The 57,671-nt window shown below is 70.2% G+C and carries 51 protein-coding genes; 11 read left to right on the forward strand and 40 right to left on the reverse strand.

The genetic code is table 11. From position 1 onward, the window contains the following. Both JHN45_RS06715 and JHN45_RS06720 read right to left on the reverse strand, forming a co-directional pair. Positions 1–151, reverse strand: a 151-nt coding sequence (locus tag JHN45_RS06715; RefSeq protein WP_307783048.1) for a DUF6355 family natural product biosynthesis protein, incomplete at its 3' end; no start/stop codon positions are given. 119 nt (positions 152–270) lie between these two features. Beyond that, positions 271–903 (reverse strand): DUF4240 domain-containing protein, encoded by a 633-nt coding sequence (locus JHN45_RS06720; RefSeq protein ID WP_200710216.1) that lies wholly within the window; start codon positions 901–903, stop codon positions 271–273. 141 nt (positions 904–1,044) lie between these two features. On the opposite strand from JHN45_RS06720, the gene JHN45_RS06725 reads away from it, so the two are divergent. Beyond that, complete coding sequence (locus JHN45_RS06725) at positions 1,045–2,307, forward strand: MFS transporter (RefSeq protein WP_200710217.1); 1,263 nt, start codon at positions 1,045–1,047, stop codon at positions 2,305–2,307. Here JHN45_RS06725 and JHN45_RS06730 read toward each other — a convergent pair. Next, on the reverse strand, positions 2,255–2,833 hold the full coding sequence (locus tag JHN45_RS06730) for a TetR/AcrR family transcriptional regulator (protein WP_200710218.1): 579 nt from the start codon (positions 2,831–2,833) through the stop codon (positions 2,255–2,257). The two genes, JHN45_RS06725 and JHN45_RS06730, sit on opposite strands and share 53 nt — an antisense overlap. 110 nt (positions 2,834–2,943) lie before the next feature. Here JHN45_RS06730 and JHN45_RS06735 point away from each other — a divergent pair, with 110 nt between their 5' ends. After that, the gene (locus JHN45_RS06735; protein ID WP_200710219.1) at positions 2,944–4,506 is read left to right on the forward strand and encodes an MFS transporter; all 1,563 of its coding nucleotides are present in this window, start codon (positions 2,944–2,946) and stop codon (positions 4,504–4,506) included. Between the two features lie 85 nt (positions 4,507–4,591). Here the strand turns inward: JHN45_RS06735 and serA are convergent, their stop codons facing one another. From serA to JHN45_RS06765, 6 genes are all read right to left on the reverse strand, one after another. Continuing rightward, entirely contained in the window at positions 4,592–6,181 is a 1,590-nt protein-coding gene (gene serA, locus JHN45_RS06740) for a phosphoglycerate dehydrogenase (protein ID WP_201048370.1), read from the reverse strand. Between the two features lie 394 nt (positions 6,182–6,575). Then, on the reverse strand, positions 6,576–7,574 hold the full coding sequence (gene ilvC / locus JHN45_RS06745) for a ketol-acid reductoisomerase (protein WP_019068660.1): 999 nt from the start codon (positions 7,572–7,574) through the stop codon (positions 6,576–6,578). A gap of 111 nt (positions 7,575–7,685) precedes the next feature. Continuing rightward, positions 7,686–8,213, reverse strand: a complete 528-nt coding sequence (gene ilvN / locus JHN45_RS06750) for an acetolactate synthase small subunit (RefSeq protein WP_019068659.1) — start codon at positions 8,211–8,213, stop codon at positions 7,686–7,688. Between the two features lie 20 nt (positions 8,214–8,233). Then, positions 8,234–10,087 (reverse strand): acetolactate synthase large subunit, encoded by a 1,854-nt coding sequence (locus tag JHN45_RS06755; RefSeq protein ID WP_200710221.1) that lies wholly within the window; start codon positions 10,085–10,087, stop codon positions 8,234–8,236. 237 nt (positions 10,088–10,324) lie between these two features. Further along, positions 10,325–13,300 (reverse strand): bifunctional diguanylate cyclase/phosphodiesterase, encoded by a 2,976-nt coding sequence (locus tag JHN45_RS06760; RefSeq protein WP_200710222.1) that lies wholly within the window; start codon positions 13,298–13,300, stop codon positions 10,325–10,327. Positions 13,301–13,746: 446 nt separating this feature from the next. Beyond that, positions 13,747–14,694 carry a 2-hydroxyacid dehydrogenase gene (locus tag JHN45_RS06765; RefSeq protein WP_200710223.1) on the reverse strand — a complete coding sequence of 316 codons (948 nt, stop codon included), beginning with the start codon at positions 14,692–14,694 and terminating at the stop codon, positions 13,747–13,749. Positions 14,695–14,770: 76 nt separating this feature from the next. On the opposite strand from JHN45_RS06765, the gene JHN45_RS06770 reads away from it, so the two are divergent. Then, complete coding sequence (locus tag JHN45_RS06770; RefSeq protein ID WP_200710249.1) at positions 14,771–15,769, forward strand: aldo/keto reductase; 999 nt, start codon at positions 14,771–14,773, stop codon at positions 15,767–15,769. Between the two features lie 445 nt (positions 15,770–16,214). Beyond that, complete coding sequence (locus tag JHN45_RS06775; RefSeq protein WP_200710250.1) at positions 16,215–17,369, forward strand: sorbosone dehydrogenase family protein; 1,155 nt, start codon at positions 16,215–16,217, stop codon at positions 17,367–17,369. Here the strand turns inward: JHN45_RS06775 and JHN45_RS06780 are convergent. The 17 genes from JHN45_RS06780 to JHN45_RS06860 all read right to left on the reverse strand — a co-directional run bounded on the left by JHN45_RS06780 (position 17,326) and on the right by JHN45_RS06860 (position 36,696). Further along, positions 17,326–17,547, reverse strand: a complete 222-nt coding sequence (locus JHN45_RS06780; RefSeq protein ID WP_234467888.1) for a DUF6191 domain-containing protein — start codon at positions 17,545–17,547, stop codon at positions 17,326–17,328. The two genes, JHN45_RS06775 and JHN45_RS06780, sit on opposite strands and share 44 nt — an antisense overlap. Positions 17,548–17,592: 45 nt before the next feature. Beyond that, positions 17,593–20,697, reverse strand: coding sequence for a helix-turn-helix transcriptional regulator (locus tag JHN45_RS06785; RefSeq protein ID WP_200710251.1), 3,105 nt, complete (start codon positions 20,695–20,697; stop codon positions 17,593–17,595). Between the two features lie 113 nt (positions 20,698–20,810). Beyond that, positions 20,811–20,996 carry a hypothetical protein gene (locus JHN45_RS06790; protein WP_200710225.1) on the reverse strand — a complete coding sequence of 62 codons (186 nt, stop codon included), beginning with the start codon at positions 20,994–20,996 and terminating at the stop codon, positions 20,811–20,813. A 197-nt stretch (positions 20,997–21,193) separates the two neighbouring features. After that, on the reverse strand, positions 21,194–21,844 hold the full coding sequence (locus JHN45_RS06795) for a hypothetical protein (protein ID WP_200710226.1): 651 nt from the start codon (positions 21,842–21,844) through the stop codon (positions 21,194–21,196). 50 nt (positions 21,845–21,894) lie between these two features. Further along, positions 21,895–22,455, reverse strand: coding sequence for a GNAT family N-acetyltransferase (locus JHN45_RS06800; RefSeq protein ID WP_200710227.1), 561 nt, complete (start codon positions 22,453–22,455; stop codon positions 21,895–21,897). Then, complete coding sequence (locus JHN45_RS06805; protein WP_200710228.1) at positions 22,433–24,703, reverse strand: MMPL family transporter; 2,271 nt, start codon at positions 24,701–24,703, stop codon at positions 22,433–22,435. Before JHN45_RS06805 ends, JHN45_RS06800 begins: the two co-directional genes overlap by 23 nt. Positions 24,704–24,909: 206 nt before the next feature. Next, positions 24,910–25,203 (reverse strand): hypothetical protein, encoded by a 294-nt coding sequence (locus JHN45_RS06810; protein WP_200710229.1) that lies wholly within the window; start codon positions 25,201–25,203, stop codon positions 24,910–24,912. Positions 25,204–25,382: 179 nt separating this feature from the next. After that, positions 25,383–26,897, reverse strand: coding sequence for an Asp-tRNA(Asn)/Glu-tRNA(Gln) amidotransferase subunit GatB (gene gatB, locus JHN45_RS06815; RefSeq protein ID WP_200710230.1), 1,515 nt, complete (start codon positions 26,895–26,897; stop codon positions 25,383–25,385). A gap of 15 nt (positions 26,898–26,912) precedes the next feature. Further along, positions 26,913–27,155, reverse strand: coding sequence for a hypothetical protein (locus tag JHN45_RS06820; RefSeq protein ID WP_019068646.1), 243 nt, complete (start codon positions 27,153–27,155; stop codon positions 26,913–26,915). After that, the gene (gatA, locus tag JHN45_RS06825) at positions 27,152–28,654 is read right to left on the reverse strand and encodes an Asp-tRNA(Asn)/Glu-tRNA(Gln) amidotransferase subunit GatA (protein WP_200710231.1); all 1,503 of its coding nucleotides are present in this window, start codon (positions 28,652–28,654) and stop codon (positions 27,152–27,154) included. The genes JHN45_RS06820 and gatA overlap by 4 nt, the downstream gene beginning before the upstream one ends. A gap of 5 nt (positions 28,655–28,659) precedes the next feature. Further along, positions 28,660–28,956 (reverse strand): Asp-tRNA(Asn)/Glu-tRNA(Gln) amidotransferase subunit GatC, encoded by a 297-nt coding sequence (gene gatC, locus JHN45_RS06830; protein ID WP_007384860.1) that lies wholly within the window; start codon positions 28,954–28,956, stop codon positions 28,660–28,662. A gap of 271 nt (positions 28,957–29,227) precedes the next feature. Continuing rightward, on the reverse strand, positions 29,228–31,489 hold the full coding sequence (locus tag JHN45_RS06835; RefSeq protein ID WP_200710232.1) for a bifunctional diguanylate cyclase/phosphodiesterase: 2,262 nt from the start codon (positions 31,487–31,489) through the stop codon (positions 29,228–29,230). Positions 31,490–31,759: 270 nt separating this feature from the next. After that, a complete protein-coding gene (gene ligA / locus JHN45_RS06840; protein WP_201048371.1) occupies positions 31,760–33,952 on the reverse strand; it encodes an NAD-dependent DNA ligase LigA in 2,193 nt (730 codons plus the stop codon). A gap of 15 nt (positions 33,953–33,967) precedes the next feature. Continuing rightward, complete coding sequence (locus tag JHN45_RS06845) at positions 33,968–34,975, reverse strand: methionine synthase (protein WP_201048372.1); 1,008 nt, start codon at positions 34,973–34,975, stop codon at positions 33,968–33,970. Positions 34,976–35,040: 65 nt separating this feature from the next. Then, entirely contained in the window at positions 35,041–35,454 is a 414-nt protein-coding gene (locus JHN45_RS06850; protein ID WP_201048373.1) for a hypothetical protein, read from the reverse strand. Continuing rightward, positions 35,451–36,149: an SDR family oxidoreductase gene (locus JHN45_RS06855; protein ID WP_201048374.1), complete on the reverse strand. Its 699-nt coding sequence runs from the start codon at positions 36,147–36,149 to the stop codon at positions 35,451–35,453. Before JHN45_RS06855 ends, JHN45_RS06850 begins: the two co-directional genes overlap by 4 nt. A 7-nt stretch (positions 36,150–36,156) precedes the next feature. Further along, positions 36,157–36,696 (reverse strand): TIGR00730 family Rossman fold protein, encoded by a 540-nt coding sequence (locus JHN45_RS06860; protein ID WP_201048375.1) that lies wholly within the window; start codon positions 36,694–36,696, stop codon positions 36,157–36,159. A 51-nt stretch (positions 36,697–36,747) separates the two neighbouring features. Here JHN45_RS06860 and JHN45_RS06865 point away from each other — a divergent pair, with 51 nt between their 5' ends. Together JHN45_RS06865 and JHN45_RS06870 are read left to right on the forward strand one after the other, a co-directional pair. Next, positions 36,748–37,071, forward strand: coding sequence for a DUF427 domain-containing protein (locus JHN45_RS06865; protein WP_019068638.1), 324 nt, complete (start codon positions 36,748–36,750; stop codon positions 37,069–37,071). Between the two features lie 51 nt (positions 37,072–37,122). Beyond that, positions 37,123–37,902, forward strand: coding sequence for an alpha/beta fold hydrolase (locus JHN45_RS06870; RefSeq protein WP_201048376.1), 780 nt, complete (start codon positions 37,123–37,125; stop codon positions 37,900–37,902). A 54-nt stretch (positions 37,903–37,956) separates the two neighbouring features. Here JHN45_RS06870 and mnmA read toward each other — a convergent pair whose 3' ends face one another. Continuing rightward, positions 37,957–39,087: a tRNA 2-thiouridine(34) synthase MnmA gene (mnmA, locus tag JHN45_RS06875; protein WP_201048377.1), complete on the reverse strand. Its 1,131-nt coding sequence runs from the start codon at positions 39,085–39,087 to the stop codon at positions 37,957–37,959. 60 nt (positions 39,088–39,147) lie between these two features. Between mnmA and JHN45_RS06880 the strand changes: the two genes are divergently transcribed. Both JHN45_RS06880 and JHN45_RS06885 read left to right on the forward strand, forming a co-directional pair. Then, on the forward strand, positions 39,148–39,819 hold the full coding sequence (locus JHN45_RS06880) for an N-acetylmuramoyl-L-alanine amidase (protein ID WP_201048378.1): 672 nt from the start codon (positions 39,148–39,150) through the stop codon (positions 39,817–39,819). 213 nt (positions 39,820–40,032) lie between these two features. After that, positions 40,033–41,598, forward strand: a complete 1,566-nt coding sequence (locus JHN45_RS06885) for a multicopper oxidase family protein (RefSeq protein ID WP_201048379.1) — start codon at positions 40,033–40,035, stop codon at positions 41,596–41,598. 127 nt (positions 41,599–41,725) lie between these two features. On the opposite strand, the gene JHN45_RS06890 is transcribed toward JHN45_RS06885, so the two are convergent. From JHN45_RS06890 to JHN45_RS06900, 3 genes are read right to left on the reverse strand one after another with little or no spacing between them, the layout of a single operon-like run. Continuing rightward, complete coding sequence (locus tag JHN45_RS06890; protein ID WP_201048380.1) at positions 41,726–42,889, reverse strand: cysteine desulfurase family protein; 1,164 nt, start codon at positions 42,887–42,889, stop codon at positions 41,726–41,728. 52 nt (positions 42,890–42,941) lie between these two features. Next, a complete protein-coding gene (locus JHN45_RS06895; protein WP_200710243.1) occupies positions 42,942–43,226 on the reverse strand; it encodes a DUF4190 domain-containing protein in 285 nt (94 codons plus the stop codon). 44 nt (positions 43,227–43,270) lie between these two features. After that, positions 43,271–43,438 carry a hypothetical protein gene (locus tag JHN45_RS06900; RefSeq protein WP_200710244.1) on the reverse strand — a complete coding sequence of 56 codons (168 nt, stop codon included), beginning with the start codon at positions 43,436–43,438 and terminating at the stop codon, positions 43,271–43,273. Positions 43,439–43,580: 142 nt separating this feature from the next. On the opposite strand from JHN45_RS06900, the gene JHN45_RS06905 reads away from it, so the two are divergent. After that, positions 43,581–44,213, forward strand: coding sequence for a TetR family transcriptional regulator (locus tag JHN45_RS06905; RefSeq protein WP_200710245.1), 633 nt, complete (start codon positions 43,581–43,583; stop codon positions 44,211–44,213). A gap of 78 nt (positions 44,214–44,291) precedes the next feature. On the opposite strand, the gene JHN45_RS06910 is transcribed toward JHN45_RS06905, so the two are convergent. Together JHN45_RS06910 and JHN45_RS06915 are read right to left on the reverse strand one after the other, a co-directional pair. Beyond that, on the reverse strand, positions 44,292–44,657 hold the full coding sequence (locus JHN45_RS06910) for a hypothetical protein (protein ID WP_102133348.1): 366 nt from the start codon (positions 44,655–44,657) through the stop codon (positions 44,292–44,294). Between the two features lie 140 nt (positions 44,658–44,797). After that, entirely contained in the window at positions 44,798–45,775 is a 978-nt protein-coding gene (locus JHN45_RS06915; protein ID WP_201048381.1) for a YafY family protein, read from the reverse strand. 78 nt (positions 45,776–45,853) lie between these two features. Between JHN45_RS06915 and JHN45_RS06920 the strand changes: the two genes are divergently transcribed. Further along, positions 45,854–46,441, forward strand: a complete 588-nt coding sequence (locus JHN45_RS06920) for a TIGR03086 family metal-binding protein (protein ID WP_201048382.1) — start codon at positions 45,854–45,856, stop codon at positions 46,439–46,441. A gap of 411 nt (positions 46,442–46,852) precedes the next feature. Here JHN45_RS06920 and JHN45_RS06925 read toward each other — a convergent pair whose 3' ends face one another. Beyond that, entirely contained in the window at positions 46,853–47,716 is an 864-nt protein-coding gene (locus JHN45_RS06925; protein ID WP_201048383.1) for a thioesterase family protein, read from the reverse strand. 152 nt (positions 47,717–47,868) lie between these two features. Between JHN45_RS06925 and JHN45_RS06930 the strand changes: the two genes are divergently transcribed. After that, positions 47,869–49,107 (forward strand): esterase family protein, encoded by a 1,239-nt coding sequence (locus JHN45_RS06930; protein ID WP_200714727.1) that lies wholly within the window; start codon positions 47,869–47,871, stop codon positions 49,105–49,107. Here the strand turns inward: JHN45_RS06930 and JHN45_RS06935 are convergent. From JHN45_RS06935 to JHN45_RS06965, 7 genes are all read right to left on the reverse strand, one after another. Beyond that, entirely contained in the window at positions 49,001–49,672 is a 672-nt protein-coding gene (locus JHN45_RS06935) for a trimeric intracellular cation channel family protein (RefSeq protein WP_200714728.1), read from the reverse strand. The two genes, JHN45_RS06930 and JHN45_RS06935, sit on opposite strands and share 107 nt — an antisense overlap. Positions 49,673–49,708: 36 nt before the next feature. Continuing rightward, on the reverse strand, positions 49,709–51,100 hold the full coding sequence (locus JHN45_RS06940) for a M1 family metallopeptidase (protein WP_201048384.1): 1,392 nt from the start codon (positions 51,098–51,100) through the stop codon (positions 49,709–49,711). 97 nt (positions 51,101–51,197) lie between these two features. Beyond that, positions 51,198–52,439, reverse strand: a complete 1,242-nt coding sequence (locus JHN45_RS06945) for an ABC transporter ATP-binding protein (RefSeq protein WP_201048385.1) — start codon at positions 52,437–52,439, stop codon at positions 51,198–51,200. Continuing rightward, the gene (locus tag JHN45_RS06950; RefSeq protein WP_200714730.1) at positions 52,436–53,542 is read right to left on the reverse strand and encodes an ABC transporter ATP-binding protein; all 1,107 of its coding nucleotides are present in this window, start codon (positions 53,540–53,542) and stop codon (positions 52,436–52,438) included. The genes JHN45_RS06945 and JHN45_RS06950 overlap by 4 nt, the downstream gene beginning before the upstream one ends. Next, positions 53,539–54,546, reverse strand: a complete 1,008-nt coding sequence (locus tag JHN45_RS06955) for an ABC transporter permease (protein ID WP_200714731.1) — start codon at positions 54,544–54,546, stop codon at positions 53,539–53,541. Before JHN45_RS06955 ends, JHN45_RS06950 begins: the two co-directional genes overlap by 4 nt. Positions 54,547–54,621: 75 nt before the next feature. After that, a complete protein-coding gene (locus tag JHN45_RS06960) occupies positions 54,622–56,373 on the reverse strand; it encodes an ABC transporter substrate-binding protein (RefSeq protein ID WP_200714732.1) in 1,752 nt (583 codons plus the stop codon). Between the two features lie 53 nt (positions 56,374–56,426). Continuing rightward, positions 56,427–57,425 (reverse strand): ABC transporter permease, encoded by a 999-nt coding sequence (locus JHN45_RS06965; protein ID WP_200714733.1) that lies wholly within the window; start codon positions 57,423–57,425, stop codon positions 56,427–56,429. Between the last annotated feature and the right edge of the window lie 246 nt (positions 57,426–57,671).

Consider the following 57,671-nt stretch of genomic DNA (forward strand, 5'->3'; position numbering starts at 1 on the left):
CGACATGCGAGCCGTCCCTGGTGCAGTGACGGTAGTAGGCGTCGGTACTGGTCTTGTAGAAGCCGCAGGGGGCGGGGGACGCGGGGGTGGCGGCGGCCACCGTGCCGAGCGAGGTGAGCACGAGGGCTGCGGCACCGAGGGCGCTGGTCACGACACGACGAACTCGCAAGGGGAACTCCTTGGTCGGCGATCAGTTGGGCGGTGGAGCGGTCTGAAACCGGCCCCACGATCGCCGCGCCGGCCGGTGCGGTTGATCGAACTCCGTGCCGTTCACCCGGGGAATCGATTTGTCGTTGCATCCATCGGGTGATCCTCATCCGTCACCGGTGTCCCGGGACCCGGGAACAGCCCGCTGAGCCGGGGAAGACGCCGCTTCGCCTGCTCGTCGTCACTCGCGTCCCACTGCTCACCGGCCGGGTCCCCCGACTCGGGGTCCTCGCCGCCCAGCGCCTCGACAGCCGCGTGGAACTCCTCCTCGGTCCTCCCCGTCACCTGCACGAACGCCTGCCCGGCGACATAGTCCAGCTCCTCCCAGTTGAGCCACTCCTCCTCGTCCCAGTCCTCCTGGTCCCGGCCCACGAGCCGCCGCACGTCCGGCAGTTCGGCCAGGGCGTCCGGGTCGCGGGCCAGGCGTTCGAAGGAGTCCCGCCCCAACCCGACCAACCAGAGCCGGAAGTAGAAGAAGCTGTCGTCGGAGCACCAGCCCATGATCCGGTCCGCCGCGGCCCAGAGATCCCACGTCCCCGAAGGAAGCAACACGCGGTCCAGGCATGTCTGGAACCCCACGATCTCCGGCTCGGGCCCGCCCGCCAGTCGCTCGCACAACCACGCCACCCGCTCGTCCGGGTCCGGCGTCCGCTGTCGACAGTTCTCGATCAGGGTCCAGAAGGTGTCATCGTCCACGGCCCCACTGTGGCAGCCGGCACTGACAACGCAGGCCGCGCCGGGAGGCCTGGTCGTTCGGCGGAACGCGGCCGAACGACCAGTCCACCCGCCCCGAATTGGAGCTGCCGGGCACCCCGGCCGGATTCTAGTGTCGACTCCATGACCACCGGCCAGACCTCCGGCTCCCCGACCCCCGCGACACCCGACTGCCGTCCCTCCGAGGCCACTTCGGGCGTACGGCCCCCGCTCCTCACCCGCCCCCTGCTCCTCCGCTTCGTCAGCGTGGTCGGCGCCAGCCTCAGTTTCTTCCTGTTGCTCTCGGTCGTACCGGCGTATGCCGCCGAGCGGGGCGGCGGGGGCGCGGCGGGGCTCGCGACCGGTTCGCTGATGCTGGCGACGGTTCTCGGGGAGCTGGTGACACCCCGGCTCGTCGACCGCTTCGGGTACCGACTGACCCTGATGGCAGGGCTGTTGCTGCTCGGCGCCCCCGCGCTGGTGCTGACCGTCTCGGGCAGCACCGCGTGGGTCGTCGCGGTGTGCTTCGTCCGCGGGCTCGGGTTCGCGCTGACGATCGTCGCGGGCGGCGCCCTGACCGCGTCGCTGATCCCGGACCAACGGCGGGGCGAGGGGCTGGCGTTGGTGGGTCTGGTGTCCGGCGTGCCGTCGCTGGTCGCACTGCCGCTGGGCCTGTGGCTGGCCGGGCACGCGGGATTCGGGCCGGTCGCCGTCGCCGGTGGCCTCGCGGCACTGGCCGCGATCCCCTTCGTCACCGGCCTGCCGGACGGAGCGAGCAAGGCCGACCGCCCCGATCAGCCGACGGGCGTCGTACGCGGGCTGCGAACCGGCGCTCTGCTACGGCCCGTTCTGGTCTTCGCGGCCACCGCCACCGCCGCCGGCATCCTCGTCACGTTCCTGCCGCTGGCCGTGGCCTCGGCGTCCGCCGGAGTCGTCGCGGCGGCCCTGTTCGTGCAGACCGCGGCCGCCACCGTGACGCGCTGGCTGGCGGGCCGTCACGGCGACCGGCACGGCAGCGAACGGCTCGTGCTGCCCGGCCTGCTCCTGTCGGCGGCGGGCGTCCTGGTCATCGCCCCCACCGCGAACCCGGTCGCCGTCGTCGCGGGCACCGCCCTGTTCGGCGCGGGCTTCGGCATCACCCAGAACGCCACGCTGACCCTGATGTACGCCCGCACTTCCGCCGTCTCGTACGGCACGGTCAGCGCGCTGTGGAATCTGGCCTACGACGGCGGAATGGGCGTGGGCGCGGCCGGCTTCGGCGTCACGGCGGGCCTGACCGGCTACCCGTGGGCCTTCGCACTGACCGCGCTGCTGATGCTGACGGCGCTGGCACCGGCACTGCGGGACCGGCGGGTCACGGCGTCTGCCGCGCCGCCCCCTCCAGCAGTTGACGGAGACCCTCGGTGAGCCGGTCGGCGTCGGGGGCGGTCTTCGGGTCGAAGGTCCACTGCATGATGAGCCCGGACATCACGACCATGTAGAACGAGCCGAGCGTGTCGGCGGTCTCGTCCGACACCTCCTCCTCCGGCACCCCCATGAGCAGGGAGACCAGCCCCCGGCCGCCCTCGCGCTGCGCGAGCGCCAACTGGTCGCGGGCCTCCGGCAGTTGCTCACCCATCACCATGATCTCTCCGCTGAGCCGCCACATCGAGCCCGGCTGACGGAGGGAGGCGACGACGTTCGACCACACCTCCCTGAACCGCTCCAGGGAGCCCGGCGCCCCTTCGAGCCGGTCGCCCCACTCGAAGGACATGTCGTCCACCAGCGAGACGTACGCCTGCGCGAGCAACGCGTCCTTCGAGCCGTAGTGGTAGCCGATGGACGCGAGGTTCGTCCCCGACTCCTTCACGATGTCGCGCGCCGTGGTGCGCGCGAACCCCTTCTCCAGCAGGCAGCGCTTCGCGCCTTCGAGCAGATCCTCACGGTGTCCCATGCGCACCAGGCTACCGCCGATCCATACAACCGTCCTAGACGCACGATTTACACGGGCGATTTATACGTGCGTCATAGACAAGCGTTTAAGACGCGCGTACATTCACTGCCATGACGAACTCACCGAGCTCGACGAACCCCGCCGGCACCCCCAACTCCCTTGCCGGGCGCCGCGAATGGACCGCCCTCGGCGTCCTGATGCTGCCGCTGCTGCTGGTCTCCATGGACGTCTCCGTCCTCTACTTCGCCATCCCGGCGATCAGCGCGGACCTGGAGCCCAGCGGCACCCAGCAGCTGTGGATCTTCGACATCTACGCCTTCGTCCTGGCCGGCCTGCTGATGACGATGGGCTCGATCGGCGACCGCATCGGCCGCCGCCGGCTCCTCCTGATCGGCGCGGCGGCCTTCGGCACCGCCTCCGTCATCGCCGCCTACGCGAACAGCGCCGAGACCCTCATCGCCGCCCGCGCGGTCCTCGGCATCGGCGGCGCGACCCTGATGCCCTCGACGATGGCCCTGCTGCGCACGATGTTCACCGACCCCGGCCAGCGCGCGAAGGCGATCGGTCTGTGGTCCGGCGTGATGACCGCCGGCGTCGCGCTCGGGTCGGTCCTGAGCGGTGTGCTCGTCCAGTACTTCTGGTGGGGCTCGGTCTTCCTGATCAACCTGCCCGCGATGGCCCTGCTCCTGCTCATCGGCCCGTTCCTGCTCCCCGAGTCGAAGAACCCGTCCCCCGGCCGCTTCGACTGGCCGAGCGTCCCGCTGTCCCTGGCCGCCGTACTGCCCGTCATCTACGGCCTCAAGGAGATCCCGTCCGAGGGCTGGCACGCGCAGTACGTCGTCTCGATCACGGTCGGCCTGCTCTTCGCCACGCTCTTCGTCCACCGTCAGCGCACGGCGGAGTCCCCGATGATCGACCCCACCCTGTTCCGGGCCCGCGGCTTCGCCCCCTCGGTCATCCTCAACCTGGTCTCCGCGTTCGGCATGATGGGCTCGGCCTTCTTCACCACGCAGTACCTGCAGTCGGTGCTCGGCAAGAGCCCGATGGAGGCGGCGCTGTGGGCACTGCTCCCCTCGGTGCCGATCGGCATGGCGGCCCCGCTCGCAACGACCCTCGTCCAGAAGGGAATTGACCGCGCCTACGTCGTCGCGACCGGCTTCGCCCTCGCCGCCTGCGGCTACGGCCTGCTCGCCGTCACCGGCGCCGACGCCCTCTGGTCGGCCCTGGCCGCCGCCGGTGTCCTGGCCTCCGGGATCGTCATGGTGATGTCCCAGATCATGGACCTCGCGATGGGCAGCGCACCGGTGGAGAAAGCGGGCGTCGCGTCCTCGCTGATGGAGACCGGCGCGGAGTTCGGCGGCGCGCTGGGCATGGCGGTCCTCGGCTCCATCGGTACGGCGATCTACCGCCACGGCATCCCGGCCTCGGCCCCCGCCCCGGCCCACGAGACCCTCGGCGGCGCACTGGCCGTCGCCCGGCAGCTACCGGGGCACGCGGGAGATGCCCTGGCCGCGACCGCACGACAGGCCTTCACCGACGGCATGCACGGGGCGGCGATCGCGGGGGCGGTACTGCTGCTGGGCGCGGCGTTCGCGGCGACGCGGACCCTGCGGGGGCTGCGGGTTCCGGTCCAGGAGACCCCGGCGGAGGATGCGGCGAAGACCTCGGTGTGAGCGCCAACTGCACAGAAACGCCGGGCGGGTTGAGGATCGTCTCCTCAACCCGCCCGGCGTTCTTGCGAAACGTCAAACGGGAACGTCAGGCCAGGTTCACCGAGCGGGCGGATGTCGCCCCGATCTCCTCGGCGACCTCCGCCAGAACGCCCGCGGCAACCGTGTCGTCGACGGTCAGGACCGCCAGTGCCTCGCCGCCCGCGACCGACCGCGACACCTGCATACCGGCGATGTTGATACCCGCCTCACCGAAGACACGGCCCACCGTGCCGACGACACCGGGACGGTCCTCGTACCGCAGGACCACCATGTGGTCGGCGAGCGCGAGGTCGACGTCGTAGTCGCCGACCGCGACGATCTTCTGCAGGTTCTTGGGACCGGCCAGCGTGCCGGAGACCGCGACCTCCTCGCCGCTGCTCAGCGTGCCGCGCACGGTGACGACGTTGCGGTGGTCGGCGGACTCGGAGCTGGTCGTCAGCCGTACCTCGACGCCACGCTCCTGCGCGAACAGCGGGGCGTTGACGTACGACACGGTCTCGTCGACGACGTCCTCGAACACGCCCTTGAGCGCGGAGAGTTCGAGCACCTTGACGTCGTGCTGGGTGATCTCGCCGTAGACCTCGACGTCGAGGCGTACCGCGACCTCGCCCGCGAGCGCGGTGAAGATGCGGCCGAGCTTCTCGGCGAGCGGGAGGCCGGGCTTGACGTCCTCGGCGATGACACCGCCCTGGACGTTGACCGCGTCGGGGACGAGTTCACCGGCGAGCGCGAGGCGCACCGACTTGGCGACCGAGACACCGGCCTTCTCCTGGGCCTCGTCCGTGGAGGCGCCGAGGTGCGGGGTGGAGACGACCTGGTCGAACTCGAAGAGCGGGGAGTCCGTGCAGGGCTCCTTCGCGTACACGTCGAGGCCGGCGCCGGCGACGCGGCCCTCCTTGAGCGCGGAGTACAGCGCCTCCTCGTCGACGATCCCGCCGCGCGCGGCGTTGACGATGCGGACGGTCGGCTTGACCTTGCGCAGCGCCTCGTCGCCGATCAGACCGACCGTCTCGGGGGTCTTGGGCAGGTGCACGGTGATGAAGTCGGAGACCTCGAGCAGCTCGTCGAGCGACAGGATCTTGACGCCCATCTGGGCGGCGCGCGCGGGCTGGATGTAGGGGTCGTAGGCGACGACCTTCATCCCGAACGCGGACATGCGCTGCGCGACGAGGGCACCGATACGCCCCAGACCCACAACACCCAGGGTCTTCTCGGCCAGCTCGACACCCGTGTACTTGCTGCGCTTCCACTCGCCGTTCTTCAGCGCGGCGTTGGCCTGCGGGATGTGGCGTGCGGTCGCCAGCAGCAGACCGCAGGCCAGCTCGGCGGCGGTGACGATGTTCGAGGTGGGGGCGTTGACGACCATCACGCCGGCCTTGGTGGCGGCGGAGACGTCGACGTTGTCCAGGCCGACGCCGGCTCGTGCGACGACCTTCAGCTTCTTCGCGGCGGCGACCGCCTCGGCGTCGACCTTGGTGGCCGAACGGATCAGGATCGCGTCCACGTCGGCGATCGCGGGGAGCAGTTCGCCCCGGTCGGCGCCGTTGCAGTGGCGGATCTCGAAGTCCGGGCCGAGGGCGTCCACCGTCGCGGGCGACAGCTCTTCAGCGATGAGTACGACAGGTTTCGAGCTCACGTGAGTCCTCACAAGTCCATTGCGTGCGGACGGCCGTCCCGACGGCCGCAGGCGGTGGAGGCAGCGGCGCCGGGGAATGTCGGGTGCTCCTGCGTCGTTCGGTGCGTGCTCTCGGTGTGCCGGACGAAGGTCCTCGTAGCGGAGCTACTAGGACCTTTGGCCGGTGCGGCGAGAGTGCGTGCCGGGCGGCGCAGGGGTGTGCCTGCCATTCCTCGGTGTCGCTATGGGGCCGCGTGGAGACGCACGACGCTGTGGGCCTGACGCGTATGTAGTACGGCAGTGTAGTGGCGCTCCGACAGTCGTCTTACGCCTCTGCGGAAGGATCACCCGTCCGAGGCTGGACGGGTTGGACAAAGGGGCCGGAGTGCTCACTCCGGCCCCTGAGCCCTAGGGCTTACGCCTCTTCGTCGACCCAGCTCATCAGCTTGCGGAGCTGCTTGCCGGTGGTCTCCAGCAGGGACTCGGCGTCCTTCTGCTTGTACTCGTTGTACTTCTTCAGGCCACCGTGGTACTCGGCCATCCACTCGCGCGCGAAGGTGCCGTCCTGGATCTCGGCGAGGACCTGCTTCATCGTGGCCTTGGTCTCGTCCGTGATGATCCGCGGGCCGGTGACGTAGTCGCCCCACTCGGCGGTCTCGGAGATCGACCAGCGCATCTTCTCCAGGCCGCCCTCGTACATGAGGTCGACGATGAGCTTCAGCTCGTGCAGGCACTCGAAGTACGCGATCTCGGGCTGGTAGCCGGCCTCGGTCAGCGTCTCGAAACCGGCCTTGACCAGCGCGGCCGTACCACCGCAGAGAACGGCCTGCTCACCGAACAGGTCGGTCTCGGTCTCCTCGGTGAAGGTCGTCTTGATGACGCCGGCGCGGGTGCCGCCGATGCCCTTCGCGTACGACAGCGCGAGCGCGAAGCCGTTGCCGGTCGCGTCCTGCTCGACGGCCGCGATACACGGAACGCCGCGGCCCTCCTCGTACTGGCGGCGGACGAGGTGGCCCGGGCCCTTGGGGGCGACCATGCAGACGTCGACGCCGGCCGGGGGCTTGATGAAGTCGAAGCGGATGTTCAGGCCGTGGCCGAAGAACAGCGCGTCGCCGTCCTTGAGGTTGTCCTTGATGGACTCCTCGTAGACCTGGGCCTGGATCGGGTCCGGCACCAGGATCATGATGACGTCGGCCTCGGCGGCGGCCTCGGACGGCGTCACCACGCGCAGGCCCTGCTCCTCGGCCTTCGCCTTGGACTTGGAGCCCTCGTGCAGACCGACGCGCACGTCGACGCCGGAGTCACGGAGCGACAGCGCGTGGGCGTGGCCCTGGCTGCCGTAGCCGATGACCGCGACCTTGCGGCCCTGGATGATGGACAGGTCGGCGTCGGCGTCGTAGAACAGCTCGGCCACTTTGGGTTCTCTCCTTGGTGTGCAGGTGTTGCGTCCCACCGTATGACGGCGGGCGGAAACGGAGTTCGGGGGTCTCGGAATGCGGGCGGCCGGGGCCGCCCGCAGACGGTTCTACGCGGAGCGGTCGAGCGCGCGCAGCGAGCGGTCGGTGATGGAGCGGGCGCCGCGTCCGATGGCGATCGTGCCGGACTGGACCAGCTCCTTGATGCCGTACGGTTCCAGCATCTTGAGCATGGCGGTCAGCTTGTCGCTGGAGCCGGTGGCCTCGATGGTGACGGCCTCCGGGGAGACGTCGACGGTCTTGGCGCGGAACAGCTGGACGATCTCGACGATCTGGGAGCGCGTCTCGTTGTCGGCGCGCACCTTCACCAGAACGAGTTCGCGCTGAACCGCGGAACCCGGCTCCAGTTCGACGATCTTCAGCACGTTGACGAGCTTGTTGAGCTGCTTGGTGACCTGTTCGAGCGGGAGTGCCTCGATCACGTTCACCACGATCGTGATGCGGGAGATGTCGGGGTGCTCGGTGACGCCGACGGCGAGGGAGTCGATGTTGAAGCCGCGCCGGGAGAACAGGGCGGTGATCCGGGCGAGGACACCTGGCTTGTTCTCGACCAGGACGGAGAGCGTGTGCTTGGACATTTCTCTGTGGTCTCTCTCGCTCAGTCGTCTTCGTTGTCGCCGAAGTCGGGGCGGACGTCCCGGGCGAACATGACCTCGTCGTTGGAGGTGCCGGCGGCGACCATCGGCCACACCATGGCGTCCTCGTGGACGATGAAGTCGATCACGACGGGGCGGTCGTTGATCGAGTTCGCCTCCTCGATGACCTTGTCGAGGTCGTCGGGGGACTCGCAGCGGATCGCGTAACAGCCCATCGCCTCCGACAGCTTGACGAAGTCGGGGATGCGCGTGCCGGCGCTCGGCTGCTTGCCGTCGGCCTCCGGGCCGCTGTGCAGCACGGTGTTGGAGTAGCGCTGGTTGTAGAACAGGGTCTGCCACTGGCGGACCATGCCGAGGGCGCCGTTGTTGATGATGGCGACCTTGATCGGGATGTTGTTCAGGGCGCAGGTGGTGAGTTCCTGGTTGGTCATCTGGAAGCAGCCGTCGCCGTCGACCGCCCAGACCGTACGGTCCGGGGCGCCGGCCTTGGCGCCCATCGCGGCCGGGACCGCGTAGCCCATCGTCCCGGCGCCGCCGGAGTTGAGCCAGGTGGCCGGCTTCTCGTACTGGATGTAGTGCGCGGCCCACATCTGGTGCTGGCCGACGCCCGCCGCGAAGATCGTTCCCTCCGGGGCGAGTTGGCCGATGCGCTCGATGACCTGCTGCGGGGAGAGCGAGCCGTTGTCGGGCTGCTCGTAGCCGAGCGGGTAGGTCTCGCGCCAGCGGTTGAGGTCCTTCCACCAGGCGCTGTAGTCGCCGGTGTGGCCTTCGCTGTGCTCCTTCTGGACGGCCTGGACGAGGTCGGCGATGACCTCGCGGGCGTCACCGACGATCGGCACGTCGGCCGCGCGGTTCTTGCCGATCTCCGCGGGGTCGATGTCGGCGTGGACGATCTTGGCGTGCGGGGCGAAGCTGTCCAGCTTGCCGGTGACGCGGTCGTCGAAGCGGGCTCCGAGGGCGACGATCAGGTCGGCCTTCTGCAGCGCGGTGACGGCGGTGACCGCACCGTGCATGCCCGGCATTCCCACGTGCAGCTCGTGACTGTCGGGGAATGCGCCGAGCGCCATCAGGGTGGTGGTGACGGGCGCTCCGGTGAGTTCTGCGAGAACCTTCAGCTCGGCGGTGGCGTGGGCCTTGAGGACGCCGCCGCCGACGTAGAGGACGGGCCGCTTCGCGGCGGTGATCAGCTTGGCGGCCTCGCGGATCTGCTTGGCGTGCGGCTTGGTCACCGGGCGGTAGCCGGGCAGGTCCATGACCGGCGGCCAGGAGAAGGTGGTCTTCGCCTGGAGGGCGTCCTTCGCGATGTCGACCAGCACCGGGCCCGGACGGCCGGTGGAGGCGATGTGGAAGGCCTGCGCGATGACGCGCGGGATGTCCTCTGCCTTGGTGACCAGGAAGTTGTGCTTGGTGACCGGCATCGTGATGCCGACGATGTCCGCCTCCTGGAAGGCGTCCGTACCGATCGCCTTGGACGCGACCTGCCCGGTGATCGCCACGAGCGCCACCGAGTCCATGTGCGCGTCGGCGATCGGGGTCACCAGGTTGGTGGCGCCGGGGCCCGAGGTCGCCATGCAGACGCCGACCTTGCCGGTGGCCTGCGCGTAGCCGGTGGCCGCGTGACCCGCGCCCTGCTCGTGCCGGACCAGGACGTGACGCACCCGCGTCGAGTCCATCAGCGGGTCGTACGCCGGAAGGATCGCACCGCCGGGGATGCCGAATACCGTGTCGGCCCCGACTTCCTCGAGAGAGCGGATGAGGGACTGCGCGCCCGTGACGTGCTCGGGGGCGGACGGCTGTCCTCCGGATCGGGGCCGCGGCTGCGGATGGGCCCCGGTGGCCTGCTCGGTCATCGTCATTCTCTTCTCGATGCTGAGGGTTTTTGCGAGGTTTGTGCGGGGTTCTGCTGCTGCACGACTCGATCCTGTGCAACAAAAAACCCCTCGTGCCGTGAGGCAAGCGAGGGGAGCGCGCCGGGTGCGGTCGCTGGGAGTTCCGGGTCCGTCCGGAGGTCACCAGCGTCAGCCGACGCGCTTTCCAAGTACGAGAATTCGGGTGCGCATGGGACTGACCCTCCCCCCGGCACGCACCGACTGTCAAGTGGGTGGGACGGGAGTCTCATTATGTGAGCGGAGGGCCGTTCCGCCCCCGAAAACGACGGGCACACCACTGGTGTACACCCCCGGGGCGCCGCCCGCGAACGCGGGCTCCGCAGGCCCGTGCGGCACCGGATAGTGGCCGCAGGACAGGGCCCGGCGCAGCCGGTACTCGTCCAGCGGTCCGGAGAAGGCCATGCCCTGCCCGTGCGTACAGCCCATCGCGCGCAGGGCGACCACCTGTTCCGGCAGGTCGACCCCGTCGGCCACGGACTGCAGCCCGAGGTCCCCGGCGATCCGCAGCAGCCCGCTGGTGATCTTGTGCAGCCGCGCGGACTCGACGACGCCCTCGACCAGACTGCGGTCCAGTTTCAGTACGTCGACGGGGAGCCGCCGTAGCGTCGTGATGGTCGCGTAGCCGCTGCCGAAGCCGTCCAGGGCGATCCGGACGCCCAGCCGCCGAAGGGCGGTCAGGCGGCGCTCCAGCTCGTCCAGGGAGACGCGGGGGTCGGTGTCGGACAGCTCGACGACCAGGGAACCGGACGGCAGCCCGTGCCGGGTCAGCAGGGCCTCGATCGAGCCGAGCGGCATCGACTTGTCCAGCAGCCGCCGGGCGCTCATCCGGACGGCCACGGACACGGCGGGCCCGGCCGCCAGGCGCTCGGCGGCCTGCTCCACGGCCTCCTCCAGCATCCAGCGCCCCAGCTCGGCGGTCCGGTCGCTGTCCTCGGCCACCCGCAGGAACTCGGCCGGCGTGAACAGCACCCCCTGCGACGAACGCCATCGCGCCTGTGTGGAGACCGACGTGATCCGGCCGTCCGTCAGCGACACCACGGGCTGGTGCAGCAGCGCGAACTCACCGTCGTGCAGCGCGGCCCGCAGCCGCGTCGCCAACTCCGCCTTCCGTACGACGTCCTGCTGCATCTGCGGGGCGTACAGCTCGACCCGGCCCTTGCCGGCGCCCTTCGCGCGGTACATCGCGAGGTCGGCGTTGCGCAGCAACTCCCCCGCGCCCAGGCCCGGTTCGGCGAAGGCGACGCCGATGGAGGCGGCGACACGGACATCGTTGCCGTCGATCACGTACGGCTGGGACAGGGTGATGCGCAGGCGGTCGGCGAGTTCCATGATGTGCCGCTCGCGGGCGGCCCGGTCCCGGGTGCCGTCACCGACGATCAGGGCAGCGAACTCGTCACCGCCGAGCCGGGACGCGGTGTCGCCGTGCCGGACCGCGCCGTCGAGCCTGCGGGCGGCCTGGATCAGGAGCTCGTCACCGGCCTGGTGGCCGATGGTGTCGTTGACGGCCTTGAAGCCGTCGAGGTCGATGAAGAGCACGGCGGTACCGCGGTCGGTGGAGCGGCGGCCGGACAGTGCCTGCTGGACCCGCCTGGTGAACAGGGCACGGTTGGGCAGGTCGGTGAGCGGGTCGTGCTCGGCGTTGTGCTGCAACTGCGCCTGGAGGCGCACGCGTTCGGTCACGTCCCGGCTGTTGAAGATCAGGCCGCCATGATGACGGTTGACGGTCGACTCGACGTTGAGCCAGCCGCCGTCGCCGGACCGGAAACGGCACTCGATACGGGTGTTGGACTCCTCGAAGGGACTGGCGGCGAGGAAGCGGCGCACCTCGTGCACCACACAGCCCAGATCCTCGGGGTGGATGAGCGAGGCCAGTTCGTTCCCGACGAGTTCCTCCGCGGCCTTGCCGTAGACACCGGCGGCGGCCGGGGAGACGTAGCGCAGGATGCCGTTCGGGGCGGCGATCATGATGACGTCGCTGGAGCCCTGCACCAGGGAGCGGAAGTGGTTCTCCTTCTGGGCCAGTTCCTGGGTGAGGGTGATGTTGTCGAGCAGCATGATGCCCTGGCGGACCACGAGGGCGAGCACCACGCAGCCCGCGGTGATGAGCACCACGCGGTCGGGGCTGCGGCCGTTGAGGACGTTGTAGAGGATCCCCAACGTGCAGACGGCGGCGGCGAGATACGGGGTGAGCGCGGCCAGTGAGCCGGCGATGGGCCGGGTGGCCGGATAGCGGCCGTGGTCGGCGCCCGGCGCGGCTGCCGGGTGCTGGACGCCGGCGCGCTGTCCGGGCCGGTGTTCGTGCACCACGCGCGTGTGCCCGTCGTCCTCGGGCTGGGTGTGCCGGGGCGCGGCCCAGGGGGCGTAGGCGAGGAGCAGTGAGCCGGCGAACCAGCCCGCGTCGAGCAACTGGCCCGAGTGGTAGTTGTTGTGGAGCAGCGGTGAGGTGAACAGGGCGTCGCACATCACGGTCAGGGCCAGCGCGCCGATCGCGGTGTTCACGGCGGTGCGGTTGACCGAGGAGCGCCGGAAGTGCAGCGCGAGGACCATGCTGACCAGGGCGATGTCGAGCAGCGGGTACGCCAGGGAGAGCGCGGTGTGGGCCACGCTCGGCCCGTCGAACTTGGCGGCCTGGGCCAGCGCGAGGCTCCAGGAGAGCGTGAGCAGCGAGCCGCCGATCAGCCAGGCGTCGAGCGCCAGACAGACCCAACCGGCTTTGGTGACGGGCCGTTTGGCCAGCACCAGGAGGCCGACGATGGCGGGCGGCGCGAAGCACAGGAAGAACAGGTCGGCGAAGCTGGGGCTGGGCACCTGCCGCTCCAGGACGACCTCGTACCACCCCCAGACCCCGTTGCCCAGTGCCGCCATCGCCGAGGAGAGCGAGAACAGCAGCCAGGCGGGTCGAAAGCGGATACGGCGGCTTCGCGCGTAGAGGAAGCACGAGACGGCGGCGGTACCGGCCGCCGCGCTGAGCCCGAAGTCGCCCATGATCAGGGCGACTTGGTGGGAACCCCAGTCGAGCGCGGAACCGACGGCGTATCCCGCGCACACCAGGGCCAGGACGAGTTGCTGGACCAGGCCCCAGCCGCCGGAGGCCGGCGGTCGTGGCTGCCGCGCTCCCGGCGAAGTCCGGTCCCGGAGCGCCCCGTTGAGGGTGGTCCTCGCAGACGGTGGCGAACTCACCGGGCCCTCCCGGTCCGCGTCGCTCCCGGGTCCCGCAGGCCCCGGTGTGCTGAATGGGCGTGCCTGCGGCGGCTGTTGTGCCTGCGGTGGTGATGGCTGGAGTGGCTGTGCCGACCACCCTGACCGCTGTGGCTGCCGTGACCGCTGTGATTGCCGTGGTGGCCGCGTCTGCGCGCGGCGGTGCGCCAGGGTCGCCGTCGGCGGCCCCGCCGCGTCGGATCGCTCGTCCATAGGCCGTGCATCGCCCGTCGCCCCCCTCACAGTCTGAAATGTCCGTCCCCGGCGCCGAACGGTGCGCGGCGCAGCCCCTGCCGGGACGATACACCAGTCTCGTCACTCAGGGACATAGTTCCTCTACGCTCCGTGACGACCAGCGGAGATGCGTACACGCCCCGCTTCCGGAAGGTTGCGGAGGGTACCGGAAGCGGATTGCACGCCTGTTGCGGCTACTCGGTTGGTCCTGTCGTAAGGATCACGTTGCGCAGCGGCTCATGGTTCACGAACCGTCCCAACTGGTCCACAACCAGACGCTTCGCACGCGGCAGGAACGCCGACGTGGGCCCGCCGACATGCGGACTGATCAGCACACCCGGCGCCTGCCACAACGGGTGCCCCTGGGGCAGCGGTTCGGGGTCGGTGACGTCCAACGCGGCGGTGATACGGCCACTTTCCAGCTCGGCGAGCAGCGCCTTGGTGTCCACGACGGGACCGCGGGCCACGTTGACCAGCAGCGCCCCGTCCTTCATCCGGGCCAGGAACTCGGCGTCGACCAGGTGACGGGTGGTCTCCGTGAGGGGCGTGGACAGGATGACGACGTCCGCGTCCGGGAGCAGGGCGGGCAGTTCGGTGAGCGGATGCACCGGCCCGCGCTCCGTGGTGCGCCCGGAGCGCGCCACGCGCGCCACCCGCGCGAGCTCGAAGGGAGTGAGCCGGTCCTCGATGGCGGCTCCGATCGCGCCGTAGCCGACGATGAGGACGGACCGGTCGGCGAGCGCCGGCCGGAACCCACCGAGCCACTCCCCCTTGTCCTGCGCCCGCACGAAGTCGGGGACGCCCCGCAGCGAGGCGAGGATCAAGGTCAGCGCCAACTCACCGGTGCTCGCCTCGTGCACCCCGCGCGCATTGCACAACCGCACACCGGGGCGCAGGTACTTGAGCCCCGGCTGCACATGGTCGATACCGGCCGACAGCGTCTGCACGACCTCCACGGAGCCCATCGCGGGGAGCGGCCGTACACCGATCTCGCTGCTCTTCATGTAGGGCACGACGTAGAAGGCGCAGTCGGCCGGGTCCGCGGGGAAGTCCTCACCTCCGTCCCAGAACAGGTAGTTGGGCCCCACGGGGAGCCCTTCGATCTCCTCCGGGGGGATGGGCAGCCATACGTCGACAGTCATGGTCAGGAGGCTATGTCAGGGCCACGCGCGCGTAGAGGTTAGGTTGGTGGGCCAGGAGAGGGAGGGTCACGAGCAGGTGGAGCGCAGGACGATCGGTGCGGGGGCGCTCTCGATGGGGGCCGTCGGGCTCGGCTGCATGCCGATGAACTGGGCGTACAGCGGGTCGCGGCAGCGGGGCGACGAGTCGGTCAGGGCCGTGCACCGGGCGCTCGATCTGGGCATGACGCTGCTGGACACCGCCGACATGTACGGCCCGTTCACCAACGAGCTTTTGTTGGGGCGGGTGTTGAAGGAGCGGCGGCAGGACGCGTTCGTGTCGACCAAGGTCGGCCTGCTGGTCGGCGAACAGCACATCGTGGCCAACGGCCGCCCCGGCTATGTGAGACGTGCCTGCGACGCCTCGCTGCGCCGCCTGCAGACCGAGGTGATCGACCTCTACCAACTGCACCGCGCCGACCCCGAGGTCCCGGTCGAGGAGACCTGGGGCGCCATGGCGGACCTCGTACAGGCCGGAAAAGTAAGGGCGTTGGGCATGTGCGCGGTCGGCGCCCGCTCCGCGCGCCGGCCCGGGGCGCGGCTGCATGACGGAACGATCCGCCAACTCCGGCGCGTGCAGCAGGTGTTCCCGGTGACGGCGGTGCAGGCCGAGCTGTCGGTGTGGTCGACGGAGGCCCTGGACGCACTCCTCCCGTGGTGCGCGGCGCGCGGGGTCGGTTTCCTCGCGGCGATGCCCCTCGGCAACGGCTTCCTGACCGGCACCCTGACCCCGGGCGAGGGCTTCGAACCCGACGACGTGCGCGCCCGCCACCCCCGCTTCACCGCCGAGATGACCGCCGCGAACCAGCCGATCGTGGCGGGCCTGCGCCGCGTGGCCCGCCGGCACGGCCCGGAGGTCACCCCGGCCCAGGTGGCCCTGGCCTGGACCCTGGCGCAGGGCCCGCACGTGGTACCGGTCCCGGGCACCAAGCAGGAACGCTGGGTGACGGAGAACGCGGAGGCGGCGGAACTCCGCCTCACCCCGGAAGACCTCACGGAGGTGGCGGAACTGCCGACGGCGCTGGGCTCCTGGGACTAGGTCGTGTCCGCAAGGTCCCGTCGTCCGCCCGGAGGGCGGGCCCTGCGGCGTCCGGTGCGTGCTCTGGGGTTCCCCCGGCTGAAGGCTGGGGGAGGGACTTCGCGGACACGGCCCAGAACCTGTCCGGCGGATCAGGGCGCCGGGAAGCGGTGGCAACTGATCGGCGCCGGTGAGCGGGGTGCGGTGCGTGCGGCTGCGGGTGCGGCTGCCGCGTTGTCGCCGGTCTCCCCCGGTCTCGGGCTCCGCTCGACCGGGCGGGGCCCCGTCGCTCCGCGTCGCCTGCGGCGGAGCCCCTGATGGCAACGCCTCCGCCGTCTTACGGCCGCACGCGGGACAGGGCTCGATCCTGCGTCGGTCGTCGATGATCGGGAACCTGTGCGGCGCGAGCGGTGTATGACAAGTAGAACCCGCCCGTCGAAGGGACCTGATCGTGCAACGTCGAGTCGTGTCGGCCGCCCTGGCCGTGACCGCACTCCTGCTGACGGCCGGCTGCTCCTCCGGCGACGGCACACTGCCAGGCTCCCGCACCACCGCGCCGTTCGGCAGCGCCGGTACGGCCACGGGGTCGTCGTCCTCCGGACAGCCCGCCGCGCAGCTCCCGCCCGCCAAGGGCACGGTGAAGGTGCTGCGCACGGTCACCGAGGGCCTGAAGACCCCCTGGGGCCTGGCCGCGCTGCCCGACGGGAACCTGCTCGTCTCCTCCCGCGACGACGGCACGATCACCCGGATCACCGAGAAGACCGGCCGGAAGACCGAGCTGGGCAGTGTCTCCGGGGTCTCCGCGGCGGGCGAGGGCGGCCTCCTCGGCATCGCACTCTCCCCGGACTACGCCTCGGACCACATGATCTACGCCTACTTCACCTCGGCCTCGGACAACCGCATCGTCCGCATGCTGTACGACGAGAAGAAGCCCGCCGGTGAACAGCTGGGCGCCCCGGACACGATCTTCAAGGGCATCCCCAAGGGCTATATCCACAACGGCGGCCGGATCGCCTTCGGCCCGGACGGGATGCTGTACGCGGGCACGGGCGAGAGCGGTCAGCGGGGTCTGGCACAGGACAAGAAGTCCCTGGGCGGCAAGATCCTGCGACTGACCCCGGAGGGCGACCCGGCGCCGGGCAACCCGTTCCCGAACTCGGCGGTGTACACCTACGGCCACCGCAATGTGCAGGGTCTGGCCTGGGACTCCAAGCAGCGGCTGTTCGCCTCGGAGTTCGGCCAGGACACCTGGGACGAGCTGAACGCGATCACACCGGGCGACGACTACGGCTGGCCGAACGCGGAGGGCAAGGGCAGCGACCCCAAGTACCACAACCCGATCACCCAGTGGCACACGGACGACGCCTCCCCCAGCGGCATCGCCTATGCCGAGGGCTCCATATGGATGGCGGGCCTGAAGGGACAGCGCCTGTGGCGCATCCCGCTGGACGGCACCAAGGCGTCGGCCGCCCCGCAGTCCTTCCTCAACGGCGAGTACGGCCGCCTGCGCACGGTGGTGTCGGCCGGCGACGACAAGCTGTGGCTGGTGACCAGCAACACGGACGGGCGAGGCACGCCTAAGTCGGGGGACGACCGGATTCTGGAGCTTCAGGTGTCGTAGCGGACGCGTCGCCGTCATCGGCGGAGGGGTCCGGCAGGCGTACGACGACCTTGCCGGACTCCAGGTCTATCGGGCCGCGTCCGGGGTCGCCGTCGGCGACGTCGACCCTGGTCAGCTCCAGCCGGTTGGCCTCGTCCTGGGTGTGCTTGCGGCCCGGTGAGAACAGTTCCTCGAACATGTTGAACACGGGGCCTCCCCTGGCCGGTCCCCTACAGCGTACGACTCATCCGGCCGAACGCACGGTGAGCGGGTCGGGCGGGAACAGCCCCAGCCGGTGGGCCACGGCCGCCGCCTCGCCCCGGCCGGAGACGCCCAGCTTGCCGAGGATGTTCGAGACGTGGACGCTCGCGGTCTTCGGGGAGATGAAGAGTTCCTCCGCGATCTGGCGGTTGGTGCGGCCTGCGGAGACCAGGCGCAGGACGTCACGCTCCCGGCTGGTGAGACCGAGCGCCTCGACCGGGTCGGCGGAGACGGCTCTCGGCGCCGGGACCCTGGTGAGCGTCAGCCGGGCCCGCTGGGCGAGCAGGGCGACGGAGTCGGCGAGGGGGCGGGCGCCCAGGTGCTCGGCGACGGCGCCGGACAGCCGAAGCAGTTCGGTGGCGCGGTCGCGCCGGTCGTCACCGCTGCCGCCGTCGGTCTCGGTGCCAGTGTCGGTGCCGGTGTCGCCGCCGGTCCCGGACAGAAGCGCTTCGGCGAGGCGGTGGCGGACGCGGGCGAGGTCGTAGGGGCGGTCGAGGCACTCGAAGGCGGCGACCGCCTCGGACCAGTCGTCCGGGGTGCAGCGGCCCTCGGCGCGCAGCAGTTCGGCGCGGAGCCAGCGCTCGTGGGCCTGCCACACGGGCGCATTGGTCGCGACTGGCTTGGCGGCCTTCCGGATGCGTTCGAGGATCTCGGGGCGGCCGGGGTCGGCGGCGGGCAGGCCGATGGCCTGGGCCTCGGCGACGGCCGCGGCCACCAGCAGGGGCCAGGTCTCGAAGTGGGTGCCGGGCCGGAAGCCGGAGTCCAGGACCCGTTCGAGAGTGGCGCGGGCGTCGAGGAGTCGGCCCTCGGCGGCGGCGACCTGGATCTCGATCCGCTCCAGGGGCTGGTGGTGCTGGGGTGCGACGTCATGGGTGCCGAAGTGCTCGCGGGCGGCGGCCAGTTGGCGGCGGGCCTCGGCCACCTCGCCCCGGGCGAGCGCGAGTTCGGCCAGGAGGCGGGCGTGGAAGCCGCGGGGTTTGGAGCTCTGGCCCACGTGCTCGGCCTTGGTCGCGGCCTCGGCGGCCTCGTCCCAGCGGCCCAGGGTGAAGAGGGATTCGGCGAGGTTGCCCCAGATCCAGGCCTCCTTGTCGAACTGGCCGTACTTCTTGGCGAAGGCGAGCCCGGTCTCCAGGATCGGTACGGCCTCGCGGGAGCGGCCGACGGTTTCGAGGGAGGACGGGAGGTTCACATAACTGCGGCCCGCGACGGTGGAGATGCCCTCGGCGACCGTCCGTTCGTTGACCTCGACGAGTTCGGCGAGGCCCGCCTCGACATCGCCGGAGGCGACCATGAGGCCGGCCAGGGTGAGGCGGGCGTCCATCTCGATCTCGCGGGCACCCACCATGCGCGCGTACTCGACCGCGCGCTCGGCGGCCACATAGGCGCCCGGTCCCGGGACGTGCACCATCGACCAGCCGGCGACCTTGGCCAGTACCTCCGCGTGCACCTCGGAGGGCGGCAGGCCGCGCACCAGCTCCTGCGCGGAGGCGAGTTCCGACCAGCCGTCGCCGCGGCCCTGGTGCCGGACCAGGACGGAGCGCTGCACCCAGAACCAGGCGGCCCGCAGCGGGTCCGCCTCGTCGTTGATGAGGTGCAGGGCCCGCTTGGTGATCTTCAGGGCGCGCTCGCGCTCCCCGCTGAGCCGTCCGGCGACGGCGGCCTCCGCCATCAGGTCGAGGTAGCGCAGGGGTGCGGTCTCCGGCTCGCAGCCGCAGGGAGGGTAGACCTCGGTGTAGTCGACGGGGCGCAGCTCCGCGCGCACGGCGTCGGGGACGGTGTCCCACAGCTCCATCGCCCGCTCCAGGAGCCGCAGTTGCTCGGAGTAGGCGTGCCGGCCGCGGGCCGCGACGGAGGCGTCCAGGACGGCGGGGAGGGCCTTGGCGGGGTCGTGGGCCTGGTACCAGTAGCTGGCCAGCCGCATGACGCGCTGGTCGGCGGGGACCAGCGTCGGGTCGGCCTCCAGGGCTTCGGCGTAGCGGCGGTTGAGGCGGGAGCGCTCGCCGGGCAGCAGGTCGTCGCCGACCGCCTCGCGGACCAGGGAGTGCCGGAAGCGGTAGCCGTCGCCGCCGGGCGCGGCCTGGAGGATGTTGGCGCCGACGGCCGCCCGCAGTGCCTCGATGAGGTCGTCCTCGGCGAGCCGGGCGACGGCGGCGAGCAGTCGGTACTCGACGGTGGAGCCGCCCTCGGCGACGATCCGGGCGACCCGCTGGGCGCTCTCGGGCAGCGACTCGACGCGGACGAGGAGCAGGTCGCGCAGGGAGTCGGTGAGGCCGGTGCGGCAGCCGTCCTGGGCGGCGACGGCGAGTTCCTCGACGAAGAACGCGTTGCCGTCGGAGCGTCGGAAGATCTCGTCGACCTGGGCCTGGTCGGGTTCGGCGGCGCGGATGCCGGCGATCTGACGGCCCACTTCCTGCCGGTTGAAGCGGCCGAGTTCGATCCGGCGGACCGTGCGGAGCCGGTCGAGTTCTGCGAGGAGGGGGCGCAGCGGGTGGCGGCGGTGGATGTCGTCGGCGCGGTAGGTGGCGAGGACGAGGAGGCGGCCGGTGCGCAGGGTGCGGAAGAGATAGGCGAGGAGGTGGCGGGTGGAGGCGTCGGCCCAGTGCAGGTCCTCCAGGGCGACGACGACCGTGCGGTCGGCGGCGACGCGCTCCAGGAGGCGTGCGGTGAGTTCGAAGAGGCGGGCCATGCCCTCCTCGTCACCGCGGCTGGCCCGGTGTGCCGTGGGGGTCTCCGCCAACTCGGGGAGCAGTCGGGCGAGTTCCTCCTCCTGGCCGGCGGCGGCCGCGGACAGCTCGGCGGGGAGTTCGCGGCGCAGGGCGCGCAGGGCGGTGGAGAACGGGGCGAAGGGCAGGCCGTCCGCGCCGATCTCGACGCAGCCGCCGAGCGCGATGACGGCGCCCCGGCGGCAGGCGGCGGTGGCGAACTCCTCGACCAGCCGGGTCTTGCCGACGCCGGCCTCGCCGCCCAGCAGCAACGCCTGCGGCTCGCCCGCGGCAGCGCGGGCGAGCGCGTCGTTCAGCGTGTCCAGTTCGTCGGCCCGGCCGACGAAGACCGGACTGACGGACCTGGTCTCCACGGTCCCGAGGATGTCACGCGGGTCTGACAACGCGGCACCCGTTTTCGGGAGGGCGGCCGCGCGGAGGAGGATCCCGCCGGTCTGCCGGGCGGGCGCGGTACGGCCGCCCTCCCGCGCCCGGCCGGTCACGAGGCGCGGGCGAACAGGTGCCTGCGCGGGCGTTCGGTATGCACCTCGCTCTCGGCGGCCTGCCGGGCCTGCTCGCGGCGGGCGGCGCGGCGGCTGCGGACGGCCTCGCGGGCCAGCCGCTCGTTGGCGGCCTGCCGGCGGAGTTCGGCGGAACGGAGCTGGTGGATCTCGTACTCGTACATCTCAAGTCCCTTGGTGGAGGCGGTTTTCGGGCTTCGCTTTCTGCGATGCCTCAACCTTCGTCTCCAAGGGGGGTCCGCCACATCGGGAGAGTTCCGCATCTTGCGGGGCCGGGCGGGCCTTAGACGCGCGTAAGGGGCCTCAGATCCTCCGTAAGGTGCTTACGGAGGGCCTAAGACCCCTGATGAACTGCGGTGACTCAGGTCGCGGACGGCAGGGCGAGCAGGGCGTCGGTGTACTTGAGGACGGCCAGGAGCAGGCCTACGACGCCGAGCACGACGCCCGCCCAGGCGACCGACTTGATCCAGGTGGCCTGCGGCTTGCCCGGGGTGCCGAACGCGGGCCGGACGAGCGCGCCGACGCCCACGAGGGCGGCCACGAGCGCGAAGAGCCCGGCCCAGATCGCGGTGGCGTGCCAGGAGGTGCCGTAGACCTCCTTGATCTGGGTGGCCACGCTCGCGGTGGACGCGGTGTGGAGCTGGCCGTTGAGCTGCGCGCGGGCGCCGGCGACGGTGCCGATCCAGCCGCCGGAGAGCGAGATGAAGCCGAGCGCGGCGGAGACGACGGCGGCGGCACCCTGGCCGACGCCGGAGGAACCTTCCGGCTCCTCGAGTCCGAGCTTCGCGAGCTCGGCCGCGTACTCCTCCTCGGTGAGGTCGTCCTCGTCCTCGGAGGCCTCGGCCTCGGCCTCGGTGGTCTCCGTGTCCGCGGCTTCCTGCTCGGTCACTTCCTCGTCGGTCTTGGTGACATCGGTCTTCGTCACATCGGTCTTGGTGACGTCGACGGTTTCCGCGTCGCTCTTCACCTCGGTGGCCTCGTTCGCGGCCTCGTCAACAGTCTTGGTACCCATGGTGCGCACGGTAGGGGTGGTTTCTGAGAAGTTCCTTAAAGATCGCTGTGTCAGGCACGCGCGCGTGCCTCGCGCCACTCGGGGGCGAGCACGGACCACACCTCGATGTCGTGCCGGACGCCCCCAAAGGGGTGCGACTGGCGCAGGACCCCGTCCCTGGTCATGCCCATGCGGCGGGCAACATTCAGGCTCTTCTCATTGCCCGCGGCGGCATGCCATTCGACCCGGTGGATACCGCGCTGTTCGATGGCGAAGTCGATGAGGATCCGTATCGCGCGCGTGATCAACCCCCGCCCGGCGGCGGCGGGTTCCAGCCAGCAGCCGACCTCGCAGTTGCCCTGGTCGGCGTGGAAGTTGAGGAAGAGGACACCGCCGACGAGCTTGCCGTCCAGCCAGATGCCGTGCAGGGACGCGCTGTCGGCGGCGCGCAGGTCGGCGTAGCGCTGGAGCATGGCCCGCGCGGACTCGACGTCCGTCTCCTGGGAGCCGAAGGAGATGTACTGGCCGATGAACTCCCGGCCGCGGTCCAGGTGGGCGAGGAACTCTTCGGCGTGCCACGGCTCCAGGGGACGCAGTTCGGCCCCGTCGTCACCCAGGGATATCGCGTACATCCTGCTCCCGCTCCTTCGCCAGTACGTCCGCCACCTCGGCGTCCGTCGCAGCGGCCAGCCTCTCATGGGCGGCGCGGCACTCGGGGGGCTCGATGCTGATGCGGGGCAGGACGCGGTCCAGGCGGTGGGGCAGCCACCAGTTGGCGCCGCCGAGCAGGTGCATGAGGGCGGGCACCAGGAGGGTGCGCAGGACGAAGGCGTCCAGGGCGACGGCGGAGGCGAGCGCGATGCCGAACATGGCGATCACGCGGTCGCCGCTGAGCACGAAGGCGAGGAAGACCGAGATCATGATGACGGCGGCCGAGTTGATGACCCGGCTGGTCTCGGCGAGGCCGACGCGGACGGCCCGCCGGTTGTCGCCGGTTTCCAGCCATTCCTCGTACATCCGGCTGACCAGGAAGACCTGGTAGTCCATGGAGAGTCCGAAGAGGACCGACACCATGATCACGGGGAGGAAGGGTTCGATGGGTCCGGCCCGGCCGAGGCCGAGGAACTCGCTGCCCCAGCCCCACTGGAAGATCGCGACGACGACTCCGAAGGCGGCGGCCACGGCGGCGACGTTCATCGCGGCGGCCTTGAGGGGGATGCCGACGGACCGGAAGGCGAGCAGGAGCAGCACACAGCCGAGCGAGATCACGACCCCGACGAAGAGCGGGAGTTTGCCGACGATCACGTCGGCGAAGTCGTCGTAGCTCGCCGTCACCCCGCCGACGTGGATGTCGAGGGAGGTGCCCGTCTCGGCCCGGGGCAGCACCTCGGTGCGCAGCCGGTCAACGAGGTCGCTGGTCTTCTGGGACTGCGGTGCCGAGTCCGGTACGACGCTGAAGTAGCCGGTGGAGCCGCCGCCGTCGTAGGTCACCGGGGTCACTGAGGCGACGCCCTCGGTGGTGCGGAGGGTGGCGGCGAGGTTGTCGAGGGTGAGCCTGTCCTCGGCGCCGTCGATCTTCGTGACGAGGGTGAGGGGGCCGTTGACGCCCGGCCCGAAGCCTCCCCCACTCTTCGAGCGGGAGGTGCCCCCAGCGAGGAGGTCGTAGGCCTGGCGGGTGGTCGACGTCTTCGGGTCGTTGCCCTGGTCGGAGGTGCCCAGGTGGAGCGAGAGGGTCGGCAGGGCGAGGACGGTGATGACGACCAGGGCGAGGGCGCCGAGGAGTTTGGGGTGGTGCTCGACGAACGCCGACCAGCGGGCGGCGAGGCCGGTGGGCAGCTCCGGCTGGGGCCCGTGCTCGGCGAGCCGGCGCCGTTCGCGGCGGCTGAGCGCCCGCGGGCCGATGAAGGAGAGGAGGGCCGGGAGCAGGGTCACGGAGGCCGCGACGGTGAATATCACGGTCAACGAGGCGGCGACGGCGACCCCGTTGAGGAAGCCGAGCCGCAGGATCAGCATCCCCAGGAGGGCTATGCACACGGTGGCGCCCGCGAAGACGACCGCGCGCCCGGTGGTGACGACCGCGTTGGTGACCGCCTCGGTGACGGACAGCCCGCGTTTCAGCCCGCGCCGGTGCCGGGTCACGATGAAGAGGGCGTAGTCGATGCCGACGCCGAGCCCGACCAGCATGCCGAGCATGGGCGCGAAGTCGGCGACGGTCATGGCGTGGCCGAGCAGCACGATCGCCGCGTAGGCGGTGCCGACGCTCACAAGGGCGGTGGCGATGGGCAGCAGCGAGGCGGCGAGCGAGCCGAAGGCGAGGAACAGTACGAGGGCGGCGACGGCCACTCCGACGATCTCGGCGGTGTGCCCGCTCGACGACTCGGTGAGCGCGATGGCGCTGCCGCCCAGCTCGACCTGGAGCCCGTCGGTCTCGGCGGCCTTGGCGGCGCGGACGACCGCCTGTGCCTCGGACTTGTCGATGTCCTCGGCCTGGTGCGCGAAGGTGACGGTGGCGTAGGCGGTCCGCCCGTCGGCGCTGATCCGGCCGGTGCCCTGGCCGTCGTACGGGCTGACCACGGAGGCGACTCCGGGCAGATCGGAGATCTTGTCCAGGGCGTCGGTCATGGTCTGTTCGACGTCGGCGGCGCGGACGGAGCCGGGCGAGGTGCGCCAGACGACGGTGTCGCTGTCGCCGCCGAGGCCCGGAAACGCCTCCTTGAGGAGCTGGGTCGCGCGGCCCGACTCGGTGCCGGGGGCCTCGTAGTCGTTCGAGTACGCGGAGCCGGTGACGGCGGCGGCAGCGGTGACCCCGCCGAACGCGAGGAGCCACAGCAGGACGGCGGCGAGGCGGTGCCGAACACACCAGCGGGCAAGGGCTGCCACGAACGTGCTCCCGGGGATGGCGAATTGTGGATCTTTGACCGGGAAACATCGTCCGAAGGATGAACAGCCCGCAAAGAACGCATGAGCAATACGCGGCCCACTCTCGCAGCCGAAAGTGATCGTTCATCGCGTTCGTGGGCTTCCTCACGAGAGTGGGAGCCAGATCACAGGACAGTAACGGCGACTCTGTCACCCCAGCGGGGGCCTCAGTCGAACTGGTCCCCCAGCGCCATCACCATCGCGCCGACGACCAGCAGCCACAACGCCCGTCTGGTACGGCCCCGGGAGCCGAGCACCGACGCGAGGGCGCACAGCGCGGCACCCACGGCATAGGCGGCCGGGACCAGCACGGGTTCGGAACCGGTGGCCCGGAGCGCCGCCGCGGCCACCCCGGCCAGCGCCAGCACCGCGCCGGTCAGGGCCGCGGTCCAGCGGGCCCGCCGCGCGTCCAGTGCGGGATCGTCGAAGTCCGGTGTCTCGGATTCTCCGCTTCCGTCCATGGCGGGCGAGAGTAGCGCGTCCTCCTGAGAGACCTCGTGCACGGCCAACCGACGTCCTCCACAATCTCGTTGCTCTCCCACAGGAAGCTACGCAGAACCGGAGGGGCCCGTTCACCGAACATCCCTGGGGATGCGTCTCAGTCGACGCGTCCCCAGGGATGTTGATTTCCTACGGCGGCTCAGCCCTCGCTGACGCCCAGCTGCTCCAGGATCAGTTCCTTGACGCGGGCCGCGTCGGCCTGACCGCGGGTCGCCTTCATGACCGCGCCGACCAGGGCACCGGCCGCGGCGACCTTGCCGCCGCGGATCTTGTCGGCGATGCCCGGGTTGCCGGCGATGGCCTCCTGGACGGCGGTGGTGAGGGCGCCGTCGTCGGAGACGACCTTCAGACCGCGCTTCTCGACGACCTCGTCCGGGGTGCCCTCGCCGGCGAGAACGCCCTCGATGACCTGGCGGGCCAGCTTGTCGTTCAGCTCACCGGCGGTCACCAGGGCGGTGACCCGGGCGACCTGCTCCGGCGTGATGGCCAGCTCGTCGATCGAGGTGCCCGACTCGTTGGCGCTGCGCGCCAGTTCGCCCATCCACCACTTGCGCGCGGAGGCCGAGTCGGCACCGGCGTCGATCGTGGCGACGATGGAGTCGATGGCACCGGCGTTGAGGATCGACTGCATGTCGAACGCGCTGATCCCCCACTCCTCGCGCAGCCGGTTGCGGCGGGCCAGCGGCTGCTCGGGCAGTCCGGTACGGATCTCCTCGACCCACTCGCGCGAGGGGGCCACCGGCACCAGGTCGGGCTCCGGGAAGTACCGGTAGTCCTCCGCCTCCTCCTTCACGCGGCCCGAGGTCGTCGACCCGGTGTCCTCGTGGAAGTGGCGGGTCTCCTGGATGATCGTGCCGCCGGAGTTCAGCACCGCGGCGTGGCGCTGGATCTCGTAGCGGGCGGCACGCTCCACGGAACGAAGGGAGTTGACGTTCTTGGTCTCGCTCCGCGTGCCGAACTTCTCGCGGCCGTGCGGGCGCAGCGACAGGTTCACGTCGCAGCGCATCTGCCCCTGCTCCATGCGCGCCTCGGACACACCGAGCGCCCGGATCAGCTCGCGCAGCTCGGCGACGTAGGCCTTCGCGACCTCGGGAGCTCGCTCACCCGCGCCCTCGATCGGCTTGGTGACGATCTCGATGAGCGGGATGCCGGCGCGGTTGTAGTCGAGCAGCGAGTGCGAGGCGCCGTGGATACGGCCCGTCGCGCCGCCGACGTGCAGCGACTTGCCGGTGTCCTCCTCCATGTGGGCGCGCTCGATCTGCACCCGGAAGGTCTCGCCGTCCTCCAGCTGTACGTCGAGGTAGCCGTTGAAGGCGATCGGCTCGTCGTACTGGGAGGTCTGGAAGTTCTTCGGCATGTCCGGATAGAAGTAGTTCTTCCGGGCGAAGCGGCACCACTCGGCGATCTCGCAGTTCAGCGCGAGGCCGATCTTGATGGCGGACTCGACGCCGATCGCGTTGACGACCGGGAGCGCGCCGGGCATGCCGAGGCAGGTCGGGCAGGTCTGCGAGTTGGGCTCGGCGCCCAGTTCGGTCGAACAGCCGCAGAACATCTTGGTCTTGGTGCCGAGTTCGACATGGACCTCAAGGCCCATGACGGGGTCGTACGACGCGAGAGCGTCCTCGTACGACTCCAGGTCGGTCGTGGTGGTCACGGTGAACTTTCCCTCTCAGCCCAGCAGGACGTCGTCGTCGCCCAGCCGCTTCAGCTCGCGGTACAGGATGGCGAGGCCGGTGACGATCGCGACGGCGGAGACCGTGGCGTCGATCAGACGGAGCGTGTCGTGCTCGGTGCGCGCCTTCTTGATCTGCTTGGCGACACCCAGCGCGCCGAACGCGGTGGTGGCGATGGACACATACGTGCCGGACTTCGACTTCTTGAAGCCCTTGGCCTTCGACAGTGCGTTGCTCACAGCGACGGTGCCTCCTCAAGCAGCGGGTGCCCCCACTTTTCCACGAAGGCGGCCTCGACGGCGGCGCCGACCTTGTAAAGGCGGTCGTCCTTCAGCGCCGGGGCGATGATCTGCAGCCCGACCGGCAGGCCGTCCTCCGGCGCGAGACCGCAGGGCAGCGACATGGCCGAGTTGCCCGCCAGGTTGGTCGGGATGGTGCACAGGTCCGCGAGGTACATCGCCATCGGGTCGTCGGCACGCTCGCCGATCGGGAAGGCGGTGGTCGGCGTCGTCGGCGACACGATCACATCGACGCTCTCGAACGACTTCTCGAAGTCGCGCGTGATGAGCGTACGGACCTTCTGGGCACTGCCGTAGTACGCGTCGTAGTAGCCACTGGAGAGGGCATACGTCCCGAGCATGATGCGGCGCTTCACCTCGGGGCCGAAGCCCGCCTCACGGGTGAGGGAGGTGACCTCCTCGGCGGAGTGGGTGCCGTCGTCGCCGGTACGGAGGCCGTAGCGCAGACCGTCGAAACGGGCGAGGTTGCTCGAACACTCGCTCGGCGCGATCAGGTAGTACGCCGACAGGGCGAGGTCGAAGGACGGGCAGTCCAACTCGACGATCTCGGCGCCCAGTTCCTTGAGAACCTCTACGGCCTCGTCGAAACGCTGGATGACACCGGCCTGGTAGCCCTCGCCTCGGAACTGCTTGACGACGCCGACGCGCATGCCCTCGACGCTGCCGTTACGGGCGGCCTCGACGACCGGCGGGACCGGGGCGTCGATCGAGGTCGAGTCCAGCGGGTCGTGCCCGGCGATGACCTCGTGCAGCAGCGCCGCGTCCAGGACCGTACGGGCGCACGGACCACCCTGGTCGAGGGAGGACGAGAACGCGACCATGCCGTACCGCGAGACGGCCCCGTACGTCGGCTTGACGCCGACCGTGCCGGTGACGGCGGCCGGCTGGCGGATCGAGCCGCCGGTGTCGGTACCGATCGCGAGCGGCGCCTGGAAGGAGGCGAGCGCGGCGGAGGAACCGCCACCGGAGCCACCGGGGATCTTGGTGAGGTCCCACGGGTTGCCGGTGGGCCCGTACGCACTGTTCTCGGTGCTGGACCCCATGGCGAACTCGTCCATGTTGGTCTTGCCGAGGATGACGACGTCGGCGGCCTTGAGCCGCTTGGTGACGGTCGCGTCGTACGGCGGGATCCAGCCCTCGAGGATCTTCGAGCCGACGGTCGTCGGGATGCCCTCGGTGGTGAAGATGTCCTTGAGCGCGAGCGGAACGCCGGCGAGGGGACCCAACTCCTCGCCCCTGGCCCGCTTCGCGTCGACGGCACGGGCCTGCGCGAGGGCACCCTCGCGGTCGACGTGCAGGAAGGCGTGCACCTTCGCGTCGACCTCCTCGATCCGGGCGAGGTGGGCCTCGGTGACCTCCACGGCCGTGAGGACACCGGACGCGATGTTCGCGGCGGTCTCGGCGGCGGTGAGCCGGATGATGCTGCTGTGGTCCGTCATGGTGATTAGTCCTCCCCCAGGATCTGCGGCACCTTGAAACGCTGCTGCTCCTGGGCCGGGGCGCCGGAGAGCGCCTGCTCGGGGGTGAGCGAGGGACGGACCTCGTCCGCGCGCATGACGTTCGTCAGCGGCAGCGGGTGAGAGGTCGGCGGTACGTCTTGGTCGGCGACCTCGCTGACGCGGGCGACCGCGCCGATGATGTCGTCCAGCTGTCCCGCGAAGTGTTCGAGCTCTTCGGGCTTCAGCTCCAGACGCGCCAGCCGGGCGAGGTGGGCGACCTCCTCGCGCGTGATGCCAGGCATGCAGCGTTCCTCTGGGGTGAGTGTGTGTGGTTTGGGGCCAATCCTATGGGGCGGGGGGCCGTAGCCGTTAAACGGTTTCCGCGAGGCCTCGCCCAGGGCTGCCGATCGTCCACTTCACAACGAGGGCTGCGTTGTCAGGGGCGCGCCCAGGACTGGTGATCGTCCACTTCGCAACGGGGTCGCGTGCAAGGGGCGCGGGGAACTGCGCGACCGGCCACGACGCACCCGCAGCCGCGAACCGGCAGAAGCCCCTCCCCCGTAGGCGCAGCCTTCAGCCAAGCCGCCCCGGATCATCCGCCGCAGCCGCAGGCAACGCCGCCCGAGGCCGCTGCCACCCCCGAGACCCCCGCGCCAGCAACCACGCCGTCATGTCCTCCGGCGGCATCGCCGCCGCGACCAGCCACCCCTGTACGGCGTCGCAGCCCAGGTCCCGCAACCGCTCCCACGTCTCGTCGTCCTCAACCCCCTCCGCGACGACGAGCAGCCCCAGCGAGTGCGCGAGATCCACCGTGCACCGCACGATCTCCGCATCCTCGGTGTCCACCGCGAGCCGCGCCACGAACGACCGGTCGATCTTCAACTCGCTGACCGGCAGCCGCCGTAGATGCACCAGGGACGAGTACCCCGTGCCGAAGTCGTCGAGGGACATCTTGACGCCGTGGCCGGTCAGGCCGTTGAGCGTGTCGGCGGCGCGCTGCGGGTCCTCCAGGAGGACGTGTTCCGTGATCTCCAGCTGGAGCGACCCCGCCGGGACCCCGTGCCGGGCGAGGCGCGCGGCGACCGAGCCCGCGAACCCGGGGGTGTGCACATCGCGCGGGGAGACGTTCACCGCGACCGGCACGAACAGGCCCTGGGCCCGCCATCTGGCGACCTGGGCGAGGGCCGTGTCGAGCACGTATTCCGTCAGATGGGGCATCAGACCGGACGACTCGGCGATCGCTATGAACTCGTCCGGCGGCACCTTCCCGCGCTCCGGATGAACCCACCGCACCAGCGCCTCAAGCCCCGCGACCTGACCGTCGAAACGCACCTTGGGCTGGTAGTGCACCTGCACCTCGTGCGCGTCGAGCGCCCGCCGCAGATCCCCCAACAGGCCCAGCCGGTCGGGGGTGTTGGAGTCCCGCTTGGACTCGTAGACCTCTACGCCCGTACGGTCCCGCTTCGCCTGGTACATCGCGACGTCCGCCCGGCGCAGCAGTCCCTCGGCGTCAAGGGCGTGGTCGGGGAAGACGGCGACGCCCGCGCTGGCCTCCAGGACGAGGGTGAGCCCGTCGAGGTCGAGCGGGGAGCTGAGCGCGGCGACGAGGTTGCGGGCGACCCGGGTCGCGGACGTCGTGGAGTCGGCGACGGGCAGCAGTACGGCGAACTCGTCGCCGCCGAGCCGCGCGGCCTCCGCCCCGCGCGGCAGTGCCACCCGCAGCCGGTCGGCTATCTGCAACAGCAGCCGGTCACCTGCCAGATGACCGAGAGTGTCGTTGACCGACCGGAAGCGATCGAGGTCGATCAGCATGAGCGCGGCTTTGGCGCCGATGCGTTCGGCGTCGTCCAGGGCGGTCCAGATGCGCTCCAGGAGCCACTGCCGGTTGGGCAGCCCGGTCAGAGGGTCGCGCAGTTGCTCCTCGGCCCTGGCGCGGGCCATCCACAGGGTGGAGTCGAGGGCGATGAGCGGGATCGAGAAGAGGGGCAGCAGGACCGGCTGGGCGACCGCGACCACACAGATCAGCGGGGCGATGCCGAGCAGGGCGACCGCGACGAGGCCCTGTCTGAGCAGGGCGGTGCGGGCGACGGTGGGCAGTCCGCCGTGGCGCGGGGCGTGCAGATACCAGAGCAGGGTGCGGGTGACGGCCAGATAGGCGAGGGCCACCAGGATCACTTCGGGGGCGGTGTAGACCGTCCAGGTGTCCGGGTTCCAGGGCTTCTCGACGGAGGGCACCCGGCCGAAGGCGCCGAGGACGAGTGCTCCGGCGGCTATGCCGAGGATGTCGACCGCGCCGTGCAGCACGCCCTGGCGCCAGCGGTTGCGGCGGGCTATGCCGACCAGGACGACGACGGTGAGGCTGACCATGCCGGCGGCGACCCAGCCGTAGAGCAGCAGGACGCCGAGGGTGAGGGCGGCGCCCGAGCCGGTGCCGCCCCACCAGCGGGCGCGGCCCAGCGCGACCAGATGGCCGACGATGATGCCGGTGAGGACGGCGAGCGACCAGCCGACGGTGCCGGACGGGAAGAGCGCGTGGTCGCCGGTGAACGCCCGGAAGAAGCCGGCGCCCAGGACGAAGCCGGCCGCGGCCACCACGGCCGTGGGCAGCGCGGGCCAGTTCAGGTGCCGTCCGGTCTCGCCGCCCGGCAGGGGGGAGGCGTGGCTTGCGGAGAGCGGTGCGTCGTGGCGCGCGTCCGGTGTGGAGTACTGTCCGGTGGCGCGCGGCTGGGTGCTGCCCGGACGCTCCACGGGGCGCGCTCCCCAACGACTCTTCCGCCAGGCGCCGGTGAGCCGGCGCAGGAGGGAGTCCGGGGGGGCGCTCTCGGTCGGTTCCATTCCCGTCCCTCTCACAGCCGGCGGTGCCCACGCCACGCGGTCCGATGCCCGACTTCCATCAACGGAACCGCGTTTGGAAAACCCTTCCCCTTGCTCACCAAGAGCAGGGGGTTGCCCCAACCGCAGCTGGGCACGGCAGGTGCACACCTCAACAGTAGGCCGCAGAAGGCTTCCACGGGCAGCGGTCGTAGACGGTTGCCCGAATGCGACCCGGCCACCCGTATGCATCTGGTATGCGCCGATCGGGTGGCCTTCAACCGCTGCTCCTCGCTACTCCTCGGCCGGAAGCGCGACTTCGGCGGCCGCCTCGGGGCCCTGTTCCAGCAGAACGGTGAAGCCGTCCTCGTTCAGAACCGGCACCTTGACCTGCATCGCCTTGTCGTACTTGGAACCAGGATTGTCACCTACGACGACGAAAGACGTCTTCTTCGAAACAGAACCGGTCACTTTCGCTCCCCGGCTCTGCAGGGCGTCCTTCGCCCCGTCCCGCGTGAAGTGTTCGAGTGTGCCGGTCACGACGACGGTCAGCCCTTCGAGCGGACGCGGGCCCTCGTCCTCGGCGGAACCCTCCTCCTCCATGCGGACCCCGGCGGCCCGCCACTTGCGGAGGATCTCCTGGTGCCACTCCTCGGCGAACCACTCCTTGAGGGAGGCGGCGATGATCGCGCCGACCCCGTCGGTGTTCGCCAACTCCTCTTCCGTGGCCTGCTCGATACGCTCGATCGAGCGGAACTCGCGGGCCAGCGCCTCGGCGGCGACCGGGCCGACATGACGGATCGACAGTCCGGTGAGGATCCGGGCGAGCGGGCGGTCCTTGGCCGCGGCGATGGTCTCCAGCATCGCCAGCGCGTTCTTCTTCGGCTCGCCCTGCTGGTTGGCGAAGACCGTCGCGATCTTCTCCTCGCCGGTCTTCGGGTCGCGCTTGGGCAGCCCGCTGTCCTGGTCGAGGACGTACGCCTTGATGGGCAGCAACTGCTCGATGGTGAGGCCGAACAGGTCGCCCTCGTCCTTCAGCGGCGGGTCCGCCGGCTCCAGCGGCTTGGTGAGGGCGGCGGCCGAGACATAGCCGAAGTGGTCGATGTCCAGCGCCTTGCGGCCCGCGAGATAGAAGAGCCGCTCCCTCAACTGGGCAGGGCAGGCACGGGCGTTCGGGCAGCGGAGGTCGATGTCGCCCTCCTTCATCGGCCGCAGCGGGGTCCCGCACTCGGGGCACTCGGCCGGCATCACGAACTCCCGCTCGCTGCCGTCGCGCAGATCGGCGACCGGGCCGAGGATCTCCGGGATCACGTCACCGGCCTTGCGCAGCACCACCGTGTCGCCGATGAGGACGCCCTTGGCCTTGACGACCTCCTGGTTGTGCAGCGTCGCGAACTCGACCTCGGAGCCCGCCACCGTCACCGGCTCGACCTGGGCGTACGGCGTGACCCGGCCCGTACGGCCCACGCCCACGCGGATGTTGACGAGTTTGGTGTTGACCTCCTCGGGCGCGTACTTCCACGCGATCGCCCAGCGCGGGGCGCGGGAGGTGGAACCGAGCCGTCCCTGGAGGGGGATCTCGTCGAGCTTGACGACCACGCCGTCGATCTCGTGCGCGACGGAGTGCCGGTTCTCGCCGTAGTACCTGATGAACTCCCGTACGCCGTCGAGGTCGTCGACCACCCTGTTGTGCGTGGACGTGGGCAGGCCCCAGGTCTTCAGCAGGGCGTACGCCTCGGAGAGACGGGTGAGGGGGTCGAAGCCCTCCAGGGTGCCGATGCCGTGCACGACCATGTGCAGGGGGCGGCCGGCGGTGACGCGCGGGTCCTTCTGGCGCAGTGAACCCGCCGCCGCGTTACGGGGGTTGGCGAAGGGCTTGTCGCCGGCCTCGACCAGGCGGGCGTTGAGCTCCTCGAACTTCTCCATCGGGAAGTAGACCTCGCCGCGGATCTCCACGAGGTCGGGCACCCGGTCGCCGGTCAGCCGGTCCGGGATCTCGGCGATCGTGCGGACGTTGGGCGTGATGTCCTCGCCCGTACGGCCGTCGCCGCGGGTCGCCGCGCGCGTGAGACGGCCGTGCTCATACGTCAGGTTGACGGCGAGGCCGTCGACCTTCAGCTCGCACAGGAAGTGGTGGACGGAGGCGCCGACGTCCTTGTGGACGCGCTCGGCCCAGGCCGCCAGCTCCAGGTCGTCGAACGCGTTGTCCAGGGAGAGCATGCGGGAGGGGTGGACGACGGAGGTGAACTCCGTCTCGTACGCCCCCGCGACCTTCTGGGTCGGCGAGTCTGGCGTACGCAGCTCGGGATACTCCTCCTCCAACGCCTCCAGGGCGCGCAGGAGTCGGTCGAACTCCGCGTCGCTGACGACCGGGGCGTCGTTCACGTAGTACCGGAAGCGGTGCTCCTCGATCTGCTCAGCGAGCTGCGCGTGCTTCTCCCGTGCCTCTGCGGGCACCGTCGTCTCCGCCTGCCTGTCGCCGGCCACCGTGTTGTCCTTCCGTCACTCAGGGTTGTCCGCGAGGGATCTCGCCGCCCGGACGCAGTGGGCGAGAGCCTTGCGCGCGTACTCGGGGGAAGCCCCCGCGAGTCCGCACGACGGGGTGATGGTGACCGACTCCGCGAGAAGTCCCGGTCGCAGCCCCAGCCTGCGCCACAGCGTTCTGACACCCATGACGCTACCGGCAGGGTCTGACAATGCGGAGTCCGTGCCGGGCACGACACCGGCGAAGAGCCGGGTGCCGGCCTCGACCGCCTCGCCGATCACATCGTCGTCACGCTCGGTGAGGAGCGAGAAGTCGAAGGAGACCCCGGCCGCACCCGCCCGGCGCAGCAGCGCGAACGGCACGTCCGGTGCGCAGGAGTGGACGACGACCGGGCCTTCCGTGTGCACCCCGACGACGTCGCGGAGTGTGCTCTCGACGAGTTGGCGGTCGACGGCGCGGTAGGTGCGGTAGCCGCTGGCGGACCTGACCTGTCCGCGCAGTACGCCGATGAGGGACGGCTCGTCGAGCTGCAGCACGATCTGGGCGCCCGGGACGCGGCGTTGCACGTCGGCGAGGTGGTTGCGCAGGCCCTCGGCGAGCGAGCCGGCGAGGTCGCGGCAGGCGCCGGGGTCGGAGAGCACGGCCTCGCCGTTCCTCAACTCCAGCCCGGCGGCGAGGGTCCAGGGCCCCACGGCCTGCACCTTGATCGGCCCCTCGTACCCCTGTGTGAACTCCTCGAACGCGTCGAGATCCTCCCCCAGCCACGCCCACGCCCGCTTGGTGTCCCGCCCCGGCCGGTCCCCGATCCGCCAACCGCTGGGCTCCACGCGCGCGTACACCTCGACGAGCAGCCCGATGGTCCGCCCGATCATGTCCGCACCGGGCCCCCGGGCGGGCAGCTCGGGCAGGAAGGGGAAGCTCTCGAAGGCCCCGGTCGCGGTCTTGGCGGCCTCCCGGGCGTCACCGCCGGGCAGGGAACCGACACCGGTGGCAGGACCGAAGCTGAACTGGCTGTTGTTGCTCACCCCGGAAGACTAAGCCGCCGACGGTGACAGGGATTCTGGGGTGCCGCGAGTATCCGCTGGGCGGCTCAGCGCATCCGGACCCCGAGCCCCTCCAGGAACCCGATCAGCCCCTCCGGATCCGTCACCTCCAGGTTGTTCCGGAATCGGTCGTGCTCCCAGGAGACGTCCGTCAGTCCTTGCACGCTGCCGCTCCCGATGAACTCGCCCTCGGCGTCGAGCAGGGCGATGGTCACGCTCCCGTAGCAGCGGCAGATGTCGTCGATGAACGTGCCGGTCGTGGTGAGAGCGCGCAGCTCCGCGAGTCCCTCGGCGTCGAACACCTCACCGATCAGGCCGCGTTCGGCGAGCGGCCCGCCGTTGTCGCCGCCTTCGAGGACCACCGCGGCCTCCGTGCGCCCCCACACCTCGTCGAGCCAGCCCCGGACCTCCGCACCGCTCGCCCCGCGCGATCGCTCCGACCCGGTCGCCTTCCTGGTCACCTTCCCGGCCGCACCGTCAGGTCGTTGACCTCCGCGTCCGTCGGAAGGTCGATGGCCATGAGGATCGTCGTCGCGACCGACTCGGGGTCGATCCACTGGGCGGGGTCGTACTCCTTGCCCTCCTGCTGGTGGACCTTGGCCTGCATGGGGCTGGCGGTGCGGCCGGGGTAGACCGAGGTGACGCGGACGCCGTTGGGGTGTTCCTCGTGGCGCAGGGCGTCCGCCAGGGCCTTCAGGCCGTGCTTGGAGGCGGCGTACGCGGACCAGTCGGCGCTCGCCCGCAGTCCCGCGCCGGAGTTCACGAAGACCACATGGCCGCCGGACACCCGGAGTTGGGGCAGGAGGTGGCGGGTCAGTTCGGCGGGGGCGACGAGGTTGACGTTGAGCTGGTGGTGCCAGGTCTTCGGGGTCAGCTCGCCGACCGGGCCCAGGTCGACGACCCCGGCGATGTGCAGGAGCGTGTCCACCCGGTCGGGCAGGCTCTGGTGGGAGAACGCCCAGCTGAGCCGGTCGGGGTCCGCGAGGTCGCCCACCAGGGTGCGCGCCCCGGGGTACTCCGCCGCCAGTTCCTTCGCGCGGCCGGCATCGCGCGCGTGCAGCACGAGATCGTCCCCGCGCGCGTGCAGACGGCGGGCGACGGCCTCGCCGATGCCGGAACCGGCCCCGGTGATCACATGTGTAGCCATGCCCGCCATGCTCGCATCAGTGGATGCCCAGGGACTCCTCCAGGTAGGCCAGCGCCCCGACCGGCTCCTCCGCGAAGAACACCAGGCCGGTGAGCGGGAGGGCCAGGAAGCCCTCCGCCTCCATCCGCTGGAACTGCGTCTTGAGGCCGTCGTAGAAGCCCGCCGTGTTGAGCACCACCACCGGTTTGTCGGTGTGGCCGTGCTTCTTCAGTTCCAGGATCTCCGTGGCCTCGTCCAGCGTCCCGGTGCCGCCCACCATGACGACCACGGCGTCGGCCTTCTCCAGGAGCAGCTTCTTGCGTTCGGCGAGGTCGGCCGCGATCACCATCTCGTCGGCGCCCGCCCGCGCCTTCGCCGCCAGGAAGGTCACCGAGACGCCCACCAGGCGTCCGCCGGCCTCGTGCACGCCATCGGCGACCACCTTCATCAGCCCGGTGTCGGAGCCGCCCCACACGAGCGTGTGCCCGGCCTTGCCGAGCAGTTCGGCGAACTCCCGCGCGGGGCGTGTGTAGCGCTCGTCCAGGTCGGCGGCGGAGAGAAAGACACAGATCTTCATATCCGTCACCGTACGCGGGAAGAACCGGGGGCCCGCGAGTGCTTTTCCGGTATGGCTGACGGACACACGATCACGATCGAGCAGGGCGACCGGCGGGTACGCGTCGTCCACGGCGACCAGGTGCTGGCGGAGAGCGACCGGCCCCTCGTGCTGAAGGAGACCGGCTGTCCCGTGCGCTACTACCTCCCCCCGGAGGACGTACGCCTGGACCTCCTGACCCCCTCCGAGACCCACACCCACTGCCCCTTCAAGGGCGACGCGTCCTACTGGTCGCTCCCGGACGCGACCGACCTGGTGTGGGCGTACCCCGACCCCAAGCCGGACGTGGCGCAGATCAAGGACCACCTCTGCTTCTACGAAGTAGAAGTGTTGTGAGCGGAAGTGTCGTGACCGATTAGTCCGCCGCCCTGCGGCAGTCTCCAGGGCATGGACAAGAACACTGTTTCGCGCGACGGCACCGCCGTCGCGTACGAACGCATCGGCGCGGGCCCGCCCGTCGTCCTGGTCGGTGGCGCGATGACGACGGGCGACGGCCTGCTGCCGCTCGCCGCACAGCTCGCGCACCGGTTCACGGCCGTCCCGTACGACCGCCGGGGCCGGGGCGCGAGTGGCGACACGGCGCCCTTCGCCGTGGCCCGCGAGGTGGAGGATCTCGCGGCACTGATCGACGCCGTGGGCGGCAGCGCGGCGCTCTACGGCCACTCGTCGGGCGCCGCCCTCGTCCTGCACGCGGCGGCGAGCGGCCTGCCGGTCACTCAAGTCGCCCTCTACGAGCCGCCGTTCGCCCTCGACGCGTCCGGCGCCAAGGAGCGCGCCGAGTACACCGAGCGGCTGACGGAACTGCTGGCCGAGGGCCGCCGCGGCGACGCCGTCGAGCTGTTCATGGCGCTCACCGGCGCACCCCCGGAGATGATCCAGGGCGCCCGACGCTCCCCCATGTGGCCCGGCATGGAGGCCATCGCCCCGACCCTCGCCTACGACGACGCGGCCATGGGCGACGGCCTGGTGCCGGCGGAGCGGCTGGCGTCGCTGTCCGTCCCGGTGCTCACGGTCGCGGGCGGCGCGAGCGCGGAGTGGATGCGGGAGGCCGCGCGGGCGGTGGCGGACGCGGCGCCGGACGGGACGTATCGCACCCTGGACGGTCAGACCCACATGGTGGACCCGGTTGTCCTGGCGCCACTGCTCACGGAGTTCTTCACGCGCTGACCGCGCGGTCGGCGTGTGAAAGTCACGCACTCCGGAGAGCGACTCCCCGAAGGGTCACGCCATCGCCGTCGCCGCGCGCGTGGTCGTCGCGATCGTCGCCGACCCCACCACGCGCGTGTCGTCGTACAGGACGATCGCCTGCCCGGGGGCCACGCCCCGGACCGGCTCGGTGAAGGTCACCTCCAGGGTGCCGTCGACGAGTTCGGCGGTGACCTCGGTCTCGCCGCCGTGGGCGCGGAGCTGGGCGGTGTAGGTGCCGGGCCCGGTGGGGGCCGTGCCACACCAGCGGGGCTTGACGGCGGTGAGGGCGCTGACGTCCAGGGAGGCGGCCGGGCCGACCGTCACCGTGTTGTTCACCGGGGAGATGTCCAGGACGTAGCGCGGCTTGCCGTCGGCGGCCGGGGTGCCGATGCGCAGGCCCTTGCGCTGGCCGATGGTGAAGCCGTACGCGCCCTCGTGCGAGCCGACGACCGTGCCGGACTCGTCGACGATGTCGCCCTCCGCCTTGCCGAGGCGGCCTGCGAGGAAGCCCTGGGTGTCGCCGTCGGCGATGAAGCAGATGTCGTGCGAGTCGGGCTTCTTGGCGACGGCGAGGCCGCGGCGCTCGGCCTCCGCGCGGATCTCGTCCTTCGTGGTGACCGTGTCGCCGAGCGGGAACAGGGCGTGCGCCAACTGCCGCTCGTCCAGGACGCCGAGGACGTAGGACTGGTCCTTGGCCATGTCGGAGGCGCGGTGCAGTTCGCGGGTGCCGTCCTCGCCCACGATCACCTGGGCGTAGTGGCCGGTGCAGACCGCGTCGAAGCCGAGGGCGAGCGCCTTGTCGAGGAGCGCGGCGAACTTGATCTTCTCGTTGCAGCGCAGGCAGGGGTTCGGGGTGCGGCCGGCCTCGTACTCGGCGACGAAGTCCTCGACGACGTCCTCGCGGAAGCGGTCGGCGAGGTCCCAGACGTAGAACGGGATGCCGATGACGTCGGCCGCGCGGCGGGCGTCCCGTGAGTCCTCGATGGTGCAACAGCCACGCGCGCCCGTGCGGAACGATTGCGGGTTCGCGGAGAGCGCGAGGTGCACGCCGGTCACGTCGTGGCCGGCTTCGGCGGCGCGGGCGGCGGCGACGGCGGAGTCCACGCCGCCGGACATGGCGGCGAGTACGCGGAGGGGGCGGGGGCGCTGCGAGGTCTCAGTCATAACCCTTCCAGGGTACGGGTCGCCGGGAACCGGGACCCGCGAGTATCCGTTGAAGATCGCATGGGGGAGACACAGGGCGGGCACACGGAGACCGCGCGGCGGGTCACGGGTCGGCGGGCGCTGCTGATCGGCGGTGCCGCGGCGGCCGTGGGGACGGCGGCGCTGGCGCGGGACGAGCTGGCGCGGCTGTGGTGGCGGCTGCCCGGGGTGGAGAAGCCGCGGGTGGCGGGCGCGGTGGACTTCCGGGGCGCGCAGTGGGTGTCGGCGTCCCCGGCGAACTACCGGCGGGCGGACCGGCCGGACGACTACGGGATAGACCGGGTGGTCGTCCATGTCACCCAGGGCAGTTTCCGCAGCGCGGTGAAGGTCTTCCAGGACCCGGCGCACGGGGCGGCGGCGCACTACATCGTGCGCGAGGACGGGCACATCACGCAGATGATCCGCGAGCTGGACGTGGCCTTCCACGCGGGCAACCGGGAGTACAACGAACGCAGTGTCGGCATCGAGCACGAGGGCTTCGTGGAGGAGGCGTCGTCGTTCACCGACGCGATGTACGCGTCCTCCGCGCGGCTGACGGCCGCGATATGCCGGCGCTACGGAATCCCGGTCGACCGCAAGCACGTCATCGGGCACGTGGAGGTGCCGGGGACCGATCACACGGACCCCGGTCGGTACTGGGACTGGGACCGGTACATGGCGCTCGTAAGGCGGGCACACCGGACAGGGGTGTGACTCGGGTCACACCCGGCTTGGCTATGAGTCGTTTCAGTCACGGCGGTGTCCGATGCGTCCCCTGCTCGGGATGTGACCTGGGGTACGCCAACTCGCCTTGCGAGTCAGGGGAGTTGTGAAGAGATCGTGTGACCTCACGTTTCACAGACTGCTCTGCCCACTGCTAACTACCACCCAGTTTTTACACAGGCCTTAGGTCAAATCTCTGGCGCCATGACACACACCAGTGAGCCCGCGTCCGAAGCAAGCAGCGACAGCAAGGGCAACCACCGCAAATCCACGGCCGAGAAGCGCGAGCGCAGCAAGGGCAGTGCGGCCCGGGGCAAGGGTGTGCACCGGCGCAAGTTCCTCGGTGGGATGGCCGGGGCCGGCATCGCGGCGGTGGCCGCCGCCGGAGGTGCCTTCTCCCTGCTGAACGACGCGGCGAAGAACAAGGCGTCCGCGGCGGACACCACCCTCACCATCCCCGACCTGCTGGAGGGCACCACCTCCGACGGCACCACCACCTTCACGCTGGAGGCCAAGACCGGCACCCACGAGGTGATCTCGGGCGTCACCAGCAGCACGATGGGCTACAACCAGGACTTCCTGGGCCCGACCATGAAGTGGACCAACGGCGACGTGGTCCTCCTCAACATCACCAACGACATCGGCGAGGACACGACGGTCCACTTCCACGGCGCCCACGTGCCCGCGAAGATGGACGGCGGCCCGCAGGTCGCGTTCGCCGACGGCGAGACCTGGTCCCCCACGTTCACGGTCAAGGACCCGGCCACCACGCTCTGGTACCACCCGCACGCCCTCGGCACCACCGCCAAGCAGGCCGTGCACGGCCTCGCCGGGATGATCATCGTCGAGGACTCCACGGACGCCTCCGCCGCGCTGCCCAGCGACTACGGCGTCGACGACATCCCGCTCATCTTCCAGTCCCTGGCCGTCGACACCTCCGGGGACATCAAGTACGACGCGGCCGGCTACCGGCTGAGCACGACCACCTTCCCCCTCCTGGTCAACGGGACCAACGTGGACTCCACCACGCTCGGTTTCACCGCCACCAAGACCCGCACCCGCTTCCGCGCACTGAACGCCTCACCGTCCGACATCATCACCATCCAGCGCAGTGACGGCGGCACCCTCAACCAGATCAGCACCGACCAGGGTTATCTGACCGAGGCCACCGAGGTGACCACGATCCGCCTGGTGGCCGGCGCCCGTGCCGAATTCACCATGGACCTCACCGCGGACGCCACCCTCCAGGTCGTGATCACCACCGGCTGGATCCGCGGCGGCAGCGGCACGTACGACTTCCTCGCGATCACGGCCAGCGGCACCGACACCCCGGACGACCTGCCCAGCACCCTCAACACCATCGACCGCTACGACACGAGCGACTTCACCGCCCGCACGATCACCCTGGGCCAGAACGGCGCCACGATGCTGATCAACGGGTCGGCGGGCACGACCATGGCCGCGATGGCGATGATCAGCACGACGGTCGGCTCGAAGGAGATCTGGACGATCCAGAACTCCACCCAGCTGGAGCACTCGTTCCACCTGCACGACGTGCCCTATCAGCTGATCGCCATCAACGGTGAGGATCCCACCGGGGTCCAGCTCGGCTGGTACGACACCTACGAGGTGGTCGGTGGCGGCTCGATCAAGATCGCCATGGAGTTCACCGACTTCTCCGACGACACCTACATGTACATGCTCCACTGCCACCTGTTGCAGCACGAGGACGAGGGCATGATGGCCTCCCTCATGGTGACGGACTCCTAGTTCCGCCAGTTCCGCGAGGAGCACGGGTTCCCCGCCGTCCGGCGTGTGCCTCCCCCGTGGACGCCGGACACATGTGACCGGGGAGAGTCGGCGGGCTCTCCCCGGTTCTTCGCGTGTGCGGGTCGGGTCAGGTCAGCCCGGCGGCGCGGGCCCGTTCCACCGCCGGAGCGATCGCCTTCGCCACGGCCTCCACGTCGGCCTCCGTCGAGGTGTGGCCCAGCGAGAAGCGCAGGGTGCCGCGGGCCAGGTCCGGGGCGGTGCCGGTGGCGAGCAGGACATGGCTGGGCTGGGCGACGCCCGCCGTGCAGGCGGAGCCGGTGGAGCACTCGATGCCCTGGGCGTCCAGCAGGAGCAGCAGGGAGTCGCCCTCGCAGCCGGGGAACGTGAAGTGGGCGTTGGCCGGCAGCCGGTTCACCGGGTCCCCGCCGAGGATCGCGTCCGGGACGGCCGTAAGGACGGCTGTGACGAGGTTGTCGCGGAGGGCGCCGATCTCGTGGGCGAACCACTCGCGCTGCTGCGCGGCGAGGCGGCCGGCGACGGCGAACGAGGCGATGGCGGGGACGTCGAGGGTGCCGGAGCGGACATGGCGTTCCTGGCCGCCGCCGTGCAGGACGGGTACGGGGGTGTACTCGCGGCCCAGGAGCAGCGCGCCGATGCCGTACGGGCCGCCGATCTTGTGGCCGGAGACCGTCATCGCGGCGAGGCCGGAGGCGGCGAAGTCGACCGGGACCTGGCCGAAGGCCTGCACCGCGTCGGCGTGCAGCGGGACGCCGAACTCCTGGGCCACGTCGGCGAGTTCGCGGATCGGCAGGACCGTACCGATCTCGTTGTTGGCCCACATCACGGTGGCCAGGGCGACGTCGTCGGGGTTGCGGGCGACGGCCTCGCGCAGCACCTCGGGGTGGACACGGCCGTAGGAGTCGACCGGGAGGTACTCGACGGTGGCGCCCTCGTGTTCACCCAGCCAGTGGACGGCGTCCAGGACGGCGTGGTGCTCGACGGGGCTGGCCAGCACCCGGGTGCGGGCCGGGTCGGCGTCGCGGCGGGACCAGTACAGGCCCTTCACCGCGAGGTTGTCGGCCTCGGTGCCGCCGGAGGTGAACACCACCTCGCTGGGGCGGGCGCCGAGCGCTTCGGCAAGGGTCTCCCGGGACTCTTCGACCGTACGGCGGGCCCTGCGGCCGGAAGCGTGGAGGGAGGAGGCGTTGCCCGTGATGCTCAGGTGGGCCGTCATCGCCTCGACTGCCTCGGGAAGCATCGGGGTGGTCGCGGCGTGGTCGAGGTATGCCATGGTGCCGCCGATTCTACGGTCCCCGGCGGGTACCCCGGAGGGGTGGGCCCGGCTAGAAGTTCCAGGAGACCGTGCTGTCCAGCTGCATGAAGGCGACGAGGACCAGCAGATCGGCGATGCCGAGTCCGAGGCCGAGGAGCGCCCGGCCGCGACGAGCGGTACCGCGCCACAGGGCCACGCCGGCCAGGGCGATGGCGATGGGGCCGAGGAAGACGTTGAGGACGAGCAGGCCGACGAGGCCGAGGATGAAGGACGCGACGGCCATGCCGTCGGCGTCACGGCGGCCGGTGGCCTTGAGCTCGGTGGTGGTGTTGGTTGCCGGTGCGGTGAGTTGCATGGTGGTTCGGCTCCCGAGGATCGGGTGGGCGGATGGACGGGCGGTCAGTTGGCGGACGTACGGCCGCGGCGGCCGTGCCGCTCGCGGAGCGCGAAGACGCCCAGCCATACGGCGATGACGGTGGCGGCGACGGCGGTGAAGGCGAACGACGCGTGGGCCACGGTGCCCATCACGACGCCGAACAGCAGGAGCGCTGCGACGAGGACCAGCATGGGATGACTCCCCCTCCGAGACGACTTGAGCAGACTCTCGTTACGTTTCGGTGAACGGTTGTAGTAACACTTGTTCACTGACTTTGAGTCTAGCGTCTCCGGCGGCTTTTCAATTCCGGAGAACAGTTGTTAACTGGATGACATGAGTCACACCCTCGGCATCCGGCAGGTACAGAAGCAGAAGACCCGACAGGCGTTGCTGGACGCCGCGTTGGGGCTGCTGGAGGAGCAGAGCCTGAGCAGCCTGGGCCTGCGCGAGGTCACCCGTGCCGTGGGGGTCGCGCCGACCGCGTTCTACCGGCACTTCCGCTCCACGGCCGACCTCGGGGTGGCGCTCGTCGAGGAGGCGCTCGGCAGTCTGCACCCGATGATCCGGCAGGCGGTGGCGACGGCGGAGGACAGCGACCAACGCATCGCGCGCGCCGTCCAGTTGATCGCCGACCACGTGGACACGCACCCGGCCCACGTCCGCTTCCTGGCGCGCGAGCGGCACGGCGGGGTCCAGCCGGTGCGGGAGGCCATCCGGGACCAACTCGCCCGGTTCGCCGACGAGGTGAAGGCGGAACTCGCCAGGGACCCGGAGTCCGGCGGCTGGAACGACTCCGACCTGATGATGCTGGCCCACCTGTACGTCGACCAGATGCTCATCACGGCCTCGCTCTTCATGGAGGCGCGGGAGACCTCCGACGAGGAGCACGAGCGCGAGCGGGTGACCCGACTCGCCACCCGCCAGATGCGGTTGATCAGCGTCGGCCGCCGGCACTGGCTCGGCTGAGCGGTTCCGGCCGCGGACATACGCCAGGGGCGGCGCCCCCGGTGTACGGGTGCGCCGCCCCTGTCGTGCGGAGAGCGGTCAGCCCTGCTGCGGGGCCCCGCTCATCTGGCCACCGCCCGGGCCTCCGCCGCACCCGCCGCCGGGGCCGCCGCCCTGGCCGCCTCCGCCACCGGGACCACCGCTCGGCATGCCGGACGCGTTGCCGGTCGGCATGCCCGTCGGCCGGCCCGAGGCCGCGGCGCCCGTGGGCGCACCGGAGGGGGCGCCGGACGGGGCACCACTGGGCCGCGCCGTGGCGTTGCCGGTCGGCGCGGAACAGGACTGTGTGGAACCGGAGTTGGCGCTGCCGGAGGACGACGAGGAGTCGCTCGACCCGCAGGCCGCGAGGGCCAGGGGCGAGAGCGCCAGCAGGGCCACTGCGGGGAGGAGACGCGCACGCTTCATGAGAAACAGCTCCAAAAACGATGAGGATGCCTTGTGGCGGGAACTCAATCAACGCCCCTTAGGGCTTCCTTGTAGGCGCCCTGTCCTCACCCTGTGCACCGAGTAAAGGGCAGCCCAAGTGACCTTCCTGACCTGCGAGTTCACGAGGACGGCCCACTTACTCGCTGGTACAGCTCCGTGACAGAAGCAGCCGCCGCGGCCACTTCCGCGCGCACCTCCGGCGGCGACACGACCTCCAACGCGTCGGCGAACTGGAGCAGTTGACGCGCCTCGCGGACGACGCCGTAGGACAACCGGACCGTCGCCCACTCCTCCTCGCCCTCGTCGTCGGGGAGTTCGGCCAGGGAGGAGGCGTTGAGGCGCAGGAACATGTCGAGGCGGGAGCGGCGGACCCGGACGGTGACGTCGAGTCCGCCGGGGCGTTCCTCGACCTGGCGGCGCAACTCCTCCCAGGCGTCGGCGAGTTCGACGCCCGGGCGGCGCTTCACCGGGTCGGGCAGGAGGGCGGCGGAGTGCACGCGGTCGGCGCGGAAGAGGCGGGGGCGCGCACGGCGGTCGGCGACGAGGTACCAGACACCGGCCTTGGAGACGAGACCGTACGGATCGACGGTGTAGGTGCTCGGTTCCTTCGCGCCGCTGTGCCGGTAACGCAGCCGCAGCCGCCGGTCGGTGAACACGGCGTCCTGCAACACATCGAGATCCACGGCAGGTTGGGGCCCGCCCTTCCAGCGGGTGGCGTCGACGAGGATCCGCCGGGAGGTCACCTCGGCGGCCGGGCGGTACGGCGCCGGCAGCGCGGCCATCACCTTGCGCAGCGCGGAACCGAGCGCGGCGTCGAGGCCGAGCGCCGCGTGGGCGCCCTGCGCGGCGAGGATGAACAGGGCGCGCGACTCGTCGGCGGTCAGGCCCGTGACATCGGTACGGAACCCGGCGAGCAGCTCGATCCCGCCGTGCCGCCCGCGCTCGGCGTAGACCGGCACCCCGGAGGCGGACAGCGCCTCGACGTCCCGGTAGATGGTCCGCACCGACACCTCGAGCCGGTCGGCGAGTTCGTGTGCGGGGACACGGCCCCGGGTCTGCAGGAGCAGCAGGATGGAAAGGAGACGATCGGCCTTCACGCCCTCAGGATCCGCCGCTTGGAAGGGCGGCGCAAATGTTGACGGAATCTGTCAGGTTATGGGTCCACCATCGGGGCCATGAACACAAACGCCACGGACCCCCGCCCCCTCTACACCCGAGCCACCGAGCAGGCCGCCGCGCTGATCAGGACGGTACGACCGGAGCAGCTGGCCGGTCCCACCCCGTGCACGGAGTTCGACGTACGGACCCTGCTGAGCCATATCGTCGGCGGCACGCTGCGCATCGCGACGATCGGCGAGGGCGGCGACGGCATGGCCGTACACCCCTTCGTGGACGGCGTCGCCGACGAGGGCTGGCCGGCCGCGTACGAGAAGGCCCGCGTACGGGTCCTCAGCGCCTGGGCGGACGACACCCGGCTGGACGCGCCGGTCCGGGTCCCGTGGGGCGAGGCACCGGGCCGCGCGGCTCTCTCCGGCTACCTCATGGAGAACGTCACCCACACCTGGGACCTCTCCGAGTCCCTCGGCCACCCCCTCGAACTCGACCCGGAACTCGCCGAGTTCGCCCTCACCATCGCCCGCCGCGTCCTGCCGGACGAACAACGCGACGCGGACACCCCCTTCGACACGGCCCAACCCACCCCCGAAAAGCCGGACGCCTACGCCCAGCTGGCAGCCTGGCTGGGCCGAAAGCCACTCGGCTGAACCGGGCACGGGCCGGGTGGCCGGCCACGCGAAGGCGGCAGCGGATCGCATATGGCGTCACGGGATCGCGACCCGTGCCTGGGACGGACCCGGCGAGTCACCGGCCGCCCCTTCGGGCTCGCCCCGGCCGGTCCGTCCGCCGACCTGCGCAAGCCCGACCCATCCCGCGCCGCGGCGCCCGGCACCCTGCGCCCGAAGGACCCGGCGTTCAGCGGCAGTTGGGGTCGGGCTCGGGCACGACAGACCGGCCGAGCCCGACGCGGCGCGGGCGACCCGTCGTGGCGCACCGCCCACAGCCCGGCGACAACCGTGGGCCGAACGTGGCGCCTGAACTCACGGGGTTCACTGCCGTGGCCCCGAAGCAGCCGAAGACCGGCCGGAGTTGGCGGCCACTCTCGGAACGGGAGTCCCTCAGCTCAGTCTCGCCCGCGCCAACTGCCGTGACTGTGCCACCAGTCGGTCCGTGCTGTCCCAGACCTCCGCGTCCTCCTCCAGGAAGCCGCCGGCCAGGTTGCGGGTGGTGATCGAGACCCTCAGCGGTCCTGGTGCGGGGCGGGAGCGGACGTGGACCGTGAGTTCCACCGTGGGGACCCAGCCCTTGAGGCCTATCTCGAAGGCCGTCGGGGGGAGCGCGTCCACTGCCAGGAGCAGGGAGAGCGGGTCCGCGTCGCGGCCGTCCGCGAGACCGAACCAGGAGCGCATCTCGCCCTTGCCGGAGGGGGCGCCGAGGGCCCAGCCGAGGGTGGACGGGTCGAGCTTCAGCATCAGGCGGTCGGTGATGGCTGAGCTGCCGTCCACCGGTGCTGGGCCGTCTTCCGGGCCGAAGCACTGGTCCATGGGTGGGAACACCGGTGGGCGAGCCGTCGTGCGGACGTCGTCCGGGAGGGTGTCCAGGTCGCCGTAGGAGGCGAGGACGCGGATGCGTTCCACCTCGCGGCCCTCGTCGTCGTACTGGAAGAGGGACGCCTGGCCCGTCGAGAGGGTGCGGCCGGTGCGGACCACGTCCGTGCGGACGACCGCCGGGCCCGGCTGGGACGCCGTGAGGTAGTGCGCGGAGATCGTGAACGGGTCGGGGTGCGGGAGCGCGTCCGCCAGGGCCCGGCCCAGGACGGACAGGAGGTAGCCGCCGTTGACCGCGTTGATGATCGTCCAGCCGGCCGAGAGGTCGATGTCGTAGACGCCCGGGGCGCGACGGGTGACCGCCGTGTCGCGGTCGAACTCGCTGTCACCGATCGTGGCCCGCGTGGCCGTCGGTGCGGATGCTGCTTCTCGCATGGATGAACCGTACAACAGTCGATTACTAAGCGGTAGCTTTGTTGTTGCGGGCATATGAAAACACCGGCCACTCGGGTGAGCGCCCGGCAATTTCTTGGTAAGTGTCCGCACTCGTCCGTGACCCACGGCCCGTGATCCCCCTCTTTGGGGACATGAGCCTCACCGGGACTCCGTTCCTCTACACCGCCGTCGTGCTGACGATCGTCGCCCTCATACTGCCGCTCGTGCTGTGGTCGCGGATGCGCGGCCCCAAGGTCGTACGTGTGGCGGCCCGGGCCCTGATGCTGCTGTTCGCGCAGGCCACGGCCGTCACCCTGGTCTTCGTGATGGTCAACAACCAGAACAACCTGTACGACAACTGGGCCGACCTCCTCGGCACCGGCAACCACGTCCAGCAGGCCGCGAACCTCGGCAAGAACGGCACCGGCAACATCTCGCTGAACCGACTGCCCAAGGTCAAGCAGGACTTCTCCCCCGCCTCAGGACCCGGCATGAGTTCCGCGGGACAGGTGGAGGTCACCCAGCTCAAGGGCCGGGTGTCGGGCGTGAACGCCGAGGTCTACGTCTGGACCCCGCCGCAGTACAAGGAGGCGGCCTACCGCCACAAGAAGTTCCCCGTCGTGGAACTGCTGCCGGGCTGGCCCGGGTCCGCCAAGGCCTGGTTCGGGTCGATGCACGTGACCCAGCAGTTGGAGCCGCTGATGAGGAGCGGGCGGATCGCGCCCTTCATCCTGGTCGCGCCGCGCTACAACCTGCTGGCCGGCGTGGACACCGGGTGCGCCAACATCCCCGGCACGGTCAACGCCGACACCTGGCTCAGCGTCGACGTACCGAAGATGGTCACGGACAACTTCCGCGCCCAGCCCGCCCCCAAGGGCTGGGGAGTCGCCGGCTACTCGGCCGGCGCGCACTGCGCGGTCAAGCTCGCCGTCGCCCACCCCGACCGCTATCAGGCCGCGGTGAGCATGTCCGGCTACAACGACCCGATCGGCGAACGCAATTCGCTGGCCGCGCAGAGCGTCGCCCTGCGGGAGGCGAACAACCCCTACCTGCTGCTCAAGAAGGCGGCCACGCCGCCGCCGATCGCGATGTACCTGTCCGGCGAGTCCGGCGACGGCTACGAGGCGGGCGTGGCCCTCGAACAGATCGCGAAGGCGCCGACGAGCGTGCATGTGGTGTTCCTGCCGCGCAGCGACGGTGGGCACACCATGGCGCTGTGGCGGCCCCAGGTGAAGACGGTGTTCCGCTGGCTGACCCTGGAGCTGGGCCAGAACCACCCCCGGATCACGAAGTCGTCGTCGGATCCTCGCGGGCGTTCGACCTCCGGTTCCACGCACGCGGAGCTCGCCAGTGGAACCGCATCGCGAGCAGGCGCAACACGAAAGCGGTGACGATCGCGAGCCCACTGGTGAGGGGGGTCAGCGCGTCGTAGTGGATGCAGAGCACGGAGATGGTGGCACCGACGATCGCCGGGACCGCGTACAGGTCGCGGTCCCAGCGGAGCAGGGACGGGGTCTCGTTGGCGAGGACGTCCCGCAGCACACCGCCGCCGACGGCGGTGGCCAGACCCAGGGCGGCCGAGGAGGTGAGGCTGAGCCCGTAGTCGTACGCCTTCACCGTGCCCGAGACGCAGAACAGGCCGAGTCCCGCCGCGTCGAAGACGTTGACGCCGGCCTGGATGCGCTCCACGTGCGGATGGAGGAAGAAGACGAGGAGCGCGGCGAAGAGCGGGGTGATGAAGTAGCCCAGGTCCGTGAAGGCGGCCGGGGGGACCGCCCCGATGATCACGTCCCGGAAGATCCCTCCGCCCAGCGCGGTGACCTCGGCGAGCACGGCGATGCCGAACACGTCGAAGTTCTTGCGGACGGCCAGCAACGCGCCGGAGATGGCGAACACGAAGATGCCGACGAGGTCGAGCGTGTGCTGGACGGAGGGGCTGAACAGTTGCTGAAGCACCCCACATTGTTACCCGTGGGGTTCGGCAGGACGGACCTACAGGGTGGGCTTGCCCGTCGTGTAGAGCCAGGTCTGGAACAGGTCGTCGAGCTGCTGGCCGCTGATCTTCTCGGCGAGCTTGATGAACTGCTCGGTGCTCGCGTTGCCGTAGCGGTGCAGCTTCGTCCAGGTCGGCAGCAGCTTGAAGAACGCGGTGTCGCCGATGCGTTCGCGCAGCATCTGGAGGGTCATCGCGCCGCGCTGGTAGACGGCGGAGGCGAACATCGTGTCGCGCTGCGGGTCCGCCACGACGGTCTGCCAGAACGTGCTGTCGGCGGGGCGGGCGTTGTAGCCGGCCAGGAACGAGTCGTGGGCGGTGCGGGTGCCCTGGTGCTCGGCCCACAGCCACTGGGCGTAGGTCGCGAAGCCCTCGTTGAGCCAGATGTCCTTCCAGTGCGCGACCGACACGGAGTCGCCGAACCACTGGTGGGCCAGCTCGTGCACGATCGTCGACTCGCTGCGCACGGCGGAGTAGGCGGGCTTGCTCTGCACTTCGAGCGAGAACCCGGCCTCCGGCATGTCGTCGACGATCGCGCCGGTCTCCTCGAAGGGGTACGGCCCGAAGACCTGCGACCAGTAGTCGGTGGCGGCGGCCGTCACGGCGTACACGTCGACGCTGTTGCTGTTGGCGAGGACCGGGTCGATGGCGACGTAGATCGGGGTGCCGCCGGGGGTCGTCCCCGTCTTGACGTCGAACTTCCCGATGGTGGCGGTGGCGAGATAGGTCGCCATCGGCTTGCTCTCGCGCCAGTGGGTGTACGTCGAGTCGCCCTTGTCGTACGTCGAGACGAGGCGGCCGTTGGAGACTCCGGTGAGGCCCTTGGGGGCCTTGATGCGGATGTCGTAGGTGGCCTTGTCGGACGGGTGGTCGCTGGACGGGAACCAGGTGGAGGCGGCGTTGGGTTCGCAGGCGACGAAGACTCCGTCGGTGGTCTTCATCCAGCCGTAGTCGGAGCCGAACACGATGGGTCCGTTGAGGGGTTCGGGCACGCCGCCGTAGGTGACGGTGACCGTGAAGTCCTTGCCCTTGCGGAGGAAGTCCCTTGGTGTGATGCGCAGTTCGTCGCCGGTGCGGGTGAACTGGGCCCGTCTGCCGTTCACTTCGACCTTGGTGACCTCCAGCTTCTGCAGGTCCAGGTCGAAGGAGGAGAGGTTCTGGGTGGCGCGGGCGGTGAGCGTCGTACGGCCGTCGAGGCGGTCGGTGTCCGGGTTGTAGGCCACGTCGAGGGCGTAGTGGCGGGCGTCGAAGCCGCCGTTGCCGAGCTGGGGGAAGTAGGTGTCACCGATGCCGTCGGCGCCGGGGGTGGGGGCGGAGGAGGCGGCTATGACAAGAAAAGAGGCCGCCGCGGTCGCGAGGGCCCCCCAACGTGCCGAACGGGAGAGTGCCATGAGTCGTCCCTTCGGGTGCGTTTCCGATCAGTCGGACACGCTCGACTCTGCACTCTCCCGTTTCGTCATGGACATGACTTTACCAACTTGTCATGCGCTACTTGGGAGTTGACTCCTGATCGCCGGATTCCGCTTCGGGTGCGGACACCTCGGCAGCAGGCTCCTCGGGGGTCTCCGCCGCGGGGGTTTCGGCCGCGGGGGTCTCCGCCGCCTTCTCCAGCACCGCCTCGCCCACCAGCTCCACCGCTTCCTTCGCGGCGGTCAGCAGGACCGTGTCCTGCGGGGCCTGGTCCGCGAAGTTCTCCGGGTGGTGGCAGGCGACCCGCTGACCGGGCCGCAACTCGATCAGCTGGGGTTCCGTCGTCCGGCAGATCTCCGTCGCCTTCCAGCAGCGCGTGTGGAAACGGCAGCCGCTGGGCGGGGAGATCGGCGAGGGGACATCGCCCTTGAGCAGGATGCGCTCGCTCTTGGCACCCCGGCGCTTGGGGTCCGGGACCGGCACCGCCGACATCAGGGCCTTGGTGTACGGGTGCATCGGCGACTCGTACAGCTTGGTGCTGTCGGCGAGTTCGACGATCTTGCCGAGGTACATCACAGCGACCCGGTCCGAGACATGGCGGACCACGGAGAGGTCGTGCGCGATGATCACGTACGTCAGGCCGAGCTCCGTCTGGAGGTCGTCCATCAGGTTCACGACCTGCGCCTGGATCGACACGTCCAGGGCCGACACCGGCTCGTCCGCGACGACCAGCTTCGGCTTCAGGGCGAGCGCGCGGGCGATGCCGATGCGCTGGCGCTGACCGCCGGAGAACTCGTGCGGGTAGCGGTTGAAGTGCTCGGGGCTCAGGCCCACCAGCTCCAGCAGGCGCTGGACCTCGCGCTTGACCCCGCCCTCGGGCTCGACGCCCTGGAGCCGGAACGGCGCCGAGACGATCGAGCCGATGGTGTGGCGCGGGTTCAGGGAGCCGTACGGGTCCTGGAAGATCATCTGGATGTCGCGGCGCAGCGGACGCATCCCGGCCGCGTTCAGGCTGGTGATGTCCTGGCCCTCGAAGTGGATCGAGCCGCCCGTCGGGTCCTGGAGCCGGGTGATGACCCGGCCCATGGTCGACTTGCCGCAGCCCGACTCCCCGACGACGCCCAGGGTCTCGCCCTTGCGCACCTCGAAGTCGATGCCGTCGACGGCCTTCACCGCGGCGACCTGACGCTGCAGGATCCCCTTCTTGATGGGGAAGTGCTTCTTCAGGCCCTCGACCTTGAGCAGTACCTCGCTGTCCTCCGAGGAGGACGCCTGCTCCGGGACGACCGCGGTGGCGGCCGGTTTGTTCGTATCGCTCACAGCTTCGGCGCAATCTCTTCGGTCCAGATCCGCGTACGGTCCGCGGCCGGGAGGTGGCAGGCGGACCAGTGCCCGCCGTCGACCAGCGCCAGCTCGGGCCGTACGGTTCGCGTGACGTCGCCCTTGGGGATGTCCGCGTACGGGCAGCGCGGGTGGAAGGCGCAGCCCGAGGGGACGTTGATGAGGCTCGGCGGCTGGCCCTTGACCGGGACGAGCCGGTCCGAGGTCTCCCGGTCGATCCGCGGCATCGAGCCCAACAGACCCCAGGTGTACGGGTGTTGGGGCTTCTCGAAGATCTCGTCGACCGGACCGCGCTCCACGCACCGGCCGCCGTACATCACCAGGACCTCGTCGGCGATCTCGGCGACGACACCGAGGTCGTGCGTGATGAGGACGACCGCGGAGCCGAACTCCTTCTGCAGATCCCGGATGAGGTCGAGGATCTGCGCCTGGACGGTCACGTCGAGGGCGGTCGTCGGCTCGTCCGCGATGAGCAGTTCGGGGTTGTTGACCAGGGCCATCGCGATCATGGCGCGCTGGCGCATACCGCCGGAGAACTCGTGCGGGTAGCCGTCGACGCGCTTGGCCGGCTCGGGGATGCCGACCCGGTCGAGCATCTCGATGGCCCGCGTGCGGGCGACCTTCTTGCTGACGTCGTTGTGCACCCGGTACGCCTCGACGATCTGGTCGCCGATCTTGTAGTAGGGGTGCATCGCGGACAGCGGGTCCTGGAAGATCATGGACATCTGCTGGCCGCGGAGCTTGCGCACGTCGTCCGGCGAGGCGCCCACCAGTTCCTGGCCGTCGAGCCAGATCTCACCGGACATCTGCACGTTCTTGCCGCGCGCGCCCAGCCGGTGCAGGCCCATGATCGCCAGCGAGGTGACGGACTTCCCGGAGCCCGACTCGCCCACGATGGAGAGGGTCTTGCCCTTCTCCAGCGAGAAGCTCAGCCCGTCGACGGACTTGACCAGACCGTCGTCGGTCGGGAAGTGCACCTTGAGGTCACGGACTTCGAGGAACGAAGTCGGGGCGTTCGACGGCGAGTTGACGGGCTCGCCCACTGCGGCGCCAGTCGCAGACAGGGGATCAAGGTCGGTCACGAGAGCCTCACCCGCGGGTCGGCGGCGGCGTACAACAGGTCCACCAGAAGATTTGCGATCACTACGAAGAACGCTGCGAGCAGGGTCACGCCGAGGATCGGGGGCAGGTCGTTGCTCTCGATCGACTGCACCGCGTACTGCCCGATGCCGTGCAGGGAGAACACCGACTCGGTGATCAGCGCACCGCCGAGCAGCAGACCGAGGTCCATGCCGAAGACGGTGATGATCGGCGTCAGGGCGGCCCGCAGACCGTGCTTGACGACGACGTTGCGCTCCCGCAGGCCCTTCGCGCGGGCCGTGCGGATGAAGTCCTCGTTCATCGTCTCCAGCATGCCCGAGCGGGTGAGCCGCGCGTAGATGGCGGAGTAGAGAAGTGCGAGCGAACACCACGCCGGGAAGAGCGTGTTGGCCCACTGCGCGGGGTTCTCGGTGAACGGGACGTAGGTGCGGCCGAAGATCGGCCACTGGTACGTGAAGAGCAGGATCGCCAGGTTGCCCGTGAAGAACATGGGCAGCGAGACACCCGCGAGTGCGACGCCCATGAAGGCACGGTCGAAGAACGACCGCGGCTTGAGCGCGGAGATCACACCGACCGTGACACCGGACAGGAGCCACAGGACGGCGGCTCCGGCGGCCAGCGAGATGGTGACCGGAAGGCGGGAGGTGAGCTGCGGCCAGACCTCGACGTGGTCCTTGAAGGAGTAGCCGAAGCAGGGCGCGTCGCAGTGCACCGTGGTGGGGCCGAGGTTGTAGGTGGCGCCCGCCACGATCCCCTTGATGAAGTGCCAGTACTGCAGGTAAAGGGGCTGGTCCAGACCCAGGTTGTGCTTGACCGCGGCGATGTCCGCCGCCGACGGGCTCTTCCCGATGTACTGCTGGGCCAGTTGGTCCGCGGTCTGGCCGGCGAGCCGTGGCAGCAGGAAGAAGATGCCGAAGGTGACCGCGGAGACGACCAGCAGCAGGATCACCGCTGCGATTGTCCGACGGAGAATGTACGAGATCACGGGGATCGGCGCTGGTGCCCGCGGGCCGCTAAGCCCGCGGGCACCAATGCCTTCACCTGCCTTCCGGGGCTACGACTACTTCGTGGTGCCGATGTTGAGGTAGTCGTACTGGCCGCTGAAGGCCGCCGTAGACACCAGGTTGCTGTAGTTCGCCGGACGCGCGAGCAGAACCTTGAAGTAGGTCAGCGGGACGAGGGCCGCGTCGCTCATGGTCTGCTTGTCGACCTGCGCGTACATGCTGTTGCGGGTGGTGACGTCCTCGGTGCCGATGGCCTTGGAGAGGAGGTCGTTGACCGTCTTGTTGTTGTACTGCGACAGGTTGGTGTTACCCGAGGCGCCGATCGCCGCACCGTTCAGGATCTGCTGCTCGAAGCCGTAGCCGGAGGGCCAGTCGGCACCCCACTGCATCATGATCAGGCCGATGTTCTGCTGCTCGGTGAACTTCGGGACACCCGCGTAGTCGGTGAAGTACTTGCCCGACGGGTACTGCTTCAGGCTGGCGTTGATGCCGACGGCCTTCAGCGAGTTGATGATCGCGGTGGCCGCGGAGATCTCCTGCGGACGGTCGCTGCGCGCCGAGAGGTTGGTCGAGATCGACGTCTTGCCGCAGGCCTTCAGCTGCTCCTTGGCCTTGGCGACGTCACCCTTGTTGCCGGTGGAGGCGTACTGGTCGTCCTTGACGTAGCCGGTGATGTCCGGCGGGAGGACGGTGGTGGCGATCTCACCGCGGATCGGGCCGCCCTCGGCGGTCTGCACGGAGACCTTGTCGATGGCGTACTCGACGGCCTTGCGGCAGGCCACGTTGTCGAACGGCTTCACCTTGGTGTTGATCGCCATGTAGACGAGACGGCCACCGAAGGTGTTGTCCGTGCCGGCCTTCTTGTCGGCCGAGGTCAGCAGCTGCGCCTGGGTCGCGGCCTGGACACCGGTACCGCCCATGTCGATCGCGTTGCCCGCGAGGACGTCCTTGTCGATCGTGTCGGCGTTGACCTTCAGGTTCACGACGATCTTGTCCGGGTACTGCTTGCGCAGCGGGTCCGTCGCCGCGTCCCAGTTCTTGTTGCGCACGAGGACGGCCTGCTTGCCGTCCTGGTAGCTCTGGAACTGGTACGAGCCGGAGGACACGATGTTCTTGACGTAGTCGACGCCCGTGTCCTTCGCCTGCGGAACCGGAGCCGTCTGCGGCGCCGCGACCAGGTAGTCGAACTCCTGGAAGGCCGTGTTCAGGTGGAAGACGATCGTGGTGTCGTCCGGCGTCGCGATGGACTTGAGGCCCTCGGCGCTCTTGTCCTTGTACGGGCCCTTGTAGTCCTTGCCGCCGACCAGGAACTGCTGGAAGTAGTTCGGGCCGAGGGAGAGCACGTCACGCGCGAAGTTCGAACGCTCCACGGCGTACTTGACGTCCTTGGACGTGATCGCCGTGCCGTCCTGGTACTTCAGGCCCGAACGCAGCTTGTACGTCCAGGTCTTGCCGCCGTCGCTGGAGACACCCTTGCTCGCGGCGAGGTCCGGGACCAGGGTGTTCCCCTTGGAACCGGGGCCGGGCTCGAACGTCATCAGCGGACGGGCGTACAGCCGGCTGAAGTTGTACATGTAGGCGTAGTACGTGTTGCCCGGGTCGAACGAGTCCGGAACGTCGGACAGTTCGTAGGTGACCGTCCCGCCCTTGTGCGTGGAGGCGTTGACGACGTCCTTGGTCGCTGCGTTGGCCCCAGCCGCCTTCGTCCCACCGTTGTCACTCTTGTTGTCATCGGCCTTGCTGCAACCTGCTACAAGCAGTGTCGCAGAGCCGATGGCCGCAACTGCGGCCAGCGCTGACCTTCGCATGATGATCTGCTTCCTCCATTGTCGGAAACTTGATGAACTCTCGGGTGCGGGCCCTAGCGGCTGCGGGGGTCGAGAGCGTCGCGGAGACCGTCGCCGAGCAGGTTGAACGCCAGGACGGTCACAAAGATGGCGAGGCCGGGAACGATCATGTACGCGGGGTCGACCTCGTAGTAGGTGACCGCGTCCCGCAACATGCCGCCCCAGGATGCCTGCGGGGGCTGGATACCGACCCCGAGGAAGCTCAGGGACGCCTCGAAGAGGATGTTCGTCGGGATGAGCAGCGTCGAGTAGACGATGATCGGGCCGACGAGGTTGGGCAGCAGCTCCCGGAAGAGGATGTACGGCGCCTTGGCGCCCATGCCCCGGGAGGCGTCCACGAACTCCCGCTCGCGCAGGGCGAGGGTCTGGCCGCGGACGATACGGCCCAGGTAGGGCCAGTTGAAGAAGCCGATGACGAAGATCAGCACGCTCAGGTGCAGCGGCAGGCCGTTGAGGCCGAAGGCACCGCCCTGGAGCGTCGCCGAGATGGCGATGGCGAAGAGCAGCAGGGGGAAGGCGAGGAACGTGTCCATCAGGCGGCTGATGATCGAGTCGACCCGGCCGCCGTAGTACCCCGCGACCACGCCGAGGATCGTGCCGATCACGTTCGACAGGATCGTGGCACCGAAGGCCACCACCAGCGACACCCAGGATCCCTCGAGGATGCGGGTGGCGACGTCCCGGCCGAACTGCGGGTCCACGCCGAGCGGGTGGTCCCAGCTCATGCCGCCCCAACCGCCCTTGGGCAGCGAGGTGTTGGCGTCGATCAGGTTCTGGTGGAAGGCATCGGGGTCCAGGCCGAACATCGCCTGGATGGGACGGGAGAGTGCCGCGACCAGGATCAGCAGGACGACGATGACGCCGCCGGCGACGGCGACCTTGTCCTTCTTGAACCGGGTCCAGGCGATCTGTCCAAGGGAACGGCCCTCGATCTGCCCCTTCTCGGCGCCGACGAGCACAGCCTCCGGCTGCGCCCCGGCTTCCGCTCCCGTGGTCTCGATCGGTGCGGTCACTGTGACCCGACCCCTCTCGCCGGTGGTTACCGGCTTACGCCTGCCGCGGATTAGCGGCTTTGTCGACTTGCAGTGGACACGGGGTCCTCGACCCCGTGTCTGAGTCGCGAGTCTTCAGCGTGGCTGCGATCACCCGCCAGGTCTGGCGGCGAAAGTATGCGCAACCGTGATGCTTAACTAGGGATTCCGTTATCCGAACAGTGGGTAACGCCCGCCGGACGCCGGACACTTGGGACACAAGGGAGA

The organism is Streptomyces sp. MBT53, from assembly GCF_016654115.1.
GTDB lineage: Bacteria > Actinomycetota > Actinomycetes > Streptomycetales > Streptomycetaceae > Streptomyces.

Coding starts and splice junctions, on each gene's coding strand:
- JHN45_RS06865 (WP_019068638.1), top strand. CDS start 36,748: ATGGCTGACGGACACACGATCACGATCGAGCAGGGCGACCGGCGGGTA.
- JHN45_RS06780 (WP_234467888.1), bottom strand. CDS start 17,547: ATGTTCGAGGAACTGTTCTCACCGGGCCGCAAGCACACCCAGGACGAG.
- JHN45_RS06900 (WP_200710244.1), bottom strand. CDS start 43,438: ATGCTGGTCCTCGTCGCAGCGCTCCTGCTGTTCGGCGTCGTGATGGGC.
- JHN45_RS06810 (WP_200710229.1), bottom strand. CDS start 25,203: ATGGACGGAAGCGGAGAATCCGAGACACCGGACTTCGACGATCCCGCA.
- JHN45_RS06885 (WP_201048379.1), top strand. CDS start 40,033: ATGACACACACCAGTGAGCCCGCGTCCGAAGCAAGCAGCGACAGCAAG.
- JHN45_RS06870 (WP_201048376.1), top strand. CDS start 37,123: ATGGACAAGAACACTGTTTCGCGCGACGGCACCGCCGTCGCGTACGAA.
- JHN45_RS06835 (WP_200710232.1), bottom strand. CDS start 31,489: ATGGAACCGACCGAGAGCGCCCCCCCGGACTCCCTCCTGCGCCGGCTC.
- JHN45_RS06925 (WP_201048383.1), bottom strand. CDS start 47,716: ATGCGAGAAGCAGCATCCGCACCGACGGCCACGCGGGCCACGATCGGT.
- JHN45_RS06910 (WP_102133348.1), bottom strand. CDS start 44,657: ATGAAGCGTGCGCGTCTCCTCCCCGCAGTGGCCCTGCTGGCGCTCTCG.
- gatA (WP_200710231.1), bottom strand. CDS start 28,654: ATGACGGACCACAGCAGCATCATCCGGCTCACCGCCGCCGAGACCGCC.
- JHN45_RS06860 (WP_201048375.1), bottom strand. CDS start 36,696: ATGAAGATCTGTGTCTTTCTCTCCGCCGCCGACCTGGACGAGCGCTAC.
- JHN45_RS06890 (WP_201048380.1), bottom strand. CDS start 42,889: ATGGCATACCTCGACCACGCCGCGACCACCCCGATGCTTCCCGAGGCA.
- JHN45_RS06855 (WP_201048374.1), bottom strand. CDS start 36,149: ATGGCGGGCATGGCTACACATGTGATCACCGGGGCCGGTTCCGGCATC.
- JHN45_RS06795 (WP_200710226.1), bottom strand. CDS start 21,844: ATGGGTACCAAGACTGTTGACGAGGCCGCGAACGAGGCCACCGAGGTG.
- gatC (WP_007384860.1), bottom strand. CDS start 28,956: ATGCCTGGCATCACGCGCGAGGAGGTCGCCCACCTCGCCCGGCTGGCG.
- JHN45_RS06790 (WP_200710225.1), bottom strand. CDS start 20,996: ATGTACGAGTACGAGATCCACCAGCTCCGTTCCGCCGAACTCCGCCGG.
- JHN45_RS06800 (WP_200710227.1), bottom strand. CDS start 22,455: ATGTACGCGATATCCCTGGGTGACGACGGGGCCGAACTGCGTCCCCTG.
- JHN45_RS06960 (WP_200714732.1), bottom strand. CDS start 56,373: ATGCGAAGGTCAGCGCTGGCCGCAGTTGCGGCCATCGGCTCTGCGACA.
- JHN45_RS06920 (WP_201048382.1), top strand. CDS start 45,854: ATGAACACAAACGCCACGGACCCCCGCCCCCTCTACACCCGAGCCACC.
- JHN45_RS06765 (WP_200710223.1), bottom strand. CDS start 14,694: ATGACTGTCGACGTATGGCTGCCCATCCCCCCGGAGGAGATCGAAGGG.
- JHN45_RS06895 (WP_200710243.1), bottom strand. CDS start 43,226: ATGCAACTCACCGCACCGGCAACCAACACCACCACCGAGCTCAAGGCC.
- JHN45_RS06755 (WP_200710221.1), bottom strand. CDS start 10,087: ATGACGATGACCGAGCAGGCCACCGGGGCCCATCCGCAGCCGCGGCCC.
- JHN45_RS06880 (WP_201048378.1), top strand. CDS start 39,148: ATGGGGGAGACACAGGGCGGGCACACGGAGACCGCGCGGCGGGTCACG.
- JHN45_RS06725 (WP_200710217.1), top strand. CDS start 1,045: ATGACCACCGGCCAGACCTCCGGCTCCCCGACCCCCGCGACACCCGAC.
- JHN45_RS06940 (WP_201048384.1), bottom strand. CDS start 51,100: ATGGCACTCTCCCGTTCGGCACGTTGGGGGGCCCTCGCGACCGCGGCG.
- JHN45_RS06730 (WP_200710218.1), bottom strand. CDS start 2,833: ATGGGACACCGTGAGGATCTGCTCGAAGGCGCGAAGCGCTGCCTGCTG.
- JHN45_RS06930 (WP_200714727.1), top strand. CDS start 47,869: ATGAGCCTCACCGGGACTCCGTTCCTCTACACCGCCGTCGTGCTGACG.
- JHN45_RS06735 (WP_200710219.1), top strand. CDS start 2,944: ATGACGAACTCACCGAGCTCGACGAACCCCGCCGGCACCCCCAACTCC.
- JHN45_RS06905 (WP_200710245.1), top strand. CDS start 43,581: ATGAGTCACACCCTCGGCATCCGGCAGGTACAGAAGCAGAAGACCCGA.
- mnmA (WP_201048377.1), bottom strand. CDS start 39,087: ATGACTGAGACCTCGCAGCGCCCCCGCCCCCTCCGCGTACTCGCCGCC.
- ilvN (WP_019068659.1), bottom strand. CDS start 8,213: ATGTCCAAGCACACGCTCTCCGTCCTGGTCGAGAACAAGCCAGGTGTC.